Here is a 45,976-nt window from a genome sequence, read left to right as displayed (position 1 = left end):
TGGAGGTGAGGAGCTGGGTGCCGGCCGGGCGCCGGCGGTGGCCGTGGTGGTGGAGGTGGGGAGGTGGGAAGCGGCCGGGTGGCGGGGGTGGGCGTGATGTTGGGGGCTGGTGGGGTGGGTGGGTCAGGCGGCGGGGGTGGCTGAAGTGGACCACATCGTGGTGAAGGCGGCTGCTTCTCCGGCCAGCCAGTTCTCGATGTCGGCTGGGCGGGTTGTGGTGTCGAGGCGGTGGGTGGTGCCTCGGCGTAGGTCCACCAGGACCGGCTCTGCGTTCGGGAGGATCTGGTCCATGTGGCGGGCCATCAGGTGCAGCATCGCCGTTGCGGCCTCGGGGGTGGGCGGGGCCTCGTCGAAGTGCAGGCGGACCGCCTCTCGGTGACCGTCGGCGAAGCGCAGGCCGAAGTGTGGGTTGATTTTCACGGCCAGTGGGCCGACCACGGCGATGGCGTCGCGGGTCTGGGCCAGGTCGACCTGCTGTGGGTCGCCCAGCGCGGTCAGATAGGTCCGGGCGCCGTCACGCAGCGCGCCGTACAGCGGCTTCCAGCGGTCCTTCACCACCTCGACGACGCCGCCGAGGTAGCTGCCGCCGGTGCGGAACGCGATGTCCGCCTTGAGTGCTTTCACCAACTGGCCGTGCGGGTTGAACCCGCTCCGGCGCTCCCGCTGCCGGCGCAGCCCGCCGACAAAAGTGGCCTTGGCGGGGCCGGTGCGAGAGACGTAGCGGGTGAAGCCGAGCATCGTCGCGTACGGAGGGATCACAGGCACGGGGGTGGTCGAGATCGTCACGTCGTCTCCTCACTCGCACTGCGGAAATCCGGGCAGGACCGGTCCTCCAGAGTCCCGAAGATCCGCAGCTCAGGTCCCCTGTTTCGTACATACATTCTAATCGACGGGTACGACATTCCCAACGCGATGCAGCGGTCGGCCGGGCAACGCTGGAACTGTCACTTGCGACACTGGTGGCGTGACGGACGAACGCGGGACGCGGGTTCGGGATGTGCGCCGCCGGCTTGCCCGGGACGGGCCGGTGTGGACGCGCGGACCGGAGCTCGACTTCCGGACCGTGACGCTGCCCGAACGCGACTGTGACCTCGTTCGTGACCTCCTGATCGTGGAGGAGGCGCGGACGGTGGTGGAGATCGGGCTCGCGTACGGGAGTTCCGCCCTGGCGATCGGCGAGGCCCTGCTGACCGTCGATGCGCCGAACGCCCGGCACATCGTGATCGATCCGTTTCAGCAGAAGGCGTACAACAACGTCGGGTGGGACCTGCTCTGTTCGGCGGGGCTGGACTCCATCGCCGAGCTGGTCGCCGTCCCCTCGTCGCTCGCGCTGGCCCGGATGGTCATGGACGGGGTCGTGGCGGACGCGGCCTTCATCGACGGCAGCCACCGGTTCCACGAGGTCTTCGTCGATCTGTACTACCTTCGCAAGATCGTCAAACCGGGCGGCCTGCTGCTTCTCGACGACGACTACCAGCCGCCGGTCCGGGACGCGGTGCGATATTACGAGCGGAATGTCGGTTTCAGCGAGGTTCCGGAGGCCTTCGCGACCGGATCCCGCATGAACATCGGCGGGGACGCCACGGCCGAGGTCGTCCGCCGCTGCCGGGCCGTCCGGCTTCCGGATCCGCCGTTCGAGCCGTCGTACGAGGACTATCAGCCCTTCTGAGGGCGATGGAGGTGATGACGGTGAGCGGTGACCTGATTCGGGAGCGGGGTGACGCGGATCTGGACGGGTGTGTGGCTCTGCTGCGGGACGTGCACGCGGCGGACGGCTATCCGGTCAACTGGCCGGAGGATCCGCGTGGGTGGCTCGCGCCGCCGGAGCTGGTGCGGCCTGGGCACTTCCCTTCGGGTACGCGTTGAGCCTGAACGTCGTCGAGAACGGGCGGCGGACCGGGGCGGTCGCCTTCTACGAGGCCACCGGCTGGCGGTACACGCACACCTCGATCGCGGACTGGACCGGGCCGGACGGCGCCCAGGTGCGGCTGCGGCACTACAGCGCCGAATAAAAGCTCCAATAAGAGCGCGCCCCGGCCGGTTCTGGGATGGGGGCCTCCCCGGGACAGGGGGCGTGGGGCGGGGTGGTGAGACTGTCAGGATGGCACTGGTCCGGTGTGATTTTGATTCCGAGGCGCTGGAGATGGGCACCTCGATGACTGTGGTGCTGCCCGAGCGGGTGGCCGTGGATCCGCCGCCGGTCGTGTACCTGTTGCACGGGCTGACCGACGATCACACCTCCTGGACGCGGTTCAGTTCGGTGGAACGGTATGCGCGTGAGCGTGGCCTGGCCGTCGTCATGCCGCAGGTGCACCGCAGTTTCTACGCCAACGAGACGTACGGGATGCGGTACTGGGACTTCCTGTCGGCGGAACTGCCGGAGACGGTGGGACGGCTGTTCCGGGTGTCGGGGCGGCGGGAGGACACGTTCGTGGCGGGGCTGTCGATGGGCGGCTACGGGGCGATGAAGTGGGCGCTGCGGGAGCCGGAACGGTTCGCCGGGGCGGCCAGCCTCTCCGGGGCGCTGGATCTGGCGTACATCCAGGAGCACGACATGCGGCCGCACGTCCGGGCGCTCACCGACCGGGTCTTCGCCGATCGGATGGTGGCCGGTGGTGACGAGGATCTGATGCACCTGATCCGGACCGCCAACCCGCTGGAGCTGCCGCGACTGGTGCTGCGCTGCGGCAGCGACGATCACCTGGTGGCGCAGAACCGCCGGTTCGTCGCGGCGTGTGCCACCGCCGGGGTCACGCTGGACGCGGAGTTCGAACCGGGCGATCACACCTGGGAGTTCTGGGACCGGCAGCTGCCCGGGGTGCTGGACCGGATGATCGAGGGGCTCCGGGTCTGAGACCTCCGAAAAGACCGGAACGGACGCATACGCCCGGCGGTCGCGGGTCGGTCCGGGCGGGCCGCCGGCCTCGCGGCGACGCGACGGGACCTTGGTGTGGCGTACGAGAAAAAGGGTGGTGATTTTGCTCTGCGCCGTCCTCCCGCGACGGGCCGTAGTATCTGCGCCCATGGGTAAGGGTGTGCACATACAGGAACTTCCCGGGGTCGGGACCAGGTACGACGTGGCGCTGGGCGGCGGCGGCCGGCGGGTGTCGATCGTGGTGTCCCGGGACGGGAAACGTCACCTCTACGTCTTCGAGGACGCCGGTGACGAGCCGGACGCCGTGGTCGAGCTGACCGAGGAACAGGCCCGTAAGGTCGGCGCCGTGCTGGCCGGCACCTACTTCACCGACTAGGGCCGCTGGTGCACGCGAATCTCATCGGGCTGGGCGCCCTGATCCTCGTCGCCGGGCTGCTGGCCCGGCTGGGGCGCCGGTTCCGGCTGCCCACCGTTCCGTTCTTCATGCTGGCCGGGATTCTGCTCGGCCCGTTCACCCCGGGTGTGACGCTCTTCGAGCATCCGGCGGATCTGGACATGCTGGCCCTGCTCGGGCTGGTGCTGCTGCTGTTCCACCTGGGTGTGGAGTTCCCGGTCGAGCAGGTGCTGGGCAGCGGGAAACGGCTGTTCGCAGCGGCCGGGGCGTACATCGCCATCAACATCGGCGCCGGGCTGGGCCTGGGCTTCGCGATGGGCTGGGGCACCTCCGAGGCGTTCGTGATCGCCGGCGCGGTCGGCATCTCGTCGTCGGCGATCGCCACCAAGCTGCTGATCGAGCTGCGCCGGCTGGCCAACGCCGAGACCCCGGTGATCCTCGGCATCATCGTGATCGAGGACCTGTTCCTCGCCCTCTACCTGGCGCTGCTCACCCCGATCCTGTCCGGGGCGAACTCGGCCGGTGAGCTGGCGCTGCGGATCGCCATCAGCTTCGGTTACCTGGCGCTGCTGTTCGCGGTGGCCCGCTGGGGCGCCCGCTGGATCGGCAAGATCATCGACAGTCGCGAGGACGAGCTGCTGGCCATCCTGATGGTCGGCCTGACCGTGCTGGTCGCCGGTATCTCCGCCGAGGTGGGTGTCTCGGACGCCATCGGCGCCCTGATGATCGGCCTGGTGGTCGCCCGGACCTCGGTCAAGGAGCGGGTGGAACGCCTGGTCCTGCCGCTGCGGGACGTGTTCGCGGCGGTCTTCTTCGTGGCGTTCGGGATGAGCATCGACGTCGGCGCGATCGGCTCGGTGGTCGTGCCGGTGCTGATCGCCGTGGGCATCACCGTGCTGACCAATGTGACGGCCGGCCTGATCACCGCCCGGCTGTTCGGGCTCAACCAGCGCGGCGCCTCCAACGTCGGCCTGACCGTGCTGGGCCGGGGCGAGTTCTCGCTGATCCTGGCCACCCTGGCGCTGGCCGCCGGGCTGGACGAACGGATCGGGCCGTTCGTCGCCCTCTACGTGCTGATCCTGGCGGTGCTGGCCCCGATCCTGGCGGTCAACTCGCGGATGCTGGCCCGGTTCATCCCGGACCGGCTGCTGCACGACCGCTGGCGGTACGTCCGGGAGGAGACCATCAGCACCGCCTGCACACACATGGACCGGATCCAGATCACCGAGACCGACACCGACGTCTGCCCGCCGTGTGTCGAGTCCGGGGACACCTGGGTGGAGCTGCGGATGTGCCTGACCTGCGGTGAGGTCGGCTGCTGCAGCGACTCACCGAACAAGCACGCGGACGAGCACTTCGCCGACACCGAGCACCCCATCATCCGGTCGCTGGAACACGACGACGGGTGGGAGTACTGCTTCGTCGACGCCACGCTCATCCGCGAGCCCGCCGGATCGGCTCAGCCCAGCAGCTGATCCGGGAAACACCAGCGCCAGGTCTCACCCGGTTCGTAGGAACGCATCACCGGGTGATCCGTCTCCCCGTGGTGGCGCGTCATGTGCCGCCGCGGGGAGGAATCACAACAGCCGACGTAACCACAGGTCAGGCACTTGCGCAGGTGCACCCAGTCGGTGAAGCCGGCGTGCACGCACTCGGGGCAACCGCCGTCGTACGGAGCCAGCGGCGCCGGATCGCCGGCGTCCTTGAGATGCTCACAGGTCAATGCTCACTCCGATGCAACTGGGACTCTTCCAGGTCCAACTCTCGCTGGGCCCGCACCAGCACCTCCTCGGGGATCCGCCCCTCGTTACGGGCGATCTTGAAGACCCGTCGTTCCGCTCTGATCATCTCCCGGCGGAGCCGGCCGTACGCCGCGGACGGGGTCTCCCGCTCCTGACTGCCCAGCCGCTCCCACGCGCTGTTGCCCCGGCTCTCCACCAGACCCCGCAGCCGGTCCACCACCGAATCCGGCGCACCCGGCGCGTGCTCGTCCAGCGCCTTCAGCGCGGCCTGCCCGGCGGCGTGCTGCACCCCGGCCTCGGCCAGCGCGTCCTGACCGCTGGCGTCCTCGCGCACCCCGAGCCGCCGGGACAGCCACGGCAGGGTGCTGCCCTGCACCAGCAGGGTCAGCACGATGGTCGCGAAGGCCACGAAGACGAACAGCTCCCGCGGGTAGTCGCCGTTGGCCGGCAGGGTCTGCGCGGCGGCCAGGGTGACCACGCCGCGCATGCCCGCCCAGGCGATCACGGTGGGCACCGTGACCGGCGGCCGGGGCTCCCGGTTGCGGATCCGGGGGATGAGCCGGGCCAGGTAGGTCGCCGGGTACATCCACAGGAACCGGACCGCCAGCAGCGCGCCGAACACCACCGCGGTGACCTGGGCGGTGGTGACCATGTCGGTCTCGATGGTGCCGACCACGGTGCGCAGCTGCAGACCGACCAGGAGGAAGACCACCCCCTCCAGCAGGAAGTTGATCAGCTTCCAGACCGCGTCCATCTGCAGGCGGGAGGTGGCCGACAGCAGGTACGGGATGCGGTGCCCCAGGTAGAGCCCGGCCACCACCACCGCCACCACGCTGGACGTGTGCAGTTTCTCGGCGACGATCACCACCACGAACGGGGTGAGCAGTGCCACCGCGTCCTCCAGCAGCGCGTCCTCGATCCGCTTGTGCAGCCAGGCCACGGCCATCGCGAGACCCATGCCGATCAGCAGGCCGCCGCCGGCCTTCAGCGTCACCTCGCCGACGATCTCGGTGGCCCCGACCGCGGTCCCGGTCAGCGCGCCGATCGCCACCCGCACCAGGACCAGGGCGGTCGCGTCGTTCAGCAGGCTCTCGCCCTCCAGGATGGTGACCACCCGGCGGGGCAGCCCGACCCGGCGGGCGATCGCGGTCGCCGACACGGCGTCCGGCGGGGCCACGATCGCACCCAGCGCGACACACGCGGCCAACGGAACCTCAGGCAACAGCAGGTGTACGAGGAAACCCACCACCAGCGCGGTGAGGACCACCAACCCGACCGCGAGCAGCAGGATCGGGCGCAACGCCAGCCGGAACGCGGGCACCGAGGTCTGCAGGGCGGCCACGTACAGCAGCGGCGGCAGGATCCCGATCAGCACCAGCTCGGGCTCCAGGTGCGCTTCCGGGAACCCCGGCACGTACGACAGGCCGAGGCCCGCCACCAGCAGGACCAGTGGCGCCACGAAGCCGAGTCGCCGGGCCAGCGCGGCGCCGACCACGGAGATCCCGAGCAGGATGACCGTATCGGCGATGCTCTCCATGCCGGGAAGCTTAGAGTTTCCTGAACCTCACCTCGTAGTGGTGCTCACCACCCGCTCACTTCGTGAGGGTGGTCACCGGCCGGGATCGTCCGATGGTCGTCGACTGGTGACCGTCCAGGCCCAGCGCGTCCTTGGTCCGCACCATGTCCACCGTGAAGATGTACGGGGTGCCCGGATCCAGCCCGGAGATGGTGGCGCTGACGTAGCCGCACTTCTTCGGTGCGTTCTTCGTCCAGCCCAGTTCCTTCTGCGCGCCGGTCACCAGGATCTGGCTCTGCGCGGTGATCCGGTAGTCGACGATGTCGCTGCCGCCCTGGTTGAACCAGGTCACCACGGCGCTGTTCTTCGACGGGACCACACCCAGGCCGTTGACCATCGGGATGTGCCCGTTCGGCGTACAGGTGGGGGTCGGGGTGGGCTGCGGCGAGCTGCTGCCGCCCAGGGTGGGCAGCGTCGCCGAGGGGGTCGGTGCCAGCGAGCCGTAGGTGGCCGACGGTGAGGCCGAGACGGTGCCCTGGTCGAACAGGATCCAGTTACGGCCCGGGTTGCCGGTGCTGTCCGCCGACCCGGCGTCCCCCTTCTCGTCCCGGGACGACGACGAGGAACAACCGGTCAGCAGCAGTACGGCGAGGGCCAGGACGACGGATCTCCGATTACCCAGCACATCTGGATTTTCGGCAGTCCCGTCGCGGGGCCTTAGCCGTTCCGGTAGTGCTCCCTGGCCCGGCGGGCCAGATCACGGGTGGCCGCCGAGTTGGCCCAGGTGCCGAGGATGATGCCGGCGCCCGGGACCACCTTGGCGAAGATCCGTTTCGCGGCCCGCACGCCGGCCATCTGCGCCAGTTTCACGCTCAGCCGCATCAGCACACCGGCCAGCGGCCGGCCGCCGTCACCGGTGAAGATCCGGCTGGCGCGCTCCCGCCCGGCGGCCACGCCGAGCGCCGTCCGCGCGGTCTCGGCGAGCTTGTGCACCCGCTGGAGAACCAGCAGGTCGGTGGCGCGCTCCGGAGCCGCCGGATCCTCGCCGTAGGCCGCCGCCACGTGCAGGACCAGGCGCGCCTGGGTCCAGGCGAGCACGCCCACGTCGAGCAGCGCGCCGGGCAGACCGGCCGCGCCGGAGACCGCCCCGGAGACCCGGGCCAGCGTGGTGAACCGCTTGATCGCGAGGGTGGCCAGCTCGTCGGGGCCCAGCTCGGGGCGCTCGGCCCGCATCCTGGTGTGCCACGCGGCGGCTTCCGGGCCGATCCGGCGGGTCGCCTCCAGGGCGAGATGCTCAGGGGCGTACTGCGGGTCGGCTTTCATGCGGGCCCACAGGGTGCCGGGTGGGGCCGCGGTGTCTTCTGCCAGTTCCTTCGTCACAGATCACTCCGAGGGGTGTGCGGAAGAAGATCTGCAACCCATTGTGACGGGTGCGCGCACGTCGCCGCCGTGTCGGGTAGGTGATTATGGGAGTGGGCCGGAATCAATGACGCCGCCCGGCTGTTATCGCCGAAAACACTCTCTGGAGGTAGGCAGCGTGCTCGACCCGTACGGGCTCTATGAGATCACCGGTGACCTGCCGGAACTTGACGGCCCGGTGCTCATCCAGGCGCTCACCGGTTTCGTCGACGCGGGCAGCTCCATCCAGCTCGCCCGGGAGAGTCTGCTGGACAACCTGGAGAACGAGGTCATCGCCACGTTCGACCTGGACCAGCTCCTGGACTACCGCTCCCGCCGTCCTCCGATGGTCTTCGTGGCCGATCATTTCGAGAGCTACGAGGAACCCAGCCTCGCCCTGCACCTGGTCAAGGACCAGCTGGGCACCCCGTTCCTGCTGCTCGCCGGGCCGGAACCGGACCTGCAGTGGGAGCGGTTCATCGCCGCCATCACCCTGCTGATCGACCAGCTGGGGGTCAGCGTCACGGTCGGGCTCAACGCGATCCCGATGGCCGTGCCGCACACCCGCCCGGTCGGCGTCACCGCGCACGCCACCGACAAGCGCCTGCTCGGCGAACACGAGTCGTGGTTGCAGCGGGTGCAGGTGCCGGCAAGTGTCGGAAATCTGCTGGAGTTCCGGCTCGGCAACTCCGGCCGGGACGCCCTCGGTTACGCCGCCCACGTGCCGCACTACCTGGCTCAGACCGGGTACCCGGCGGCCGCCGAGATCCTGCTCGACTCGGTCTCCACCAGCACCGGACTGGCTCTGCCGACCGGTGGGCTGCGCGAGTCGGCCAAGCTGGTCCGCGGCGAGGTGGACAAGCAGATCGCCGACGACGAGCAGGCCGCCCGCCTGGTCACGTCGCTGGAGGCGCAGTACGACGCGTTCGTCCGCGGCCGGGAGGCCAACCTGCTCGCCGACTCCGACACTCCGCTGCCGACCGCCGACGAACTCGGCGCCGAACTGGAGCGATTCCTCGCGGAGCAGAGTCGCGACGACTCCTGACCTCTGTCGTCCGGAAGAATGACCGCAGGCGCGGGCGCGCAGGATTAACCCCCCGATTCGGTGGGCAAACAATCCGCGCGCCGGCCCGCGATCACGAGGACGGCTGAGGGGTAGGAGCACCGTATGCAGGTCTGGCCTGGTCACCGGTACCCATTGGGTGCCACGTACGACGGGACCGGCACGAATTTCGCGATCTTCTCCGAGGTGGCCGATGCGGTCGAACTCTGTCTGTTCGACCCGTCCGGCAACGAGCGGAAGGTCCTCCTGCACGAGCAGGACGCGTTCGTCTGGCACGCGTACCTGCCCGGGGTGGAGCCGGGCCAGCGGTACGGCTACCGGGTGTACGGACCGTACGAGCCGCACCGTGGCCTGCGGTGCAACCCGCACAAGCTGCTGCTGGACCCGTACGCGCGGGCGGTCGACTCGGACATCGACTGGCACCCGTCGCTGTACGCGTACGACTTCGACAACCCGGATCAGATGTCTGAGCTGGACTCGGGGCCGTACATGCCGAAGGCCGTGGTGGTGAACCCGTACTTCGACTGGGGCAACGACCGGCGGCCGGACATCCCGTACCACCACTCGGTGATCTACGAGACACATGTCAAGGGGCTGACCCAGCGGCACCCGGAGATCCCCCGGGACATGCGCGGGACGTACTCGGCGATCGGGCACCCGGCGATCATCGAGCACCTGAAGAGCCTCGGCGTGACGGCTGTCGAGCTGATGCCGGTGCACCAGTTCGTGCACGACAACCGGCTGCACGACCTCGGGCTGAACAACTACTGGGGTTACAACACGCTCGGGTTCTTCGCGCCGTACCACGGGTACTCGGCGATGGGCGCGCTCGGTCAGCAGACCCAGGAGTTCCGGGGCATGGTCAAGGCGCTGCACGCGGCGGGCATGGAAGTCATCCTCGACGTGGTCTACAACCACACCGCCGAGGGCAACCACCTGGGCCCGACCCTGTCGCTCAAGGGCATCGACAACCGGACCTATTACCGGCTGGTCGACGATCAACCCCAGTTCTACATGGACTACACCGGTACGGGTAACAGCCTGAACGTCCGCAGCCCGCAGAGCCTCCAGCTGATCATGGACTCGCTGCGCTACTGGGTCACCGAGATGCACGTCGACGGTTTCCGCTTCGACCTGGCGTCCACCCTGGCCCGCGAGTTCTACGACGTGGACCGGCTCTCCACCTTCTTCGAGGTGGTCCAGCAGGACCCGGTGGTCGGGCAGGTCAAGCTGATCGCCGAGCCGTGGGACGTCGGGCCCGGCGGGTACCAGGTCGGTAACTTCCCGCCGAACTGGACCGAATGGAACGGCAAGTACCGGGACACCGTCCGCGACTTCTGGCGTGGTGAGCCCGCCACACTCGCCGAGTTCGCCTCCCGGATCACCGGCTCCGCCGACCTCTACCAGGACGACGGCCGCAAACCGTTCCACTCGATCAACTTCGTGACCGCGCACGACGGGTTCACACTCAACGACCTGGTGTCGTACAACGACAAGCACAACGACGCCAACGGTGAGGAGAACCGGGACGGCGAGAGCCACAACCGGTCCTGGAACTGCGGCATCGAGGGGCCGACCGAGGACGCCGGGGTGCTCGCGCTGCGGGCCCGGCAGCGGCGCAACTTCCTGGCCACCCTGATGCTCAGCCAGGGCGTGCCGATGATCTCGCACGGCGACGAGATGGGGCGCAGCCAGCAGGGCAACAACAACGCGTACTGCCAGGACAACGAGATCGCCTGGATCGACTGGGAGAACGCCGACGAGCAGCTGCTGGAGTTCTCCCGCAAGCTGACCGCGTTCCGGCACCGGCACCAGGTGTTCCAGCGCCGGCGGTTCTTCACCGGGCTGCCGGTCACCGCCCGCGGCGGCGGCGACCCGCTGCCCGACCTGGAGTGGTTCACCCCCGACGGGCGGCAGATGGCCGGTGACGACTGGGGCAACGACTTCGGGCGGGCCGTCGCGCTGTTCGTCAACGGCGAGGGCATCCGGGAACGCGGGCAGTACGGGCAGCGGCACGTGGACAGCTCGTTCCTGCTGTTCTTCAACGCGCACGACGCGCCGATCGAATTCACCACGCCTCCCACCGAGTACGGGGAGAAGTGGGAGCTGGTCATCGAAACCGCTGATCCGTCGCCCGACCGGCCGTCCGTCGTGGAGGCCGGACACCAGGTCTGGGTGCCGGATCGGTCTCTCATCGTGCTGGACAGGACGGTTTGATGCACCCGAGCAGTACTTACCGAGTTCAGGTCCGCCCCGATTTTCCCCTCTCTTCTACCGCTGAGATCGTCGACTATCTCGCCGATCTGGGGGTTGGCCACCTCTACACGGCGCCTCTGCTTGTTTCGGCTCCCGGGTCGGAGCACGGTTACGACGTTGTCGATCACTCACGGGTAAATCCGGCATTGGGTGAAATTTCCGATCTGAGCGCGGCGTTGAAGGCCTGTGACCTCGGGTTTGTCGTCGACATCGTGCCCAATCACGCCGGCGTGGGGGTGCCGCACGTCAACCCCACGTGGTGGGATGTCTTGAAAAATGGGCGCAAATCGGACTACGCGCACTTTTATGACATCGACTGGGAACGCGGTCGAATCCTGCTCCCGGTTCTTGCCGACAAATCGGACGCGCTGGACGATCTCCGGATCGAGGACGGCGAGCTGCGCTACTACGACAAGCGCTACCCGATCGCCGACGGGACAGGCGAGGGCTCGCCGCGGGAGGTGCACGACCGGCAGCACTACGAGCTGGTCAACTGGACCCGGGGCGACCGCGAGCTCAACTACCGCCGGTTCTTCTCGATCACCGACCTGGCCGGCCTGCGCGTCGAGGACCCCGAGGTCTTCGCCGCCACCCACGCCGAGATCATCCGCTGGTACAACGAGGGCATCGTGCAGGGCATCCGGGTCGACCACCCGGACGGCCTGCGCAACCCCGGCGAATACTTCAACCGGCTGCGCGACGCCGCCCCGGACGCCTGGATCGTGGTCGAGAAGATCCTCGAACCGGGTGAGGAGCTGCCCGCCTGGCCGGTCGCCGGCACCACCGGGTACGACGCGATGGCCGAGGTCAACGGCGTCTTCGTGGACACCGGCACGGAGGCCTTCTTCAACACCCTCGACCACCACCTGACCGGTGTGCACACCTCCTGGCAGGACCTGGTCCACGACGCGAAGCACCGGGTGGCCACCGAGATCCTCGCCGCCGAGCTGGACCGCCTGGCCCGGCTGGCGCCGGAGATCGAGTCCGCTCCGGTGGCGCTCGCCGAGCTGGCCGCCTGCTTCCCGGTCTACCGCTCCTACCTGCCGGCCGGTTCCCGCGACCTGGCCACCGCGCGGGCCGAGGCGGGCCGCCGCCGGCCCCAGCTGATCGGTGTGCTGGACCAGGTCACGGCCCGGCTGCGCAACCCCGCCGACGAGCTTGCCGTCCGATTCCAGCAGTTCACCGGCGCGGTGATGGCCAAGGGCGTGGAGGACAACGCGTTCTACCGCTGGACCCGGTTCGTGGCCCGCAACGAGGTCGGCAACGACCCGGCCAAGTTCGGCGTCACGCCCGACGAGTTCCACCACTTCGCCGAGCGGCGGGTGCTGGACTGGCCGTTCACCCAGACGGCGCTGGCCACCCACGACACCAAGCGCGGCGAGGACGTCCGGGCCCGGCTGGCGGTGCTCTCCGAGGTGCCCGGCGACTGGACCTCGGTGGTGCGCCGGTGGGTCCGGGTCGCTCCGCTTCCGGATCCGGCGCTGGCCCATCTCATCTGGCAGGTCGCGGTCGGCGCATGGCCGATCTCCAGGGACCGATTGCGGGCGTACGCCGTGAAGGCCGCCCGGGAGGCCGGCACCTGCACGTCCTGGCTGCGCCCCGACGAAGCCTTCGAGAACGCGTTGCAGCAGATGGTCGACCGGCTCTACGACGACCCGGCGCTGAACCGCGAGGTGACCGATTTCGCCGCGTCGATCACCCCGCCCGGCCGGTCCAACTCGCTCGGCCAGAAGCTGGTGCAGCTGGCCATGCCCGGGGTGCCCGACGTCTACCAGGGCACCGAACTGTGGGACCACTCGCTCGTCGACCCGGACAACCGCCGCCCGGTCGACTTCGCCGAACGCCGTGAGCTGCTCGGCCGCATCGACGACGGCTGGCTCCCCCCGATCGACGACACCGGCGCCGCCAAGCTCCTGGTCACCAGCCGGGTGCTGCGCCTGCGCCGGCAGCGGCCGGAGCTGTTCGCCGGGTACCGTCCGGTGTGGGCCGACGGCCGGGCCCCCGAGCACGTGTTCGCCTTCGACCGCGGTGGCGTGGTGGCGGTGAGCACCCGGTTGCCGGTCGGATTGTCACGGCACGGCGGCTGGGGCGACACCACGCTGTCACTCCACGGCCACAGTTGGACGGAAGTCTTCACGAACACCAGCTACGGCGGGAATCGTCTCTCGGTGGCCGAGCTGCTGCACACCTACCCCGTCGCTCTCCTGGTGAAGGAATGACACTCTTCTCGGTCTGGGCGCCGGACAAGCCCGTCAAGCTGCACCTGGACGGCCGCGACCACGAGATGGAACCCGGCGACGACGGCTGGTGGCACGCCGACGTGGACTCCGAGGCGGTCGACTACGGCTTCGTCCTGCCCGGTCAGGACCGGCCGCTGCCCGACCCGCGGTCGCCGTGGCAGCCCGGCGGCGTGCACGAGCTGAGCCGCCGCTACGACCATTCCGCGTTCGCCTGGACCGATCAGGGCTGGACCGGCCGGCAGCTGCCCGGATCGGTCCTCTACGAGCTGCACATCGGCACGTTCACCCCGCAGGGCACCTTCGACGCCGCGATCGAGCGCCTGGATCACCTGGTGGACCTCGGGGTCGACCTGGTCGAGCTGCTGCCCGTCAACGCGTTCAACGGCATTCACAACTGGGGGTACGACGGAGTCTGCTGGTTCGCCCCGCACGAGGCGTACGGCGGTCCCGACGGCCTGAAGCGTTTCGTCGACGCCGCCCACGCCAAAGGACTCGGTGTGGTGCTCGACGTGGTCTACAACCACTTCGGGCCGAGCGGGGCGTACGCGCCGATGTTCGCGCCCTACCTCGGCGGCGGCAGCAACCCCTGGGGCAGCTCGATCAACCTGGACGGGCCGGGCTCCGGCGAGGTCCGTCGCTACATCGTCGACAGTGTGCTGATGTGGCTGCGCGACTACCACATCGACGGTCTGCGGCTGGACGCCGTGCACGCGCTGCACGACGAGGGCGCCGTCCACCTGCTGGAACAGATGGCCGTCGAGGTCGAGTCGCTCTCCACGCGGGTGCGCCGGCCGCTCTCGCTGATCGCCGAGTCCGACCTCAACGACCCGAAACTGATCACCCCGCGGGAGGCCGGCGGTTACGGCCTGCACGCCCAGTGGGACGACGACGTGCACCACGCCCTGCACACCCTGCTGACCGGGGAGCGCCAGGGCTACTACGGGGACTTCGGATCGCTGGACTGCCTGCGTACCGTGCTGGAAGGCGCCTTCTTCCACGCCGGGACCTGGTCGTCGTTCCGGGGACGGCGGCACGGCCGGCCGGTCGACCGGCAGCGCACCCCGGGCCACCGGTTCGTCGCGTTCCTGCAGAACCACGACCAGATCGGCAACCGGGCCGTCGGCGACCGGCTCACCGCCACCCTGTCGCCCGGCCTGCTCAAGGTCGCCGCCACCCTGCTGCTGACCTCGCCGTTCACCCCGATGCTGTTCATGGGGGAGGAATGGGCGGCGGGCAGCCCCTGGCAGTACTTCACCTCGCACCCCGAGCCCGATTTGGCCGACGCCGTCCGCAACGGCCGGCGCAGCGAGTTCTCCCGGCACGGCTGGAACGAGGCCGACGTGCCCGACCCGCAGGACCCGGCCACCTTCGAGCGCTCCAAGCTGGACTGGTCCGAGCTGGGCAAACCCGGTCACGCCGAGATCCTGGACCTCTACCGGCGGCTGATCGCGCTACGCCGCGGCCTGCCCGGGCTCACCGACCCCTGGCTGCACCAGGTCGAGGTGTGGCACGGCGACCAGCACGTGGTGATCCGGCGCGGGCCCAGCGTGGTGGTGGCCAACCTGGCCGAGACGGCACAGACGGTCAGCGTGCGGGCCCTGCCCCGGGCGGTGCTGCTGGCCACCGCACCGGGCGTGATCGTGGAACGCGACCGGCTGGTGCTGCCCCCGGAGAGCGCGGCGGTGGTCTCGGTCCGCTGATCATCCGGTGCGCCGGTCCGCCATGATGAACACGTGGCGGTGTGGAAGTCGCGGAAACGCAGGAAGAAGGACCGGTCGTGTGACCCGGGGTGTGACTGCGACATCCCGGGTTGCGACTGCTTCTCGTTGAGCATGCTGGTCCGGTTGGGTGCGGTGCTCACCCGTACCCACGCAGGGGGATCGTGGGGGGAACGCGCCGCGACCGGCGCCATCCGCGGCTACCGCCGCATCTCGCCGCGCCTGCCCACCCGCTGCCGTTACCAGCCCACCTGCAGCGCGTACGCCCTCCAGGCGATCGAACGCCACGGGCTGGCCGCCGGGTTACGCCTCACCGCGGCCCGTCTGGTGCGTTGCCGTCCGGGTGTGCCGTTCGGTACGGCGGATCCCGTTCCGTGACCTGATCGGCGGCCCGTTGGCTGCCGAAGTCGGGCACCATGACCTTTCCGGGGTTCGTGGGGAGGACGGGGCTGATGGGGGACGTCGACAACGGTGAACCGGCCGCCCGGCCGTCGTCACCACCTTCGTGGCGGCTGCCACGCCAGTTCGCGCCGGAGATCGTCAGGTGGCTGCTGCGCAATCCGCAGCCGCCCGCGCCCGGCGAGCCGGAGCCCACCGCCGAGGAGATCGCCTCCCAGAACATCGCCCAGCAGGAGGTGATCCAGGAGGTCATCTCCGAGGTCGAGCGGGAGATGGTCGTGGACCGGGAGTACCGGTTCAAGGTGTGGAGGCTGGCCGGGCTCGGGCTGCTGATCGTCGTCACGCTGGCGGTGGCGCTGGGGAAACTGCTGGTGGGTGGGCCGCCGACGGTTGCCGAGCTGCGCGAGCAGGCGGGCGTGGACACCTGGAAGGAACTGCGGATCGGGGTCAAGGACGACCAGTTCGGCACGGCCTACTACGACCCGGCCACCAGGCAGTGGTCCGGCTTCGACATCGACATCGCCTACATGATCGCTGAGGATCTCGGCTTCCGGCGCTCCGACGTGCGGTTCTACGGGCTGGAGAGCGAGGACCGGGCCCGGATGCAGGCCACCGATCCGGCCGAGGCGAGCAAACGGGTCAATGTGCAACTGGTGATCGCCAGCTACAGCATCACGCCGGAGCGCGAGGCGATGACCGGGGTGACGTTCTCCCAGGGCTACCTCGACACCGAGCAGTCGGTCATCGCGCTGAAGGGTCATCCGAAGATCTCCACGCTGGAGGACCTGGCCGGCAAGCGGGTCTGCACCCTGTCCACGGCGACGAGCAAGTCCGCCCTGGTGGAGTTCGGCGCCGACGTGGTCCAGAAGAACCGGGTCCGGGAGTGCTTCGCCGAGATGGATGCCGGTCAGGTCGAGGCGATCAGCACCGATGCCGCGATCCTCGCCGGCTGGAAATATCGCTTCCCCGACAAATACACGCATTTCGACCTCGGTATCGACCCCAAGGAACGCTGGGGGGTGAACGTGGGGGAGAACCTGGCCCTCAAGGAGCTCGTCGACCTCACCCTCTACCGGTCCTTCGCCGACCCCGACGACAACCGCTGGGAGGAGGCCTTCGACCGGAACTTCCAGGTCGAGGTCGAGGAGAACGGCAGTTCCCCGATCGCCGAGGGCCAGCAGCCCCTGGTGGAACGGCCGAACGTGCGGTGGATGCCGTGGGAGGACCCGCTCCGATGAACGAGGTCGAGATCCACTCCGGTCTGGTCCACAAGGAACGGGTGCTGCCCCGGACCAGTTACCGCGCCGAACTCAACTGGCTCCTCGCCGTCCTGCCCGGTTTCCCGCTGCTGCTGCTCGTGCTCCGGCTCTGGTACCTGTCCCGGCAGGACCTGCCGACGATGCTGCTGCTGGTGCAGTACATCAACCCGCTCGGCATGATCGGGGCGCTGTTCATCACCCTCAGCTGGACGCTGCCCGCGGCCATCCTGCTGGTCCGGGTGCTCGGCGGCATCCTGCTGGTGAGTGTGCCCGGGCGGACCGGCACCTCGTTCCTCGCCGTCGCGGCGCTGCGGATGCCCGGCTGGGTCGTGGTGATCGCCGCCGGGATCGCCGCCTTCACCTGGCAGCTGCGGATGCTTCCGCTGCTCATGATGCTGATCGTCGCCATCCTCGGGCTGACCGCGGTGCAGGGCGAACCCGGGGATCCGTGGGTGATGCGGTGGCTCACCCTGGGCGTGCCGGTGCTCGTCGCCGTGCTCGTCTGGATCTTCGTGTGGCCGGGAGTGGTCGCCGCGATCCGGGCCGGGGACCACTGGACCGCCGTACTCCTGGCGGCTCCTCCGCTCTTCGGTCCGGTCCTCACCGGACCCGTCCCGCAGCGCTGGGCCCGCATCGCCACCCACTGGCCGGCCGTCGCCGCCGCCTTCGCCATGCCGTTCATGGTCGGCGTCGCCTTCCTCCAGGCGCCGGTCCTGCCGGACACCGCCGTCGAGCACGCCGCCGACGGTGAGCCCGCCGAGGTGGTCCGCGGGCAGCTCATCGCGGTCGACGACACCTCGACCACGATGCTCGAACCCACCGGACAGGTGACCTTCATCCCGAACGGCGAGGTCCGGTCGAAGACCCTCTGCCCGCAGGCGCGCGACACACCCGACAGCGGCCTCACCGTCCGCGGCTGGCCGGTCGAGGCCCCGGCACTGGAATGGATCGCGCCGACACGGCCGGTGACCGAAATCGATCCACGATGCCTCGGACGACCCCTGGATCGGGGCGCAGCCGGTGGATAAGTGTATTTTCACCAACGACATGTGCGACATGCCGCCCACCACGTGCAGACAGGCTGGCGCCGACCTGGCAGGCTGCACGCCATGACCTTGCACCTCCGGTGGGCGGCCGTCACCGACCAGGGACACGTCCGCAGCAACAATGAGGACTGTCACTACGCCGGTGACCAGCTCCTCGTCGTCGCGGACGGGATGGGCGGCATGGCCGCCGGTGATCTGGCCAGCCGGATCACCATCGAAGCCATGGTCTCGCTCGACACGCCGATCGACACCGAGAATCAGATGGACGCCCTGCACCGGGCGCTCGAAGCAGCCAACGGCCGGATCGCCGAGCAGGTGGCCGCCGACCCGTCCCTGGCGGGCATGGGCACCACGCTGACGGCGGTGCTCTTCAACGGGGAGCGGGCCGCCATGGCACACGTCGGCGACTCCCGGGCCTACCTGCTGCGCGACGGCCGGCTCAACCAGCTCACCAAGGACGACACGTACGTCCAGATGCTGGTCGACCAGGGGCTGATCAAGCCGGACGAGGCGGCCGTGCACCCGCGGCGGGCCGTCGTCACCCGGGTGCTCCAGGGCGAGCCGGTCACCCCGGCGTACGTGATCGTCGAGCCACAGCGCGGCGACCGGTGGCTGCTCTGCAGCGACGGCCTCACCGGCGTGGTGGCCGACCCGGTCCTCGAAGAGGAACTGCGCACCAACAGCGATGTCAAGTCGTGTGCGGAGCGCCTCATCGACCTCGCTCTGCGTGGCGGAGGGCCCGACAACATCACGGTGATCGTCGCCGACGTGACCTCCGGGGACTGAGCGGTTAAGTTGTTCCGGCCGCGATCCCGCGGCCCGGACTCAGGTGGTGATCACGACGGCGCGACTGCTCGGCACGCTGGCGTTCACCCTGGGTGTGGTCGCCTTCGGCGAACTCGCCCTCGGCACGCCACGCCTCTACACCGACACGGCGCAGCTCATCGCCGGGCTCCTCGCGTCGGTCGTCTGCCTGCGCGTAGGGCTCGGCCGTACCGGCATCCCGCGCAGCTGGCGGTTCCTCGCCGCCGGCGGTCTGTTCGTCTGGTCGCTCAACCGGCTCTGGTGGATCGTCCAGGAACTCACCGGCGTCGACCGTGAACCGCCGCAGCGGCTCGCCGACGTCGGGCTCGTCGTGCTGCCCACCTGCATGCTGCTCGGGCTGCTCGGCGCGGTCCGCACCCGGCCCGCACCCGCGCCCACGTCCCCGCTGCGCGGCCAGATCGCCCTCTTCCTGGACAGCGTGCTGATCACCGGGTCGGTGCTCGCCCTGGCCTGGTCGCTGCTGCCCGGCGTGCCCGGGCTGAACGCGGTCGCCGCCGGTTACCTGGTCGCCGACCTGATCCTGTTCACCATGGTGCTGCTCCTGCTCACCACCCGGCCCGACTCACCGGCCGGGCGGCGCCCGCTGCGGCTCGTCGGCTCCGCCCTGCTCGCCTTCGGGGTCGCCGACACGGTCCGGCTCCTCGGCGACGGGCCCACCTGGCTGGAAGGGCTCGGTCACCTGCTCGGGCCGGCGTTCATCGCGATGGCCGCGCTCAGCCCGGCCCGGTACGTGCCGCCGCGTACCGACCCGGACCGGATCGAGCGCGACTGGTTCCGGCTGCTGCTGCCGTACGGACCGGTGGTGGTCGCCGGTGTGGTCCTGGTGGCCCGCACCGTCACCGGCGGGTCGCTGACCCCGTTCGAGGCCTACCTCGGCTGGCTCGGCCTGGCCCTGGTCGTCACCCGGCAGATGCTCACCATCGTCGACAACACGGTCCTGTTCGACCGGGTCGCCAGCACCCAGCGCCGGCTCCACCACCAGGCCTATCACGATCCGCTGACCGGCCTGGCCAACCGTGCCCTGTTCCGGGAACGCCTGGTGCACGCGATCGACGCCCACCAGAAACGGGGCACGCCGGTCGCGGTGCTCTTCGCCGACCTGGACGACTTCAAGCTCATCAACGACACCTTCGGCCACGCCGTCGGCGACCGGGTGCTGCAGGCCATCGGCGAACGGATGCGGGCCGGGGTCCGCTCCCAGGACCTGGTGGCCCGCCTCGGCGGCGACGAGTTCGCCATCGTCCTGGACCAGAGCGGCATGCCGGTCCCGGCGCCCCGCCGCCCGTCCCGCTGGCGCCGCCGCGCCGACGGGGTGCTCCGGCAGCGCCGCTACGTCCTCTCCGCCGCCGGCGTCCGGGTCTCCGAAGCCACCGCCTTCCCCGCCGCGGCTCCCTCTTCCACCGCGACCCCCTCTTCCGCCGCGACCCCCTCCTCCACCGCGACTCCCTCTTTCGCCGGGGCGACCGCTCCCGCCGCTACCTCCACCTCCATCGCGACGTCCACCGCGACGTCCGCCGCGCCCTCGCCGTCCGGGCCGGTCGCCTCTGCCGGGTCTTCGCCGTCCGATCCGGTCACTTCCGCCGCGCCGTCTTCCTCCGCTCCGGTCGTCTCGTCCGGGTCCTCTGGTTCCGGCGTCCCGCCTGTCTCCTTCGCCTCCGGCCCGGCTTCTTCCTCCATCACCGCCGGCGTCTCGGCCGCCCCTACCAGCGCTGGCGCCTCGTCCGCGTCTTCCGGTGCTGGCACCGCGTCCGCTTCTTCCAGTGCTGGCACCGCGTCCGCTCTTTCCACTGCGGGCGCCTCCTCCACGGGTGGCCTTTCGGCCGGCGGATCATCGCCGGCCGCGGTGCCGGGCTCGGGTGCCGGGCTCGGGGAGACCGAGGCCGTCGTCACGCCGCTGATGGATCCCGAGGAGTGGGCCGCTGAGGCCGAGGCCATCGGTCAGCGGGTGCTCGCCACGCTGCGGGAGCCCTACGTGCTCGACGGCCGCTCGATCACCGTCGGCGTCAGCATCGGCCTGGTCACCGCCGAACCCGGCGACCGCCTCTCCGCCGACCTCCTGCTGCGCCGCGCCGACGCCGCGATGTACGCGGTGAAACGCCGCGGCAAGGGCGCCCTGATCCGCTACACCGGCCCCCGCGACGGCGGCCCGAACGCCGACCTGCCCCACCTGCTGGCCGGCGCCCTGGCGGGTTCCCCGGCGGCCGCCGGATTCGACGTCCACTACCAGCCGATCGTCCGGCTCAGCGACGGCGCGACGGTGGCCGTGGAGGCGCTGGCCCGCTGGACCGATCCGATCGCCGGCCCGGTCCACCCCGACGTCTTCGTCACGATGGCCGAACGCACCGGCCTGGTCTCGGCGATCGACGACTTCGTCCTGGACCGTGCCTGCGCCGACGCCGCGACCCTGGCCGAACTCCACGGTCGCCCGATCGGGGTACACGTCAACGTCTCCGCCGGACGGCTGGCCGGCCAGGGCCTGGAGGAGGCGGTCCGGGCCGCCCTGACCCGCCACCACCTGGCCCCCGAGAACCTGATCATCGAGATCACCGAAACCCTCCGGATCCCCGACCTGCCGTACGCCGCCGCCCTGGTCGAACGACTGCGCGCCATCGGTGTCCGGGTGGCCCTGGACGACTTCGGCAGCGGTTACAACGCCCTCGCCCAGCTGCACTCCATGCCGGTGGACATCGTCAAGCTCGACTCCACCCTCACCGACGTGGACGCCTCCCCGGACCGGGCCGGCGCCCTGTGCCGCTCGGTCCTGGCGATCTGCGCCGAACTCGGCATCACCGTGGTGGCCGAGGGCCTGGAGACCAGGGAGCGTGCCCAGGCCCTGACGGATCTGGGCTGCCCGCTGGGCCAGGGTTACCTGTACGGAGCCCCCGCCCCCTTGAGCCGCCTGGAGAACGTCACCGCTCCCGAGGCCTGACCCGCGGCCCCTCTTCCGAGGGCCTTCTTTTCTAGTGGCTCATCTCTTCGCTTTCAGGCGGCCCGTCCTTTCACTTCGGCCGGCTCATCTTGTCGTTGAGCGGCTCGTCTCCTCTTCGGGTGATCTGTCATCGGGACCGGGGATTCGTACGCCGAGTGGGTGTGGCAGTTGTCGGGTCCTCCGGCCATTGGTGTCGCGGATAGCGGCCCCGCATCTCGGCACGCACCTGCGGATAGCCCTGGACCCAGAACGAGCCGAGATCACCGGTGACCGCCACCGGCCGCCCCGCCGGGGAGAGCAGGTGCAGCAGCACCGGAACCCGCCCATCGGCCAGCCGTGGCGCCTCCCGCCAGCCGAACGCCTCCTGCACCTTCACCGCCAGCACCGGCGCCGCCGGATCGCTGTAGTCGACCCGCACGTTCGACCCGCTCGGCACCGCCAGCCGTTCCGGGGCGACGTCGTCCAGCCGGCCCGCCACCGACCAGGGGATCAGCCGCCGTAGCCCGGCCGCCACGTCCAGCCGGGCCAGATCGGACCGGCGCCGGGCCGAACCGAGATCGAGCCAGTCCTCCACCCCGGCCAGCAACGCGGCGTCCGACATGTCCGGCCACGGCTCACCGAGCGCCGCGTGCGCGAACGTCAGCCGGCTGCGCAACTCCTCCGCCCCGCGACTCCAGGTGAGCAGGCCCAGGCCCTCGGCACGCAGCCCGGTCGCCACCGCCTCGCGGACCAGCACCGGATCCGGATCGGTGAGCCGGGTGGAGACCAGGGTGATCGCCCCCAGCCGCCGGACCTTGCGGGCCACCACGTCCCCGTCGATCCAGCCGATCTCGGTGGCCTCGGCCAGCAGGGGAGCGGCCACCTCCCGGGCGGTCTCCTCGTCGAGCGGGGCGGCACTGCGAACCCGGGCCGTCCGCGCTCCGGAGGCCCGGTCCGCGCTCGCCACCACGATCCACGGGGTGCCGGTCAGCGGGCTCCCAGCGGGCAGCTCGGCCTCGGTGCCACCGGCCATCAGGTACGCCCGTCCACCCGCTTCCCGAACCCGCGCCACCCGCTCCGGATAGGCCAGCCCGACGACCAGCCCGGCCGCGAGATCGTCGGTGAGCCGCCCGCCACCCGATCCCGTCACCGGCTCGGGGGTGGCCCGGCTCGCCGCCGGGGTCAGGCGTCGAACCGGCTCGGGGGCGGCTCGGGTGACCGCAGGAGTCAGGCCCCGAGCCGGGTCGGGGGTGGCTCGGGTCACCGCCCGGGTCAGGCGGCGGACCTCGGTGCGCCACCCGTGGTCATCGCCGTTGCGGGCCGCCCGCCAGGCGGTGACCACGTCGCCACCGGCGGCGCGATCATCGTCCAGGACGGCGACCAGCTCGGCAGCCCGGGTCGTACCGAGAACGGCCGCGCCGTCCAGCAGAGCCCGGGCCAGCCGTGGGTGCAGACCGGCCCCGGCCAGCGCCTTGCCGCGGGCCGTCACCCGACCGTCCGGGTCGAGGGCGCCCAGATCGTGCAGCGTTGCCGTGGCGGCGCGGAGAGCGCCGGCCGGTGGCGGATCCGGCAGAGCGAGACCCTCCCCGTCGGGGTGACCCCACAACGCCAGATCCAGCACGAACCCGGTCAGGTCGGCGGCCGCGATCTCCGGCTCGGGCTGGGCCGGCAGCCGATCGTGCAGAGCAGGTGACCAGCAGCGGTAGACCCGCCCGGGCGCCTCCCGCCCGGCCCGCCCGGCGCGCTGCTCGGCACTGGACCGGGAGACCGGCACCGTCGCCAGCGTGCCCAGACCGCGAGCGTGGTCCATCCGCGGAACCCGGCTGAGCCCGGCGTCGACCACGGCCCGCACGCCCGGCACCGTCAGGCTGCTCTCGGCCACCGCGGTGGCCAGCACCACCCGGCGGCGTGGCCCGGCCCGCAGAGCGGCGTCCTGCGTGGAACCGGACTGGCGGCCGTGCAGCGTGACCACGTCGGCGTCCCCGAGCCCGCGGAGCCGCCCGGCGACGATCTCGATCTCGCGGGCGCCGGGCAGGAAGACCAGCACGTCGCCGTCGCCCTCGGCCAGTGCCCGCCGGGTCGTCACCGCCACGTGGTCGAGCAACCGTGGATCGACCCGGAGCCCGAGCGGCGGATTGATCGGACCTGCCGGGGGCGCCCAGATCACCTCGACCGGATAGGTGCGGGCGTGCGCGGTGAGCACCGGGGCGGGACGGCCCGGCTCGCCCAGGACCGCCGCGAGCCGGTCGGAGTCGGCCGTCGCCGAGGTCGCCAGCAGCCGCATGTCGGGCCGCAGCGCGGCACGCGCCTCGACCAGGAAGGCGAGCGCGAGGTCGGAGTCGAGGTGGCGCTCGTGGCACTCGTCGAGGATCACCGTGCCGACCCCTGCCAACTCGGGGTCGGACTGCAGGCGGCGGACCAGCAGACCGGTGGTGACCACCTCGACGACCGTCTCGCGGGAGACCTGCCGCTCGCCGCGCACCGCGAAGCCGACCCGCCGGCCCGGCTGCTCGCCGAGCAGGGCGGCCATCCGGCGGGCGGCGGCCCGGGCGGCGACCCGCCGTGGCTCGGCCACGATCACCCGGCCACCGGGCGCGGCCAGCGCGAGCGGGACCAGGGTGGTCTTGCCGGTGCCGGGCGGCGCCACCAGAACCGCGGCACCGGCCTCGGCGAGGACGGCGGCCACCTCGGGAAGGACCGGGCGGACCGGGAGATCGGGCAGGGACTCGGCAGGAATGAGCACGCGCCAAGTCTGGCCCATCCGCCGGGCGGCTCCGCGGTTGTCCACAATGCGGCCGATGGCGTTCGCGTTGTCCACAGGCAGCGGGGGACGGCGAGATTTTCCGGCCGGTTTCGTGGCAGGGTGGCGAAACGACCGGGGCATGTTAATTCTTCGGCTCGCCGGTGCACACGCCGTGCCCGGACTGATTGACTGTTCAAGATCGACGAGGAGGTGACCGGATGGATGCGGTGGAAGCCTTCAACACACTGCCCGCGGAGCGACTGGAGCCGGAGCTGCTCGCCTGCTGTGCGGCACCGGCCTGGGGTGCGGCGATCCTGGCGAGCCGGCCGTTCGCCGACCGGGCCGCGCTTCTCGCCGGGGCCGAGGCCACCGGGCGTGACCTGAGCTGGGCGGAGGTTCTGGCCGGTCTGTCCGCGCACCCCCGGATCGGCGAGCGGGCCGCCGGCGACTCCGCGGAGGCCGCCTGGTCGCGCGCCGAGCAGTCGGCCGCGGCACAGAGCGCGGACGATCGGACGGGAGCGGAGCTGATCGCGGCGAACCGGGAGTACGAGGAGCGGTTCGGCCACGTCTTCCTGATCTTCGCGAGCGGCCGTTCGCAGGCCGAGATCCTGGCCGCCGCACGGGAGCGGCTCGGCAACGACGAGACCACCGAGCGGGCGATCGTGACCGGTGAGCTGAGCCGGATCGCCCGGCTGAGGCTGGAGCGGGTGCTGGCCGGCCTGGAGCCGGCGCCCGGCGCGATGGAGCGGGTGCCCGATGCCCTCTGACGACGGCACCGCGGCCGAGTTCCGCGCCCGCATCTCCACCCACATCCTCGACACGGTCTCCGGCGACCCGGCCCGCGACGTCTACGTCCGCCTGGAGCGGCGTGATTCCGACGGTTGGCGGTCGGTCGGCGAGGGCCGCACCGACGACGACGGCCGTCTGCGCTTCGAGGTGCCGCTGCACGACTGGCAGGCCGGCGGTTACCGGTTCTTCTACTACGTGGAGCCCTACCTGGGCGGCGATTGCTTCTTCCCGGAGATCACGGTCGCCTTCCACGTGCACGACCCGAATCGTCATTACCACGTGCCGTTGCTGCTGAGCAGGTACGGATACACCACCTACCGGGGGAGCTGACCGTGGGAATCGTGCTGGGACCGAACCGCTACGGCAAGGCGGAGACCCGTCTGGTGCGGGTGCACCGCGACGGCGAGACGCACGGCCTGGTGGATCTCAACGTCAGCATCGCCCTCTCCGGCGACCTGGCCGCGACCCACCTGACCGGCGACAACTCCGGTGTCCTGCCGACCGACACGATGAAGAACACGGTGTACGCGTTCGCCGGACGACACGGTGTCGCCGAGCCCGAGGAGTTCGCCCTGCTGCTGGCCCGGCACTTCGTCGACAGCCAGCCACAGGTGCACGGGGCGAAGGTGTCGATCGAGTCGTTCGCCTGGGACCGGCTGGGCCCACACTCGTTCCGCAGACGGGGCGACCATGTCCGTACGACGGTGGTCTCGGTGTCCGCGGCCGGCACCCAGGTGGTCTCCGGCGTCACCGGCCTGGTCCTGCTGAACTCGACGGACTCGGAGTTCCACGGTTTCGTCCAGGACGAGTTCACGACGCTGCCCCCGGCCACCGACCGGATCCTGGCCACCGCCGTGGACGCCCGATGGCGGCACGCCGGTGACGACGCCGACTGGGCCGCTTCGTTCGAGGGCGCGCTGGAGGCGCTGATCGGGGCTTTCACCGGTACCTACAGCTATTCGTTGCAGCAGACGCTCTACGCGATGGGCGCCGGTGTGCTGGAGAACCGGCCGGAGGTGGCCGAGGTGCGGCTGGCGCTGCCGAACAAACATCACTACCTGGCCGACCTGTCACCGTTCGGGCTGGACAATCCGAACGAGGTGTTCATCGCCGGCGACCGGCCGTACGGGCTGATCGAAGGCAGTGTGGCCCGCGAGGGCGCGCCCACGGCGACCGCGGAGTGGTGGCTGTGATCCTCGTCGAGAACGCCGCGATCGCCACCGTCGACCCGGCGGGGCGGGAGTTCACCAGTGGTCATGTGCTCGTCGGTGACGACGGGCGGATCGCCGCGGTCGGCGCCGGGCCGTTCACCGGCACGGCCGAGGGCGCCCGGCGGATCGACGGCACGGGCTGCCTGGTCACGCCGGGTCTGGTGAACACGCACCATCACCTCTACCAGTGGGCGACCCGTGGGCTGGCGCTGGACGAGACCCTGTTCGGCTGGCTCACCACGCTCTACCCGATCTGGGGCCGGCTGGACGCCGAGATCGTCGGCGCGGCGGCCGGTGCCGGGCTGGGCTGGCTGGCGCTGTCCGGCTGCACCACCTCGATGGATCATCACTACGTCTTCCCGCGGGACGGCGGCGACGTGCTGGCCGCCGAGATCGAGGCGGCGCGGGCGATCGGGCTGCGGTTCCACCCGACCCGGGGCTCGATGGACCTGAGCCGCAAGGACGGCGGCCTGCCACCGGACCACGTCGTCGAGGACACCGACGAGGCCCTGGCCGCGACCGAGGCGGCCATCGACCACTGGCACGACCCGTCACCGGAGTCGATGCTGCGGATCGCGGTCGCGCCGTGCTCGCCGTTCTCGGTGACCACCCGGCTGATGACCGAGTCCGCGGAGCTGGCCCGGCGCAAGGGCGTGCGGTTGCACACCCACCTCGCCGAGACCGACGACGAGGAGGAGTTCTGCCTCAAGCAGTTCGGCTGCACCCCGGTGGAGTACGCGGAGCGTGTCGGCTGGCTCGGTGACGACGTGTGGCTGGCCCACGGGGTGCACCTGGACGACTCGGCGATCACAAAACTCGGTGCGACCGGGACCGGGGTCGCGCACTGCCCGAGTTCGAACGCCCGGCTCGGCGCCGGTTCGGCCCGGGTCCGGGAGTTGCTCGACCACGGTGTGCCGGTCGGGCTCGGCGTCGACGGCGCGGCCTCGCAGGAGGTCTCCCACCTCGGTGCCGAGTTGCGGCAGGCGCTCTACACCGCGCGTTCGCGGGGCGGCCCCCAGGCGATGGACGCCCGGGAGGCACTGCGGCTCGGCACGGTCGGTGGGGCCCGCTGTCTCGGGCGGCAGGACGACATCGGCTCACTGGAGCCGGGCAAGCTGGCCGACCTGGTGATGTGGCGGCTCGACGGTCTCGGCCACGACGGCATCGACGACAAGGTCGCGGCGCTGGTCTTCGGCCCACCGGCCCGGGTCGATCTGGCTCTGGTCGGCGGCCGTCCGGTCGTCGAGCGGGGTGAGCTGACCAACGCCGACGCGGACACCCTGACCGCGAGGGCCCGAGCCGCGCACCGCCGGCTTCTCCGAGTCGCATAGATCCGAATCTCACCGAGAAGAAAGTGGTGGACCGGGCCGGAGGAGCATGAATAATGCTCGATTACGGTACGGGGGAGTAACCACACTGAGAGGAATCGTCAACGATGACCGAGATCCTGTCCGACGAGGCGGTCGCGTTCGTCGCCGACCTGAACCGGCGCTTCCGCCCCCGCCGGGACGAGTTGCTCCAGGCCCGTGCGGCCCGGCGTGCGGAGATCGCGGCCGGCGCCACGCTGGGTTTCCTGGCGGAGACCGCCGACGTCCGCGCGGCCGAGTGGTCCGCCCCGCCCGCCCCGGCCGACCTCCAGGACCGGCGGGTGGAGATCACCGGGCCGACCGAGCGGAAGATGACGATCAACGCGCTGAACTCGGGCGCCAAAGTGTGGCTGGCCGACCTGGAGGACGCGAACACCCCGCACTGGTCGAACGTCGTCGACGGCCAGCAGAACCTGTACGACGCGATCCGGCGCACGATCACGCTGGAGACCGAGAAGAAGACGTACGAGCTGAACGGTGGGCCGTACCCGACGATCGTGATGCGCCCGCGGGGCTGGCACCTCGACGAGCGGCACCTGCCGGTGGACGGCACACCGGCCGTCGGCGCGCTTGTCGACTTCGGGCTCTACTTCTTCCACAACGCGAAGGAACTGCTCGAACGTGGCTCCGGACCGTACTTCTACCTGCCGAAGATGGAGTCCCACAAGGAGGCCGCCCTTTGGAACGACGTCTTCACGTACGCGCAGGAGGCCTTGGACGTCCCGGTCGGAACCATCCGGGCCACGGTGCTGATCGAGACCATCCCGGCCGCGTTCGAGATGGAGGAGATCCTGCACGCGCTGCGCCCGCACATCTCCGGGCTCAACGCCGGCCGCTGGGACTACCTGTTCAGCATCATCAAGTACTTCCGGGACAACCCGACGATGATCCTGCCGGACCGGGCCTCGGTCACGATGACGGCGCCGTTCATGCGGGCGTACACCGAGTTGCTCGTCTCCACCTGCCACAAGCGCGGCGCGTTCGCGATGGGTGGCATGGCCGCCTTCATCCCGAGCCGGCGCGATCCGCAGGTCAACGAGGTGGCCCTGGCCAAGGTCCGGGAGGACAAGGAGCGCGAGGCCGGCGACGGGTTCGACGGCTCCTGGGTCGCCCACCCCGACCTGGTGCCGGTCTGCCAGGAGATCTTCGACCGGGTGCTCGGTGACAAGCCGAACCAGCTCTCCCGGAAACGGCCCGAGGTCGCGGTCGACGCCGCCGACCTGCTCGACGTGGCCGGCACCGGCGGCGCGGTCACCCGGGCCGGGCTGCAGAACAACGTCAACGTGGCCCTGCAGTACCTGGAGGCGTGGCTGCGCGGGAACGGCGCGGTCGCCATCCACAACCTGATGGAGGACGCCGCCACCGCGGAGATCTCCCGCTCCCAGGTCTGGCAGTGGATCAACAACGGGGTGAAGCTCGAGGACGGTACGCCGGTCACCGCCGAGCTGGTCGGCCGGATCCTGGACGAGGAACTCGGCCGGATCCGTGAGGCTGTCGGCGACGAGGCGTGGACGACGGGGCGGTACGACGACGCGCGCAAGCTGTTCGAGCGGGTGGCCCTCGCCGACGACTTCGCGGACTTCCTGACCAGCGCCGCCTACGACTCGATCGACTGAAGACGGGCGCGCACGAGCGCTCGTGGGTAGCCCCGGGGCGATGCCGCCCGCCGGCATCCCCCGGGGTGGCCACCGAACAGGAGGCTGTCAATGGGTCTGAACGAGCAGGACTACGCCGACATCGACGCGAGCCTGGTCGCGCACGACGCGTTCCTGAAGGCCCGCTATCCGGGTGACCGGCCCGGCCGGCAGCCGGTGCACACCGTCTACATCCCGGCGGACAAGCTCGACGGCTTCCGCGACTGGGGCGATCACGCGCTGGACGCCATGCGGCGGCACGATTTCCCCTGGCCCGACGATCCCACCGTCCGCGACAAACTGGCCCGCGAGCCGATCGAGGATCTGCGGGTCGACTTCGAGGACGGTTACGGCGTCCGCGACGACGCCGAGGAGGACGCCGCCGTCCGCAAGGCCGCCGGGATCCTCACCGCCGGCCCGCGACCACCCTTCCTGGGCATCCGGATCAAATCCCTGGAAGCGCCGACCCGCCGGCGGTCGCTGCGCACGCTGGACCTCTTCCTGGACAGCTACGGGGCGCCGGTCAACGTCACCCTGCCCAAGGTCAGCGGTCCGGACCAGGTCAGCGCCATGGTCACCCTCTGCGAGAAGATCGAGCGGTCGTACGGTCTGAGCACCGGCGCCCTCACCTTCGAGATCCAGATCGAGCTGCCGTCCGCGGTGCTCGCCGCGGACGGGTCGGCCGTCGTCGCCCGGCTGATCACCGCGGCCGGCGGCCGGTGCACGGGGCTGCACTACGGCACCTACGACTACAGCGCCGCCGCCGGGGTGGCCGCCGCCTACCAGTCGATGGAGCATCCGGTCGCCGACTACGCCAAGGCGGTGATGCAGGCCGCCGCCGCGCAGACCGGGGTGCGACTCTCCGACGGGTCCACCAACATCCTGCCGGTCGGTGCGACGGCCGAGGTGCACGCGGCGTGGAAACTGCACCACAGGCTGGTCCGGCGTTCCCTGGAGAACGGCTACTACCAGGGCTGGGATCTGCACCCGGCGCAACTGGCGACCCGGTACGCGGCTACCTACGAGTTCTTCCGGGACGGCAGGGACGCCGCTGTCACCCGGTTGCACCGCTATCTGGACCGGCAGGACAGCGGCATCGCCGACGAACCGGCCACCGCCCGTGCCCTCGCCGGTTATCTGCTGCGGGGGCTGGACTGCGGGGCCCTCGACGACGCCGGGTTCCCACGGGAGCAGCTGACCGCGCTGGCCTGAGAACGGCGGGCCGCGACGTCGCTGCGACCGGGGGCGGGGCATCATTTCTGATACGCGAACGCGGCCGGCCACGGGGAGGACGGAAATGGGCTACAACACCGGATTCGATGGCAAGATCGAGATCGTTCCACCGCTGAATCCGCACGAGGTGGAATTCCTCGACAGGTTCGCCGAGACGCGGCATGTGGTCCGGGCCGAAGGGCCTTATGCGGTGTACGGGAACGACGCTCGTGATCAGCTGAGTAACGAGGTTTCACCGGAGCATCCCGGTTTCTGGTGTCAATGGGTTCCGACGGCTTCCGGGGATGCGTTGATCTACAACCAGGAGGAGAAGTTCTACTACTCCGAGACCTGGCTCGCCTATCTGATCGACACGTTTCTCCGGCCGGGTGCGGCTGTCACGGCCGAGCGTGCCGAGCCGGTTCCAGGACGGTTCTATCCGGCGGCGTTCGAGCATTTCACCTTTGATCACGTGCTCAATGGCGTGATCGATGCCGAGGGTGAGGAAGAGGACGATCTCTGGCGGATCGAGGTGCGGGACAACGTCGTTCATGTCGTCCGATTCGCCGAGGCTCCGGGTTATGACGAGATCGATCCGCGCAGCCCGGGTGAGTGGACGGGGGCGGAATGGGCCGAATATGAGGCTCGCACTCTCCGGAATCACGTTTCCGTGGTGAGCAACGGGGAGATCCGCCCCATCGGCCCGGCCGAGGAGAACGGATTCGCGCCGGTGGAAGCGCCGTGAGGCCATAGCCGCCGGGGCGGTCGGTGGTCTGCTGGTCGATCGATGTGCTGCCGAGTTCGCCCGCGGGCCGCGCGCTGGCCTGTGCGTTGCCGGGTCGGCCGGTGGGCTGGCGGGTCAGATCAGGGAGAACCAGGGGACCATCAGCAGGGCGGCCAGGGTCAGCCAGGTGGCGGTCTCGTCGTTTCCGCGGTTGGCGATGCGCACGGCCTGGTAGAGGAGGCCGCTGATGGCCAGGGTCAGGGCCGTGGCGGCGATTCCCGAGGCGTGGCCGGGGCGGGTCAGCCAGACGGGGGCCAGACCGATGAGCGCGACCGGGTCGATGACTGCCAGACCGGCCAGGGCGAAGACGATGATCCCGAGAATTGCCACGGCGATGCCGAGCGTGAGGTTGTTGGTGCCCTCGTTCATGCCGACGGTCCCGGGTTGCTGATCGGTCATGCCGCATTGCCTTTCCGAACGAAGCCGATGGATGAACGGCCGTGTGGAGGATCCGACCATAGCGGTCGTGCCAAATCCCGTGAAGGCCGAACCTTCCGGAGCCGGCGCGAGTACTACAGGGGGCATCGCTTCGAACGCTGGGAGGACGTCGTGCGGAATCGCCCCTGGAAACACGCGGCAAAGGTCGACCGCGCGGCGGAAAAGGATCACGTGGTGGGCACGAACCGCGCGGTGGAGCGAAGCCACGTGACCGAGAAGGGCCGCGCGTCGGAGACAAACCGTCCGGTGGAGACGTGCCGCGGGCCGGAGACGGGGCGGACAACGCAGGGCCGCTCTGCGTCCGCTCACCTGGCGGAGGACCGCTCAGCGGCGGGCTTCGTGACGGAGGACCGCTCAGCGGAGGGCCCCACGGTGGAGGGGAGACACGTCGAGCACACCTGCGCGCGGCCGTCCTGGGAGTGCCGGGCCTGTGGCCTTCCCTGGCCGTGTGCTCCGGCGAAGGTCTCGCTCGCGGACGGGGCGGACCGGGTGATGCTGATGATGTACATGTGGGGTCACCTCGACCACGCAATGACCGAATTGTCGCCGCGACCACCGGCGGAGATGTTCGACCGGTTCCTGAGCTGGACCGACGCGGAGCTGGTTCAGGCCTGAGACCAGGCTGGTGCCTGACGGGTCAGGACTGGGGTGTGGCCGGGAGGATCTGGTCGCGGAGCCAGGACGGGTCGGGGTTCACGTGGGCCTGGCCGCCGATGACCACCGTCGGCACTGTCTCGTCGCCGCCGGTGATCTTGCGGACGGCGGCTGCGGCGGACGGATCCTGCCAGATGTCGATCCAGTTCAGGCGGGTGGCCTCGGCGCCTAGCCGGGCCCGCAGCCGCAGGCAGAAGACGCAGCCGGGGCGCCAGTAGACGACCGGTCGGGAATCCGCGGCGGCGACGGCGCGCGGGAACGCCCGTGGCGACACCACGAAGGCGAGACCGAGGAAGACGACGAGCAGCAGGGCCGCGGTGCCGGGCGCCCCGTCGTTGCTCTTGACCACGGCGATCAACACGCCGCAGGTGGCGGTGAGCCCGGCGAGGCTCCAGCGTCGCAACATGGAGCGGCACGCTACTCCGCTACCGGCCGTGACGGCACACCCGACCGGTTTTCTGAACCCAGGCTGAAACTCACCGGCAGGCCGAAACAACCCGCCGATAAGGTCGGCTCATGGTTGATCTGGTGGTGCGGTCCCGGCGGGTGGTGCTCCCGGGCGGCGAGCGGTCGGCGTCGATCCTGATCGAGAGCGGGAAGATCACGGCAGTGTCGGACTACGACGCCCCGGTGGCCGCCGGGTCGGATGTGGACCTGGGGGACACCGCGCTGCTCCCGGGGCTGGTGGACACTCATGTGCACATCAACGAGCCGGGCCGGACCGAGTGGGAGGGCTTCGCCTCGGCGACCCGGGCGGCCGCGGCGGGCGGCGTCACCACGATCATCGACATGCCGCTGAACAGTCTGCCCCCGACGGTGACCACCGACGCGCTGGCGATCAAGCAGGCCGCCGCGACCGGGCAGTGTCACGTCGACGTCGGGTTCTGGGGCGGCGTGATCCCGGGCAACACCGCCGACCTGGCCGGGCTGCGCGAGGCCGGGGTCTTCGGGTTCAAGGCGTTCCTGGCCGACTCCGGGGTGCCGGAGTTCCCGCCGGTCGACGCGGCCCAGCTCGCCGAGGCGATGACCGCGGTGGACGCGCTGTTCGTGGTGCACGCCGAGGATCCGGATCATCTCCGGGAGGCGCGAAGTTCGGCGGCGTATGCCGATTTCCTGGCCTCCCGCCCGCAGGACGCCGAGCACGCCGCGGTCGCCACCGCGATCGCCGTGGCGCGCGGCAGCAGCCGGCGGGTGCACATCCTGCACCTCTCCGCGGCCTCCGCGCTGCCGCTGATCGCCCAGGCCAGGGCGGCCGGGGTCCGGGTGACCGCCGAGACCTGTCCGCACTACCTCACGCTGGATGCCGACGAGATCCCGGACGGCGCGACCGAGTTCAAGTGCTGCCCACCGATCCGCGACACCGAGAATGCGGATCGGCTCTGGGAGGCCCTCGCGGACGGCCTGATCACCTGCGTGGTGAGCGACCACTCGCCGTGCACCCCCGACCTGAAACGGCAGGACACCGGTGACTTCGCGGCCGCGTGGGGCGGGATCGCCTCGGTGCAGCTGGGTCTTCCGGTGATCTGGACCGCTGCCCAGGGCCGGGGACATACCCTCGCGGACGTGGTGAAGTGGATGGCGCGCCGCCCCGCCGACCTGGTGGGGCTGCGGGGCAAGGGGCGGATCGAGGTCGGGGCGGATGCCGATCTGGTGGCCTTCGACCCGGACGAGGAGTTCGTGGTGGACGCGCAGGCCCTGCACCACAGGAACCCGGTCACGCCGTACGCGGGAAGGAAGTTGCGGGGTGTGGTCCGCACCACCTGGTTGCGCGGGCGGACGGTGACCGGCAGTGACGCCGGCGGGCGGTTTCTGAAGAACTCGAAGGAGAACTGATGGATTTCAGCGCACTGCCCGATCTGGCGTCGCGGGCGTTCGGTGGCGGGGTCACGCACTTCAACGACGAGTTCTTCGCCGCCGCCGATCACCTGGTCCTGCCCGATCCGCCGGGGCACGCGCCGAAGACCTTCGACCACAAGGGACAGGTGTACGACGGCTGGGAGACCCGTCGCCGCCGGGATTCCGGGCACGACTTCGCGGTGGTCCGGCTCGGTGTCGCCGGGATCATCCACGGGGTCGACATCGACACCGCGTTCTTCACCGGGAACTATCCGCCGTTCGCGTCGGTGGAGGCCGCCGAGCTGTCCGGCTATCCGGGCCCGGCCGAGCTGGACGCCGCCGACTGGATCGAGATCCTGCCGAAGTCGCCGCTGAAAGGCGACGGCCGCAACCTGTACCCGGTGGAGGATCGTCGCCGGTTCACCCACGTTCGGCTCAACATCTTCCCGGATGGCGGGGTGGCCCGGCTGCGGGTGCACGGCGAGGCGGTGCCGGACCCGGATCTGTTGCCGAAGGTGTTCGACGTGGCCGCCGCGGAGTACGGGGCTACCGTCGTGGACTGCAGCAACATGTTCTACGGCAACCCGCAGCGGATGCTGATGCCCGGTCTGGCCCGCAACATGGGGGACGGATGGGAGACGTCGCGCCGCCGTGACGACGGCAACGACTGGGTGCTGATCCGGCTGGCCGCTCCGGCGGTGCTGCGCTTCGCCGACCTGGACACCAGCCATTTCAAGGGCAACGCGCCGGGCTGGGCCTCGCTCACCGGGTTCGACGACGAGGGGGTCGCCTACCCGCTGCTGACCAGGGCGGCGCTGCGGCCGGACACACCACACCGGTTCCCGGTGCCGAAGACGCCGCCGGTGAGCCAGGTGCGGCTGGACATCTTCCCGGACGGCGGCATGGCCCGGCTGCGCCTGCTCGGCCGAGCCGACCGGGACTTCCTCAAACACCGCCTGGGCCGATGATCGCGGGGCGGGTGGGGCGGTGGTGATCTGCGCTGGGTGCTAGATATTCATCGAGTTCACCTCGGGGTCGCTGGGGCTCCGTAACGTGGCGGGCATGGAGGATGCCCGCAGGCGCTTCGTCGATCTGATCCGGGCCGACGGGGTCGAGCTCTCGTCCGCGCTGGCCGAGGCGTTCGGGGCCGTGCCCCGGGAGGTCTTCGTGCCGGACGGGTTCCACCGGCGCGACGGGCGGCGGGTCGTGCCCGCGGACCGGGAGTTCCTTCCGGCCGTCTACAGCAACGACGTCCTGGTCACCAAGATGGACGGTGACGTTCCGATCAGTTCGTCGAGTCAGCCGTCGCTGATGGCTCTGATGATCGACGCGCTGGCGGTGCGGCCCGGCATGCGGGTGCTGGAGATCGGGGCGGGCACCGGGTACAACGCCGCGCTCCTCGCCACCCTCGGTGCGACGGTGACCACGGTGGACGTTCAGCCCGACGTCGCGGACCGGGCCAGGTCCGCGCTGGCCAGGGCGGCGATCGCGGGTGTACGGGTGGAGACGGCCGACGGATACACCGGTGGGCCGCCGGAGCGCTACGACCGGATCATCGTCACCGTGGGTGTCGCCGGGGTCTCGCCGCACTGGCTCGACCGGCTGGAACCGGGTGGCCGGGTCATCGTGCCGGTCGAGCATGCCGGTACCCATCCGGTACTGGACGTCCGGCCGATCGGTGATCCGGGCAGTGGGCTGGTCTCGGCGCGGGTGATCTGCGCGGCCGGGTTCATGAGTGCCGCCGGGCCGCTGACCGCCCGGCATGCCCGCAGTCACCCGCCGGCCGCGGTCGCGCTGGACGGGCTGACCCAGACGGCCCCGCCCCGGTGGCGGCCGCCGTTGGAGGCCCGTGCCTATCGTGATCTCTGGTACGCCGCCGGGGCCTGGCATCCCCGCACCAGTCAGGCTTCGATCGCCGGTCGTGAGTCGAGCTATCTGGCGATCCTCGACGACACCGGGGCGGCCGGGGCGGTGGTGCTGGCCGACGGTGCGGTGCTGGCCTCCGGGGACGCGGCGGAGCGTCACTCGGCGGTCGGTGTCGCGCTCGCCGACCGCTGGCAGGCACTGGACCGGCCGCCGATCGCCGCGTGGCGGGTCGGCCTCTCGCTGACCGGTGACCCCGACGCCCCGATCTGGGCCCCGTCGTCCTGGACCCTGGATCCCTTGCCGCGTTCGGCCGCAACCGAGGACGAATAGACCCGGACAAGAAGCAAACCCGCGGACGACGGGCGCTGGGGAAGGTAAGGGACGCGGCGGGTGAGGCCCGGAGGAAGCCGGGTCAGCGGGCAAGTAGGGGACGGTGGCGGCCGGAGGAAGCCGGGTCAGCGGGCAAGTAGGGGACGGTGGCGGCCGGAGGGGGCCGGGTCAGCGGGCCCGCAGGTAGGTGAGTACGGCCAGGACCCGGCGGTTGGTGTCGTCGGTCGGGGGTAGGCCCAGCTTGGCCAGGATGTTGCCGACGTGTTTGCCGACTGCTGGGTCGCTGATGTGCAGGGCCGCGCCGATGGCCGAATTCGATCGGCCCTCGGCGATCAGGGACAGGACTTCGCGTTCGCGGGTGGACAGGCCGGCCAGCGGATCCTGGGGGCGGCTGATCAGGCGGCGCACCACGTCGGGATCGACCACGGTGCCGCCGGCCACCACGGTGCGCAGGGCGGCCACGAACTCGGCGATGTCGGCCACCCGGTCCTTGAGCAGGTAGCCGACCGCGTCACCGGTGCCGATCAGGCCGGCCGCGTACTCCTGCTGCACGTACTGGCTGAGCACCACGATCGGCAGTCCGGGGTGGTCCTTGCGTAGGCGTACCGCCGCAAGCAGTCCTTCGTCCTTGAATGTCGGTGGCATCTTGATGTCGGTGATCACCAGGTCGGGGGAGTGCTCCTTGACCGCGGTCACCAGCTCCTCGGCGTCGCCGACGGCGGCGGCCACCTCGAACCCGAACCGCTGCAGCACCCCGACGATGCCTTCCCGCAGCAGGACACCGTCCTCGGCCAGGACCACCCGGGTCACAACTCGACCCGCAGCAGGGTGGGGCCGCCGGCGGGGCTGGCCAGCAGCAGTTTCCCGTCCACGGCGGCGACCCGGTCGGCCAGCCCGGTGAGCCCGCTGCCGTGCGCCGGATCGGCACCGCCCCGGCCGTCGTCCTGGATCTCCAGCACGAGCCCCTCGTGACCGGATCGGGTCAGCCGGATCTGTACCGACGTGGCGTGCGCGTGTTTGGCGACGTTGGTCAGCGCCTCGGCGGCCACGAAGTACGCGGTCGTCTCGATCCGTTCGGGCAGCCGGTCCAGAAGTTCGGCCGCGTCGACCGCCACCGGCACCGGCGAACTGGCCGCCAGCTCCCACAGCGCGGCCGGTAGACCGAGGTCGCCGAGGGTCTGTGGGCGGATCCCGTGCACCAGATCCCGCAGCACCACCATCAGCTCCTTCGCCTGGTCGTGGGCCTGGGTGAGCGGCGCGGCGGCCGGCGAGTCGGCGGGCACGTCGAGGCGGGCCATGCCCAGGTGCAGGGTCAGGCTGGTGAGCCGGTGCTGCGCGCCGTCGTGCAGGTCCCGTTCGATCCGGCGGCGTTCGGCGTCGAACGCGTCGGCCAGCCGGGCCCGGGACTGCGCCACCTCACCGAGCTGGTTGCGCAGCGCGTCGCCGCTGTTACCGAGCAGTTTTCGGGACAGGGCACCGTGCGCGGCCGCCAGAGCGCCGGCCAGGTAGAGCCCGGCCGGGATCAGGACGATGCCGAGCAGCATGAACGGCACCGACCCGGGCCCGCCGTTGATCACCACGTCACCGAGGGTCCACTCGGCGAGCCAGGGGCTGACCAGCAGTGTCACCTGCAGGGCGAGCAACGCGCCGCCGAGCACCATCAGCGGGGGAGTGACCAGGGAGAGCACCACTCCGTAGAGGACGGCGCGCCAGGTCGACTCGGCGAAGAGGATGTCTCTCGGGTGGGCGTTGGCGGGGTGCCGGGGCGCGGCCAGGGGACGCCCGTCGATCAGCCGGAGGCAGCGCCGCGCGATCGCGGCCAGCGGGAGCGCCACCACCGGCCCTACCGTGCCGATGAGGCCGAGACCGAGCGCCATGAAGAGGAAGACGATCAGGCCGAGGTGGTTCCCCGCGATCAGGCGCTGGCCGGCGATCAGCCAGGGCAGCATCGTCAGCCAGAAGACGAACGCGAGCGGCACGGCGAACAACAGGACGGTCGCGAGATGGCCGGCCGCCCGCCACGGCCAGCTGGTGAACAGGTATCGGCGGTCTTTCAGGGCCGGAGCGAGGTGGTCGTTCACCCGCTCAAGGTAGCCATCGGGCGGTGCCCCGGCCCAGCCGTCCAGACCCCCGGAACCGGGTATGGCCAGCTATACCTACCACGTCCCGGACCGTCGTTCGCGCCACGGCCGGCCGTCCGGATCGTAGATCAGCCGGTACGCCGGAAGCGCCCACAACCGCTGGTGCCAGGGCATCGGCGAGGTCTCGTGCGGGATCAGTCGCCCCGGCGGGCGGGGCCCTTTCCGGCCGGCGTCCCGCCAGTCCCGCAACCGGTCGGCGGCGCTCGTCATCGCCTCGATGGCCGTCGACGGATCGAGGAGGTCGTCGTCCTCTCCCGGCGTACGATCAAGGTGCTCTCTGATCAGGGACAACCGCAGGTCGCGCGGGAAACGCCGGGCACCGTCACCCAGGCGTGCCGGATCGGTGGGTTCCCGGTCGTCGCGGGTCTCGTCGAGCACCGCGCAGGACAACTCGCTGTCGTGCGTCCACGATCGACGGTTGAAGTTGTCGCTGCCCACGCTGCACCACACGTCGTCGATGACACAGACCTTCGCGTGTACGTAGATCGGGGTGCCGGCGTGGTTCTCCAGATCGAACACGTGCACCCGGTCGGCGGCGGCCCGTTTGCACAGCTCGATGGCCTGCTCCCGGCCGACCTGGTTCGGTGGCAGGGCGAAACCGCCGTCCACGTCCGGATGCCGCGGCACCACGGCGACCAGGTGCAGCTCCGGGTTCTCCCGCATCGCCTCGGCGAACAGCTGCGCGACCTCCTTGGACCACAGGTACTGGTCCTCCAGGTAGATCAACCGCCGGGCCCGCTTGATCGCCTTCGTGTAGCCGCGGGCCACGCTGCGTTCACCGAGCTTCGCGAACCCGTACGGCGGGCGCATCGCCGGGTAGGTACGCAGCACCTGAACCGTCTGGGTACCGCACTCGGGCGGGTCCGGCGGCTGCTCGGGCAGCGGATCGGGCGTCATGTCCTCGCCGCGCAGCCGATCGGTGATCGTCGAGATCGGCCCGTTCTGATCGAGCGGCACCCGGTCGGTCCAGCGCTCCCGGAACGTCTGGTCGAGAGTGCCGACGACCGGCCCGCGCAGGGCCAGCTGGATGTCGTGCCAGGGCGGATTCGACCCGTACATGGTCGCCATGGAGACCGCCTGCGGATCGCCGTGATGCTCGGCCGAGTCCCGGCGGCTGTGACACAGGTCGATGCCACCGGCGAACGCGATGTCCGATTCCGGTCGCCCCGGATGCCGCAGCACGACCAGTTTCTGATGGTGCGAACCACCCCGGCGGACGCGCTGATCGAGCAGCACCTCACCACCGGCCGCCTCGATGTCGTCGCTGAGGTTCCGGTTCTCCTCCTGGCTGTACGCCAGCTTGTCCAGATGGGACCGCCAGAGCAGACCCTTGACGATCACACCCCGTTTCGCCGCCGCCGCGAACAGCTCCGCGACGGTCGGCCCGTCGTCCCGGGTCCGCTCGTCCGGGTCGCCCCGCCAGTCGGTGAAGAACAGGTGATCACCGGACTCCAGCGCCTCGATCTCGGTCACCAACCGATCGAAGTAACTTTGCCCGTGAATCAGTGGCTCGACCGTGTTTCCGGTGTTCCATATGGGTATGGAGGTGTCCGGGTTGCCACGTTCATCCGCGGTCAAAAGCCATGACACGGCAGTCCCTCCGAGGTCGACGACGCCCTCACCGTAAGCCTCCCGACCGCTGCCCGCATCCGCAGCGGCACCCCCCGACCTTGGCGGAGGAACACCCATGAGCACCGAGCCGCTGACCACTGTCACCCCGACCGATTCCGCCGAGAAGGGCCTGCTCATCGCGGTCCTGCTGCTGGTGCTCATGGGCGCTGGAGCGATGCTCCTGATGAGCTAGAGCACCCACTGTTCGTCGCGAATGATCTCGGTCACGCCTTTCGGACCGGTACCGGTCACGGTGATGCCGTCGCCACCGATCACCACATCGGTGTGCAGGGTCGACGAGTTCAGTCCCAGCGTCTCCCGCTCGGCCGGCGACTTGGCCAGACCGTCCGGCACCGCGAACGGGAAACTCGACCCCCAGGCCACGTGACAGCCGGCGTTCTCGTCGAAGAGCGTGTTGTGGAAGACGATGCCCGCCCGGGCGATCCGGCTGTCCCGGTCCACCAGGGAGACCTCACCCAGGAAACGCGCACCCGGGTCGGAGTCCAGCTGAGCACGCACCGCGTCGGCGCCGGAATCCGCCGACACCTCCACGATCCGCCCACCGGACAGCACCAGCCGCAGGCCGAGAACCAGCTGACCGTTAAGCACCAGGGGCTTCGTCACCCGGAGCGTGCCCTCGGCGGTCAGCCGGTCGGGGCTGGTGAACACCTCCTCGGTGGGGATGTTCGGCAGGTACGGGACACCGGCCGCGTCGATCATGCCGCCACCGGTCCAGATGCAGCCGGGGATCAGGCCGACCGTCAGATCGGTGCCCGGCCCCTGGTACCGGATCGAGGTCAGCTCCAGCGCGTCCAGCGTCGAGGCGCGGCCGGCCAGCGTCGCCGCACGCTCCTGCCAGGCGGCCGCCGGGTCCTCGGCGTCCAGCCGCATCGCCGTGGCCACCGCCTCCCACAGCCGCTCGGTGTCCGGCTCGCCGAAGACCTGCTCGGCCCAGCCCGGATTGGGCGCGCCCACCGCCGTCCACCGCAGCCGGCCCATCGTCGCCTCGCGCATCGCCCGGGTCTCCCCGGTCCGGTTCGACGCCGCCTTCGCCGGATCGGTGCCGTCCAGCACGTGCGGGTTCGGGTCGCCGAGCAGGGTGATCGCGGCGATGCCCTCCTCGGACCACTCCCGGACCCGCTGCAGCGCCCAGCCGCGGGTGGCGGTCAACTGCTCCAGGCTGGAGTGCGTCACGGCGGACCGGCGCATCGGCCCGTCCGTCCAGAGCGGCTCCACCCAGGCGGCGCCCGCGGCGTAGGCCGCCTCGACCACCGCGCGGGCGATCTCCAGGTGCGCGGTGTCGGTGCGCAGAATGACTCCCTGTCCGGGCTGGACATTGACGCCAGCCCGGACCACGACGTCAGCGAATCGCTGGATCCGGTCCATGCCGCCCAGCGTAGTCATGCACGCTCAGTCGGTGTGCGGCACGCGCCCGGCCGGGATGACGCCGAGCCGGCCCTTCTGGAAGTCCTCGAAGGCCTGCTTCAGCTCCTCCTGGGTGTTCATCACGAACGGGCCGTAGTGCGCGATCGGCTCCCGGATCGGCCGGCCACCCATGATGAACAGGTCAAGTTCGGTCTTCGCCTCGACCCGGATCGCGTCACCGGGGCCGTGCGTGGCCAGCTGGCCCAGGTGGAACGGCCGCAGATCGGAGCCCACCCAGCCCTCGCCGCTCAGCGCGTAGACCAGCGCGTTGTAGTCGGGCTGCCACGGCAGATCCAGCCGCGAACCGGGCTGCATCGTGACGTGCGCGAGGTTGATCGGGGTGAAGGTGGACCCCGGCCCGGCGTGCCCGGCGACCTCGCCGGCGATCACCCGGATCAGCGCGCCGCCGTCCGGAGTCGTCAGCAGAGCCGCCTTCGAACCACGGATGTCCTGATATTTCGGGTCGATCATCTTCGACGCCCGCGGCAGGTTCACCCACAGCTGCAGGCCGTGGAACAGGCCGCCGCTGGTCACCAGGTGCTCCGGCGGGGTCTCGATGTGCAGGATCCCGGAACCGGCGGTCATCCACTGGGTGTCACTGTTCTGGATCGAACCGCCGCTGCCCAGCGAATCCTGATGGTCCATGATCCCGTCGATCATGTAGGTGACCGTCTCGAAACCGCGGTGCGGGTGCCACGGGGTGCCCTTCGGCTCGCCCGGCGCGTAATCCACCTCGCCCATCTGGTCCAGGTGGATGAACGGATCCAACTCGGTCATCGGGACGCCGGCGAAAGCGCGCCGGACCGGGAAACCCTCGCCCTCGTAACCCTGCGGCGCGGTGGTCAGCCGGCGGACCGGGCGGACCTCGGCGGACAGATCCAGCTTCGGCAGACGGGGCAGCACGAGGACGTCGTCGACGGTGATGGCAGGCATGTCACACGCTCCTAATCTTGGCGAAGACGCGACCGATCACGGCCAGTTCCTCGTCGTCCAGGTGATCGATGAAGGCTTTGCGAACAGTGTCCAGATGGGCCGGGGCGGCGTCGCGCAACGTCGAGACGCCCAGCTCGGTGAGCACGGCCTCCTGGCCACGCCCGTCGTCGGGACAACTCTCCTTGCGCACCAGACCGCGTTTGATCATCGAGTTGATCTGATAGGTGATCCGGCTCGGTGACAGCACCAGGCGGCTGGCCAGCTCGCCCATGCGGATCCGGCGGTCGGGCGCGTCGACCAGCGCGACCAGGACGTGGTAATCATTCATGCTCAGCCCGGTGGCGGCCCGCAGCTCGTCCTCGAGGCGGGTGTGCAGGGCCCACGAGCTCTCGATGAAGCTGCGCCAGTGCGCGAGCTGTGTCCCGGTCAGCGGTTCGGCCATGCCCAGAACATACTCCTTAAAATCTGAAACTTCAAATCTGAAAAAAGTGTCGACGGGAAGTTTTGGGCGCGAGAAGCCTGCCGCGGGAAGGCTGGGCAAGCGCCGCAAGCGCCGCAAGCGCCGCAAGCGCCGCAAGCGCCGCAAGCGCCGCAAGCGCCGCGGGAGCTGCGGGGGCCGCGGGGGCCGCGGGGGCCGCGGGGGCCGCGGGGGCCGCGAGCCAGGGCGGGCCGGGTGTGAGCCGGGTGTGAGCGGTGGGAAGTCGGGTTCGAATCGTGGGAAGGCTGGGCGGGAGCCGTGGGAAGGCCGGATGAGAACCGCGGGGCCGGGGATGAGCCGCGGGCGGGCCGGGGGATGGACCGCTCGAGCCGGTTTCGCCCTGCCCGACCCGGCCCGGGACGTCGGCGTGCGGGCCGTGGGTGGGCCGGGTGCGAGGCGTGGGAAAGTCGGGCGCGGGCCGCAGGTAGGCCGGGTGGAAGCCGTGGGTAGGCCGGGTGCGGGCCGCGGAAAGGTCGGGTGCGGGCCGTGGGAAAGTCGGGTGCGGGCCGTGGGAAAGTCGGGTGAGAGATGTCTGGTGTGCGCCGTAAGGTGCGACCGTGAAGATTCGCCTGGCCACTCCGGCCGACGCCGACGAACTGGTCCGACTGCGCGGGATCATGCTGGGGTCGGTCAGTAGGACGGACTGGGACGACGACTGGCGCGAGCCGGCCCGGGAGTCCCTGATCCGCCGCCTCGCCGCCGCCGAGCCCGTCCTGGCCGCCGCGGTCGCCGAACGCCCCGACGGCTCCGGCCTGGCCGCCTCCGCGGTCGGCCTCATCGAGGAACGCCTTGGCGGCCCCGGCAACCCCGGCGGCCGGGTCGGCTACATCTTCAGCGTGGTGACCGATCCTGATATGCGCCGCCGGGGTTACTCCCGCGCCTGTGTGGAAGCACTGCTGGAGTGGTTCCGCACCCGGGGCGTCCCGGTCGCCGACCTGCGCGCGTCCCCCGACGGCGAACCCCTTTACACCTCGCTGGGGTTCGCCCGCACGTCCGACCCGGCGATGAGAATGCGCCTTTAACCCCTATTTTGTACGCCACTGCAAGGCTCTGCCCCGACGACGCGAGGCGGGCGGAACTACAGACCGCCCCGCGTCCGCCGGGCCGATAGCGGTGGTCGAGGTTCAGACAGCCCGCGGCTCAGACAGCCCGCGGCTCAGGCAGCCCGCGGCTCAGGCAGCCCGCGGCTCAGGCAGCCCGCGGCTCAGGCAGCCCGCGGCTCAGACAGCCCGCAGCTCAGACAGCTGGCAGGCTCAGGCAGCCGGCAAGTTCAAACAGCCTGCGGCTCAGGCAGCTGGCAGGTTCAGGCAGCTGGCAGGTTGAGGCGACCCGCGGCCCGCAGTCCGCGGCTCAGGCAGCCGACAGGCTTAGGCAGCCGACAGGCCCAGGTGGCTGGTGGGCTCAGGTGGCCGGGGTGTGTTCAGGCCGCCGGCGTGTTCAGTGACTCGGTGAGCCGTTCGCGGACGGTGTCGAAGTCGACACCCCGTTCGGCCAGGATCAGCATCGCCAGGCCCTGGCCCTCGCGCAGGATGCCCAGCATGATGTGCTCCGGCGCGATGTAGTTGTGCTTGAGCCGGAGCGCCTCACGCAACGCCAGCTCGAGCACCTTCTTGTTCCGTGCCGTGAACGGCCGGTGACCGGTCCCGGCGGTGAACCGTCCGAAGATCCCCTTCTTCTTCGCCGGCGGCCGGGGGAGACGGAGCGCGCCGGCCCCGAAATTCTCCTCGATGGCGGCCCGCACCGCGTCCAGGTCGATGCCGATCGACTTGAGAACGGCGGCGTCCTCGGCGTCCCGGTCGGCGACCGACGCGGTCCCGCTGCGATCGCCGACGTGCCTGACGATCGCGGCCCGGACATATTCCTCGTCGACCTCGCCGGCCGCACCGCGCAGCGCGTCCCGAATCGTCGCGTCGGTGCCGGCGACCAGCGCCAGCAGGGTGTGCTCGGTGCCGATGTAGTCGTGGCCCAGCGCCGCCGCCTGTTGCTGGGCGCCGATCACGGTGTCGCGGGCGGCCTTGGTGAATCGCTCGAACATCGTCAGTCCTTCCTCGGGTCCGGCATCGGCATCAGACGGGCGTGCTTCTTGTGCACACCCTGTCGGGTCACATCGAGGGCGTCGGCGATCTCCTGCCAGGACCATCCCCTGGCCCGGGCGTTGGCGACCTGAAGTTGCTCCAGGCCCTCCAGCAGTCGCCGCAACGCCACCACCGCCCGGAGCCCGACCCGTGGATCGGTGCTGCCGGCGGCCGCCGCAAGCTCGGTAGCCTCACTCATGCCGTCAACTTACGTTGACACTCGAGGTCTTGTCAACCCGAGTTGACGAAGAGGGCGAACGGCCACCTCCGGCTGGGAATACTGGGCAACCGTCTCCCGGACCGCGGCGACGATCGGCCCGTCCGCTTCGACGAGGGGCCCCTCGAGCACAAAACCCGGACCCACCACGAGTTCCGTGGTGGGTCCGGGTGCGGGCGGCGTACGGTCAGGCGCCCCGGCCGGTCTTCTCCTGCAGTTCGTCGATCTTGCGGGAGGCGTCCGCCTTCGTCAGGCCGTCGGGGACCTCCTCGTGCGCCTCGCTCGCCAGCGTGTGCAGGTAGGACTCCTGGGCCCCGGTCGCCGGCTGGTCCCCGGTGGTCCAGTCGGCCGGGTCCTTGATCGTGTTGCCGGTGCTCGCGTCGCCGGAATCCGAATCCGGCTTGCCGGCGGCGGCGGTGGTGGTGCTCGTCTTGTCGGCCATGACGGCGTCCTTCCCGTGCGGAGTTCGAACATCTGTGCCGATACCCCTGGTCAACGCGTTCCATGCCACCCGGACGGTCACCGTCCGGAGGAATCCGAACCGCGCCGCCGCGGTGAATCCGGACCGTGCCGCCGCGGTGAATCCGGACCGC

The 45,976-nt window shown here is 70.5% G+C and carries 44 protein-coding genes; 27 read left to right on the top strand and 17 right to left on the bottom strand.

What is annotated here, in order from left to right; all coding sequences use genetic code 11:
• Positions 1–123 precede the first annotated feature (123 nt).
• On the bottom strand, positions 124–738 hold the full coding sequence (locus tag Aco03nite_RS09245; protein WP_203794375.1) for a hypothetical protein: 615 nt from the start codon (positions 736–738) through the stop codon (positions 124–126).
• Positions 739–964: 226 nt separating this feature from the next.
• On the opposite strand from Aco03nite_RS09245, the gene Aco03nite_RS09240 reads away from it, so the two are divergent.
• The 6 genes from Aco03nite_RS09240 to Aco03nite_RS09220 all read left to right on the top strand — a co-directional run bounded on the left by Aco03nite_RS09240 (position 965) and on the right by Aco03nite_RS09220 (position 4,744).
• Positions 965–1,669 carry a class I SAM-dependent methyltransferase gene (locus tag Aco03nite_RS09240; RefSeq protein WP_203794365.1) on the top strand — a complete coding sequence of 235 codons (705 nt, stop codon included), beginning with the start codon at positions 965–967 and terminating at the stop codon, positions 1,667–1,669.
• 20 nt (positions 1,670–1,689) lie between these two features.
• A complete protein-coding gene (locus tag Aco03nite_RS54525; RefSeq protein ID WP_307837634.1) occupies positions 1,690–1,866 on the top strand; it encodes a hypothetical protein in 177 nt (58 codons plus the stop codon).
• Positions 1,863–2,012 carry a hypothetical protein gene (locus Aco03nite_RS54520; RefSeq protein WP_307837633.1) on the top strand — a complete coding sequence of 50 codons (150 nt, stop codon included), beginning with the start codon at positions 1,863–1,865 and terminating at the stop codon, positions 2,010–2,012. Before Aco03nite_RS54525 ends, Aco03nite_RS54520 begins: the two co-directional genes overlap by 4 nt.
• Before the next feature lie 89 nt (positions 2,013–2,101).
• A complete protein-coding gene (locus tag Aco03nite_RS09230; protein WP_203794364.1) occupies positions 2,102–2,854 on the top strand; it encodes an alpha/beta hydrolase in 753 nt (250 codons plus the stop codon).
• Positions 2,855–3,023: 169 nt separating this feature from the next.
• Positions 3,024–3,251, top strand: coding sequence for a cation:proton antiporter regulatory subunit (locus Aco03nite_RS09225; RefSeq protein WP_203794363.1), 228 nt, complete (start codon positions 3,024–3,026; stop codon positions 3,249–3,251).
• 8 nt (positions 3,252–3,259) lie between these two features.
• Positions 3,260–4,744, top strand: a complete 1,485-nt coding sequence (locus Aco03nite_RS09220; protein WP_239145021.1) for a cation:proton antiporter domain-containing protein — start codon at positions 3,260–3,262, stop codon at positions 4,742–4,744.
• On the opposite strand, the gene Aco03nite_RS09215 is transcribed toward Aco03nite_RS09220, so the two are convergent.
• Genes Aco03nite_RS09215 through Aco03nite_RS09200 form a run of 4 tightly spaced genes read right to left on the bottom strand, consistent with a single transcriptional unit; the run spans position 4,729 to position 7,850 of the window.
• The gene (locus Aco03nite_RS09215) at positions 4,729–4,992 is read right to left on the bottom strand and encodes a UBP-type zinc finger domain-containing protein (RefSeq protein WP_203794362.1); all 264 of its coding nucleotides are present in this window, start codon (positions 4,990–4,992) and stop codon (positions 4,729–4,731) included. The genes Aco03nite_RS09220 and Aco03nite_RS09215 overlap by 16 nt on opposite strands.
• Entirely contained in the window at positions 4,989–6,548 is a 1,560-nt protein-coding gene (locus Aco03nite_RS09210; protein WP_203794361.1) for a Na+/H+ antiporter, read from the bottom strand. Before Aco03nite_RS09210 ends, Aco03nite_RS09215 begins: the two co-directional genes overlap by 4 nt.
• Before the next feature lie 55 nt (positions 6,549–6,603).
• Complete coding sequence (locus Aco03nite_RS09205) at positions 6,604–7,212, bottom strand: fibronectin type III domain-containing protein (protein WP_203794360.1); 609 nt, start codon at positions 7,210–7,212, stop codon at positions 6,604–6,606.
• A 32-nt stretch (positions 7,213–7,244) separates the two neighbouring features.
• Positions 7,245–7,850: an EcsC family protein gene (locus Aco03nite_RS09200; protein WP_203794373.1), complete on the bottom strand. Its 606-nt coding sequence runs from the start codon at positions 7,848–7,850 to the stop codon at positions 7,245–7,247.
• Between the two features lie 214 nt (positions 7,851–8,064).
• Between Aco03nite_RS09200 and Aco03nite_RS09195 the strand changes: the two genes are divergently transcribed.
• The 9 genes from Aco03nite_RS09195 to Aco03nite_RS09155 all read left to right on the top strand — a co-directional run bounded on the left by Aco03nite_RS09195 (position 8,065) and on the right by Aco03nite_RS09155 (position 21,660).
• The gene (locus Aco03nite_RS09195) at positions 8,065–8,970 is read left to right on the top strand and encodes a proteasome assembly chaperone family protein (RefSeq protein ID WP_203794359.1); all 906 of its coding nucleotides are present in this window, start codon (positions 8,065–8,067) and stop codon (positions 8,968–8,970) included.
• 123 nt (positions 8,971–9,093) lie between these two features.
• Positions 9,094–11,205, top strand: a complete 2,112-nt coding sequence (glgX, locus tag Aco03nite_RS09190; protein ID WP_203794358.1) for a glycogen debranching protein GlgX — start codon at positions 9,094–9,096, stop codon at positions 11,203–11,205.
• Positions 11,205–13,463, top strand: coding sequence for a malto-oligosyltrehalose synthase (gene treY, locus Aco03nite_RS09185; protein ID WP_203794357.1), 2,259 nt, complete (start codon positions 11,205–11,207; stop codon positions 13,461–13,463). Before glgX ends, treY begins: the two co-directional genes overlap by 1 nt.
• Entirely contained in the window at positions 13,460–15,184 is a 1,725-nt protein-coding gene (gene treZ, locus Aco03nite_RS09180) for a malto-oligosyltrehalose trehalohydrolase (RefSeq protein WP_203794356.1), read from the top strand. The genes treY and treZ overlap by 4 nt, the downstream gene beginning before the upstream one ends.
• A gap of 33 nt (positions 15,185–15,217) precedes the next feature.
• A complete protein-coding gene (yidD, locus tag Aco03nite_RS09175; RefSeq protein WP_239145020.1) occupies positions 15,218–15,580 on the top strand; it encodes a membrane protein insertion efficiency factor YidD in 363 nt (120 codons plus the stop codon).
• Between the two features lie 74 nt (positions 15,581–15,654).
• Positions 15,655–16,839 carry a transporter substrate-binding domain-containing protein gene (locus Aco03nite_RS09170; RefSeq protein ID WP_203794355.1) on the top strand — a complete coding sequence of 395 codons (1,185 nt, stop codon included), beginning with the start codon at positions 15,655–15,657 and terminating at the stop codon, positions 16,837–16,839.
• Complete coding sequence (locus tag Aco03nite_RS09165) at positions 16,836–17,888, top strand: hypothetical protein (protein WP_239145019.1); 1,053 nt, start codon at positions 16,836–16,838, stop codon at positions 17,886–17,888. The genes Aco03nite_RS09170 and Aco03nite_RS09165 overlap by 4 nt, the downstream gene beginning before the upstream one ends.
• A gap of 81 nt (positions 17,889–17,969) precedes the next feature.
• Positions 17,970–18,692 carry a PP2C family protein-serine/threonine phosphatase gene (locus Aco03nite_RS09160; protein WP_203794354.1) on the top strand — a complete coding sequence of 241 codons (723 nt, stop codon included), beginning with the start codon at positions 17,970–17,972 and terminating at the stop codon, positions 18,690–18,692.
• Between the two features lie 46 nt (positions 18,693–18,738).
• The gene (locus Aco03nite_RS09155) at positions 18,739–21,660 is read left to right on the top strand and encodes an EAL domain-containing protein (RefSeq protein WP_239145018.1); all 2,922 of its coding nucleotides are present in this window, start codon (positions 18,739–18,741) and stop codon (positions 21,658–21,660) included.
• A 127-nt stretch (positions 21,661–21,787) separates the two neighbouring features.
• On the opposite strand, the gene hrpB is transcribed toward Aco03nite_RS09155, so the two are convergent.
• Positions 21,788–24,376 carry an ATP-dependent helicase HrpB gene (gene hrpB / locus Aco03nite_RS09150; RefSeq protein ID WP_203794370.1) on the bottom strand — a complete coding sequence of 863 codons (2,589 nt, stop codon included), beginning with the start codon at positions 24,374–24,376 and terminating at the stop codon, positions 21,788–21,790.
• A 224-nt stretch (positions 24,377–24,600) separates the two neighbouring features.
• On the opposite strand from hrpB, the gene uraD reads away from it, so the two are divergent.
• The 7 genes from uraD to Aco03nite_RS09115 all read left to right on the top strand — a co-directional run bounded on the left by uraD (position 24,601) and on the right by Aco03nite_RS09115 (position 31,340).
• Positions 24,601–25,149, top strand: a complete 549-nt coding sequence (gene uraD, locus Aco03nite_RS09145; RefSeq protein WP_239145017.1) for a 2-oxo-4-hydroxy-4-carboxy-5-ureidoimidazoline decarboxylase — start codon at positions 24,601–24,603, stop codon at positions 25,147–25,149.
• Positions 25,139–25,501, top strand: coding sequence for a hydroxyisourate hydrolase (gene uraH, locus Aco03nite_RS09140; protein ID WP_203794352.1), 363 nt, complete (start codon positions 25,139–25,141; stop codon positions 25,499–25,501). Before uraD ends, uraH begins: the two co-directional genes overlap by 11 nt.
• 2 nt (positions 25,502–25,503) lie before the next feature.
• On the top strand, positions 25,504–26,364 hold the full coding sequence (pucL, locus tag Aco03nite_RS09135; RefSeq protein WP_203794351.1) for a factor-independent urate hydroxylase: 861 nt from the start codon (positions 25,504–25,506) through the stop codon (positions 26,362–26,364).
• Positions 26,361–27,713 carry an 8-oxoguanine deaminase gene (locus Aco03nite_RS09130; protein ID WP_203794350.1) on the top strand — a complete coding sequence of 451 codons (1,353 nt, stop codon included), beginning with the start codon at positions 26,361–26,363 and terminating at the stop codon, positions 27,711–27,713. Before pucL ends, Aco03nite_RS09130 begins: the two co-directional genes overlap by 4 nt.
• Positions 27,714–27,817: 104 nt before the next feature.
• Positions 27,818–29,365 (top strand): malate synthase A, encoded by a 1,548-nt coding sequence (gene aceB / locus Aco03nite_RS09125; protein ID WP_203794349.1) that lies wholly within the window; start codon positions 27,818–27,820, stop codon positions 29,363–29,365.
• Between the two features lie 90 nt (positions 29,366–29,455).
• Complete coding sequence (locus tag Aco03nite_RS09120) at positions 29,456–30,595, top strand: DUF6986 family protein (protein WP_203794348.1); 1,140 nt, start codon at positions 29,456–29,458, stop codon at positions 30,593–30,595.
• A gap of 85 nt (positions 30,596–30,680) precedes the next feature.
• Entirely contained in the window at positions 30,681–31,340 is a 660-nt protein-coding gene (locus Aco03nite_RS09115) for a hypothetical protein (protein ID WP_203794347.1), read from the top strand.
• A 114-nt stretch (positions 31,341–31,454) separates the two neighbouring features.
• On the opposite strand, the gene Aco03nite_RS09110 is transcribed toward Aco03nite_RS09115, so the two are convergent.
• Positions 31,455–31,778, bottom strand: coding sequence for a hypothetical protein (locus tag Aco03nite_RS09110; RefSeq protein WP_203794346.1), 324 nt, complete (start codon positions 31,776–31,778; stop codon positions 31,455–31,457).
• Between Aco03nite_RS09110 and Aco03nite_RS09105 the strand changes: the two genes are divergently transcribed.
• On the top strand, positions 31,764–32,432 hold the full coding sequence (locus tag Aco03nite_RS09105) for a hypothetical protein (RefSeq protein WP_203794345.1): 669 nt from the start codon (positions 31,764–31,766) through the stop codon (positions 32,430–32,432). The two genes, Aco03nite_RS09110 and Aco03nite_RS09105, sit on opposite strands and share 15 nt — an antisense overlap.
• Positions 32,433–32,454: 22 nt before the next feature.
• Here the strand turns inward: Aco03nite_RS09105 and Aco03nite_RS09100 are convergent, their stop codons facing one another.
• Positions 32,455–32,877 (bottom strand): glutaredoxin family protein, encoded by a 423-nt coding sequence (locus tag Aco03nite_RS09100; RefSeq protein WP_203794344.1) that lies wholly within the window; start codon positions 32,875–32,877, stop codon positions 32,455–32,457.
• A 110-nt stretch (positions 32,878–32,987) separates the two neighbouring features.
• Here Aco03nite_RS09100 and allB point away from each other — a divergent pair, with 110 nt between their 5' ends.
• The 3 genes from allB to Aco03nite_RS09085 all read left to right on the top strand — a co-directional run bounded on the left by allB (position 32,988) and on the right by Aco03nite_RS09085 (position 36,503).
• Positions 32,988–34,304 (top strand): allantoinase AllB, encoded by a 1,317-nt coding sequence (allB, locus tag Aco03nite_RS09095; RefSeq protein WP_203794343.1) that lies wholly within the window; start codon positions 32,988–32,990, stop codon positions 34,302–34,304.
• Positions 34,304–35,275, top strand: coding sequence for an allantoicase (gene alc / locus Aco03nite_RS09090; RefSeq protein WP_239145016.1), 972 nt, complete (start codon positions 34,304–34,306; stop codon positions 35,273–35,275). Before allB ends, alc begins: the two co-directional genes overlap by 1 nt.
• A 94-nt stretch (positions 35,276–35,369) precedes the next feature.
• Positions 35,370–36,503: a protein-L-isoaspartate O-methyltransferase family protein gene (locus tag Aco03nite_RS09085; protein WP_203794342.1), complete on the top strand. Its 1,134-nt coding sequence runs from the start codon at positions 35,370–35,372 to the stop codon at positions 36,501–36,503.
• A gap of 168 nt (positions 36,504–36,671) precedes the next feature.
• On the opposite strand, the gene Aco03nite_RS09080 is transcribed toward Aco03nite_RS09085, so the two are convergent.
• The 6 genes from Aco03nite_RS09080 to Aco03nite_RS09055 all read right to left on the bottom strand — a co-directional run bounded on the left by Aco03nite_RS09080 (position 36,672) and on the right by Aco03nite_RS09055 (position 43,055).
• Complete coding sequence (locus tag Aco03nite_RS09080; protein WP_203794341.1) at positions 36,672–37,313, bottom strand: response regulator transcription factor; 642 nt, start codon at positions 37,311–37,313, stop codon at positions 36,672–36,674.
• Positions 37,310–38,584: a sensor histidine kinase gene (locus Aco03nite_RS09075; protein WP_239145015.1), complete on the bottom strand. Its 1,275-nt coding sequence runs from the start codon at positions 38,582–38,584 to the stop codon at positions 37,310–37,312. The genes Aco03nite_RS09080 and Aco03nite_RS09075 overlap by 4 nt, the downstream gene beginning before the upstream one ends.
• Positions 38,585–38,659: 75 nt before the next feature.
• Complete coding sequence (locus Aco03nite_RS09070) at positions 38,660–40,234, bottom strand: phospholipase D family protein (protein ID WP_239145014.1); 1,575 nt, start codon at positions 40,232–40,234, stop codon at positions 38,660–38,662.
• Positions 40,235–40,444: 210 nt separating this feature from the next.
• Positions 40,445–41,659 (bottom strand): aminopeptidase, encoded by a 1,215-nt coding sequence (locus tag Aco03nite_RS09065; protein ID WP_239145013.1) that lies wholly within the window; start codon positions 41,657–41,659, stop codon positions 40,445–40,447.
• Positions 41,660–41,665: 6 nt separating this feature from the next.
• Complete coding sequence (locus Aco03nite_RS09060) at positions 41,666–42,613, bottom strand: pirin family protein (protein WP_203794339.1); 948 nt, start codon at positions 42,611–42,613, stop codon at positions 41,666–41,668.
• A 1-nt stretch (position 42,614) separates the two neighbouring features.
• A complete protein-coding gene (locus tag Aco03nite_RS09055) occupies positions 42,615–43,055 on the bottom strand; it encodes a MarR family winged helix-turn-helix transcriptional regulator (protein ID WP_203794338.1) in 441 nt (146 codons plus the stop codon).
• Between the two features lie 593 nt (positions 43,056–43,648).
• Between Aco03nite_RS09055 and Aco03nite_RS09050 the strand changes: the two genes are divergently transcribed.
• Positions 43,649–44,113: a GNAT family N-acetyltransferase gene (locus Aco03nite_RS09050; RefSeq protein WP_203794337.1), complete on the top strand. Its 465-nt coding sequence runs from the start codon at positions 43,649–43,651 to the stop codon at positions 44,111–44,113.
• 398 nt (positions 44,114–44,511) lie between these two features.
• Here the strand turns inward: Aco03nite_RS09050 and Aco03nite_RS54655 are convergent, their stop codons facing one another.
• The 3 genes from Aco03nite_RS54655 to Aco03nite_RS09035 form a co-directional block, all read right to left on the bottom strand.
• A complete protein-coding gene (locus tag Aco03nite_RS54655) occupies positions 44,512–45,126 on the bottom strand; it encodes a Clp protease N-terminal domain-containing protein (protein WP_203794336.1) in 615 nt (204 codons plus the stop codon).
• A gap of 2 nt (positions 45,127–45,128) precedes the next feature.
• Entirely contained in the window at positions 45,129–45,365 is a 237-nt protein-coding gene (locus Aco03nite_RS09040; RefSeq protein ID WP_092554955.1) for a helix-turn-helix domain-containing protein, read from the bottom strand.
• Between the two features lie 205 nt (positions 45,366–45,570).
• Positions 45,571–45,825 carry a DUF3072 domain-containing protein gene (locus tag Aco03nite_RS09035; RefSeq protein WP_203794335.1) on the bottom strand — a complete coding sequence of 85 codons (255 nt, stop codon included), beginning with the start codon at positions 45,823–45,825 and terminating at the stop codon, positions 45,571–45,573.
• Positions 45,826–45,976: the final 151 nt, after the last annotated feature.

The sequence above is a fragment of the Actinoplanes couchii genome (assembly GCF_016862075.1).
In the GTDB taxonomy this organism is placed as follows: domain Bacteria; phylum Actinomycetota; class Actinomycetes; order Mycobacteriales; family Micromonosporaceae; genus Actinoplanes; species Actinoplanes couchii.
Note: the sequence above shows the minus strand (reverse complement) of the source record. Positions and strands in the feature narration are given on the sequence as shown.

Coding starts and splice junctions, on each gene's coding strand:
- Aco03nite_RS09035 (WP_203794335.1), bottom strand. CDS start 45,825: ATGGCCGACAAGACGAGCACCACCACCGCCGCCGCCGGCAAGCCGGAT.
- Aco03nite_RS09160 (WP_203794354.1), top strand. CDS start 17,970: ATGACCTTGCACCTCCGGTGGGCGGCCGTCACCGACCAGGGACACGTC.
- Aco03nite_RS09100 (WP_203794344.1), bottom strand. CDS start 32,877: ATGTTGCGACGCTGGAGCCTCGCCGGGCTCACCGCCACCTGCGGCGTG.
- Aco03nite_RS09085 (WP_203794342.1), top strand. CDS start 35,370: ATGGAGGATGCCCGCAGGCGCTTCGTCGATCTGATCCGGGCCGACGGG.
- Aco03nite_RS09245 (WP_203794375.1), bottom strand. CDS start 738: ATGCTCGGCTTCACCCGCTACGTCTCTCGCACCGGCCCCGCCAAGGCC.
- Aco03nite_RS09170 (WP_203794355.1), top strand. CDS start 15,655: ATGGGGGACGTCGACAACGGTGAACCGGCCGCCCGGCCGTCGTCACCA.
- glgX (WP_203794358.1), top strand. CDS start 9,094: ATGCAGGTCTGGCCTGGTCACCGGTACCCATTGGGTGCCACGTACGAC.
- alc (WP_239145016.1), top strand. CDS start 34,304: ATGGATTTCAGCGCACTGCCCGATCTGGCGTCGCGGGCGTTCGGTGGC.
- Aco03nite_RS09060 (WP_203794339.1), bottom strand. CDS start 42,613: ATGCCTGCCATCACCGTCGACGACGTCCTCGTGCTGCCCCGTCTGCCG.
- Aco03nite_RS09040 (WP_092554955.1), bottom strand. CDS start 45,365: ATGAGTGAGGCTACCGAGCTTGCGGCGGCCGCCGGCAGCACCGATCCA.
- Aco03nite_RS09115 (WP_203794347.1), top strand. CDS start 30,681: ATGGGCTACAACACCGGATTCGATGGCAAGATCGAGATCGTTCCACCG.
- Aco03nite_RS09065 (WP_239145013.1), bottom strand. CDS start 41,659: ATGACTACGCTGGGCGGCATGGACCGGATCCAGCGATTCGCTGACGTC.
- Aco03nite_RS09055 (WP_203794338.1), bottom strand. CDS start 43,055: ATGGCCGAACCGCTGACCGGGACACAGCTCGCGCACTGGCGCAGCTTC.
- uraD (WP_239145017.1), top strand. CDS start 24,601: ATGGATGCGGTGGAAGCCTTCAACACACTGCCCGCGGAGCGACTGGAG.
- Aco03nite_RS54655 (WP_203794336.1), bottom strand. CDS start 45,126: ATGTTCGAGCGATTCACCAAGGCCGCCCGCGACACCGTGATCGGCGCC.
- Aco03nite_RS09210 (WP_203794361.1), bottom strand. CDS start 6,548: ATGGAGAGCATCGCCGATACGGTCATCCTGCTCGGGATCTCCGTGGTC.
- allB (WP_203794343.1), top strand. CDS start 32,988: ATGGTTGATCTGGTGGTGCGGTCCCGGCGGGTGGTGCTCCCGGGCGGC.
- aceB (WP_203794349.1), top strand. CDS start 27,818: ATGACCGAGATCCTGTCCGACGAGGCGGTCGCGTTCGTCGCCGACCTG.
- Aco03nite_RS09110 (WP_203794346.1), bottom strand. CDS start 31,778: ATGACCGATCAGCAACCCGGGACCGTCGGCATGAACGAGGGCACCAAC.
- treY (WP_203794357.1), top strand. CDS start 11,205: ATGCACCCGAGCAGTACTTACCGAGTTCAGGTCCGCCCCGATTTTCCC.
- Aco03nite_RS09200 (WP_203794373.1), bottom strand. CDS start 7,850: ATGAAAGCCGACCCGCAGTACGCCCCTGAGCATCTCGCCCTGGAGGCG.
- uraH (WP_203794352.1), top strand. CDS start 25,139: ATGCCCTCTGACGACGGCACCGCGGCCGAGTTCCGCGCCCGCATCTCC.
- Aco03nite_RS09225 (WP_203794363.1), top strand. CDS start 3,024: ATGGGTAAGGGTGTGCACATACAGGAACTTCCCGGGGTCGGGACCAGG.
- treZ (WP_203794356.1), top strand. CDS start 13,460: ATGACACTCTTCTCGGTCTGGGCGCCGGACAAGCCCGTCAAGCTGCAC.
- Aco03nite_RS09165 (WP_239145019.1), top strand. CDS start 16,836: ATGAACGAGGTCGAGATCCACTCCGGTCTGGTCCACAAGGAACGGGTG.
- Aco03nite_RS09120 (WP_203794348.1), top strand. CDS start 29,456: ATGGGTCTGAACGAGCAGGACTACGCCGACATCGACGCGAGCCTGGTC.
- Aco03nite_RS09230 (WP_203794364.1), top strand. CDS start 2,102: ATGGCACTGGTCCGGTGTGATTTTGATTCCGAGGCGCTGGAGATGGGC.